49 protein-coding genes, 1 tRNA gene and 1 pseudogene (2 of these 51 running past the window's edge) are annotated in these 55,959 nt (G+C 72.4%); 21 read left to right on the top strand and 30 right to left on the bottom strand.

The genetic code is table 11. The features are described 5' to 3' along the window. The 5 genes from WFI16_RS19635 to WFI16_RS19615 form a co-directional block, all read right to left on the bottom strand. Positions 1-1,061, bottom strand: the 5' portion of a protein-coding gene (locus WFI16_RS19635) for a GMC family oxidoreductase (RefSeq protein ID WP_419899549.1). It extends 511 nt beyond the left edge of the window; only the first 1,061 of its 1,572 coding nucleotides appear in the window; its start codon is at positions 1,059-1,061; its stop codon lies off the left edge, out of view. 9 nt (positions 1,062-1,070) lie between these two features. Next, positions 1,071-2,633 carry an ABC transporter substrate-binding protein gene (locus WFI16_RS19630; RefSeq protein ID WP_419899548.1) on the bottom strand — a complete coding sequence of 521 codons (1,563 nt, stop codon included), beginning with the start codon at positions 2,631-2,633 and terminating at the stop codon, positions 1,071-1,073. Between the two features lie 205 nt (positions 2,634-2,838). After that, positions 2,839-3,837: a DUF808 domain-containing protein gene (locus WFI16_RS19625; RefSeq protein ID WP_419899547.1), complete on the bottom strand. Its 999-nt coding sequence runs from the start codon at positions 3,835-3,837 to the stop codon at positions 2,839-2,841. Between the two features lie 158 nt (positions 3,838-3,995). Then, positions 3,996-4,595 (bottom strand): histidine phosphatase family protein, encoded by a 600-nt coding sequence (locus tag WFI16_RS19620; RefSeq protein WP_419899546.1) that lies wholly within the window; start codon positions 4,593-4,595, stop codon positions 3,996-3,998. Continuing rightward, positions 4,579-5,580 carry a hypothetical protein gene (locus tag WFI16_RS19615; protein ID WP_419899545.1) on the bottom strand — a complete coding sequence of 334 codons (1,002 nt, stop codon included), beginning with the start codon at positions 5,578-5,580 and terminating at the stop codon, positions 4,579-4,581. The genes WFI16_RS19620 and WFI16_RS19615 overlap by 17 nt, the downstream gene beginning before the upstream one ends. Before the next feature lie 148 nt (positions 5,581-5,728). Between WFI16_RS19615 and selD the strand changes: the two genes are divergently transcribed. Next, positions 5,729-6,772 carry a selenide, water dikinase SelD gene (gene selD, locus WFI16_RS19610; protein WP_419899544.1) on the top strand — a complete coding sequence of 348 codons (1,044 nt, stop codon included), beginning with the start codon at positions 5,729-5,731 and terminating at the stop codon, positions 6,770-6,772. Between the two features lie 166 nt (positions 6,773-6,938). Further along, a complete protein-coding gene (locus WFI16_RS19605; RefSeq protein ID WP_419899543.1) occupies positions 6,939-7,274 on the top strand; it encodes a hypothetical protein in 336 nt (111 codons plus the stop codon). A gap of 33 nt (positions 7,275-7,307) precedes the next feature. Here WFI16_RS19605 and WFI16_RS19600 read toward each other — a convergent pair whose 3' ends face one another. The 15 genes and pseudogenes from WFI16_RS19600 to WFI16_RS19530 form a co-directional block, all read right to left on the bottom strand. Further along, positions 7,308-7,688: a hypothetical protein gene (locus WFI16_RS19600; RefSeq protein ID WP_419899542.1), complete on the bottom strand. Its 381-nt coding sequence runs from the start codon at positions 7,686-7,688 to the stop codon at positions 7,308-7,310. A gap of 23 nt (positions 7,689-7,711) precedes the next feature. Next, positions 7,712-7,807, bottom strand: a tRNA-Sec gene (locus WFI16_RS19595). A 57-nt stretch (positions 7,808-7,864) separates the two neighbouring features. Beyond that, positions 7,865-9,736, bottom strand: a pseudogene (gene selB, locus WFI16_RS19590) (selenocysteine-specific translation elongation factor); the annotation flags it as partial. Beyond that, positions 9,733-10,533, bottom strand: coding sequence for a tetratricopeptide repeat protein (locus WFI16_RS19585; RefSeq protein ID WP_419899541.1), 801 nt, complete (start codon positions 10,531-10,533; stop codon positions 9,733-9,735). The gene WFI16_RS19585 and the pseudogene selB, both read right to left, overlap by 4 nt. After that, a complete protein-coding gene (gene selA / locus WFI16_RS19580; RefSeq protein WP_419899540.1) occupies positions 10,517-11,896 on the bottom strand; it encodes an L-seryl-tRNA(Sec) selenium transferase in 1,380 nt (459 codons plus the stop codon). The genes WFI16_RS19585 and selA overlap by 17 nt, the downstream gene beginning before the upstream one ends. 4 nt (positions 11,897-11,900) lie before the next feature. After that, positions 11,901-12,770, bottom strand: a complete 870-nt coding sequence (gene fdhE, locus WFI16_RS19575; protein WP_442970709.1) for a formate dehydrogenase accessory protein FdhE — start codon at positions 12,768-12,770, stop codon at positions 11,901-11,903. A gap of 99 nt (positions 12,771-12,869) precedes the next feature. Further along, positions 12,870-13,604: a formate dehydrogenase subunit gamma gene (locus WFI16_RS19570; protein ID WP_419899538.1), complete on the bottom strand. Its 735-nt coding sequence runs from the start codon at positions 13,602-13,604 to the stop codon at positions 12,870-12,872. Further along, entirely contained in the window at positions 13,601-14,596 is a 996-nt protein-coding gene (fdxH, locus tag WFI16_RS19565; RefSeq protein ID WP_442970708.1) for a formate dehydrogenase subunit beta, read from the bottom strand. Before fdxH ends, WFI16_RS19570 begins: the two co-directional genes overlap by 4 nt. Before the next feature lie 16 nt (positions 14,597-14,612). Further along, positions 14,613-17,705: a formate dehydrogenase-N subunit alpha gene (fdnG, locus tag WFI16_RS19560; RefSeq protein WP_419899537.1), complete on the bottom strand. Its 3,093-nt coding sequence runs from the start codon at positions 17,703-17,705 to the stop codon at positions 14,613-14,615. Positions 17,706-17,917: 212 nt separating this feature from the next. Then, complete coding sequence (locus WFI16_RS19555) at positions 17,918-18,997, bottom strand: transglutaminase-like domain-containing protein (protein ID WP_419899536.1); 1,080 nt, start codon at positions 18,995-18,997, stop codon at positions 17,918-17,920. 147 nt (positions 18,998-19,144) lie between these two features. Then, positions 19,145-19,999 carry a formate dehydrogenase accessory sulfurtransferase FdhD gene (gene fdhD, locus WFI16_RS19550; RefSeq protein ID WP_419899535.1) on the bottom strand — a complete coding sequence of 285 codons (855 nt, stop codon included), beginning with the start codon at positions 19,997-19,999 and terminating at the stop codon, positions 19,145-19,147. 85 nt (positions 20,000-20,084) lie between these two features. After that, positions 20,085-21,470 carry a sensor domain-containing diguanylate cyclase gene (locus WFI16_RS19545; RefSeq protein ID WP_419899534.1) on the bottom strand — a complete coding sequence of 462 codons (1,386 nt, stop codon included), beginning with the start codon at positions 21,468-21,470 and terminating at the stop codon, positions 20,085-20,087. An 8-nt stretch (positions 21,471-21,478) separates the two neighbouring features. Next, on the bottom strand, positions 21,479-22,282 hold the full coding sequence (locus WFI16_RS19540; RefSeq protein ID WP_419899533.1) for an alpha/beta fold hydrolase: 804 nt from the start codon (positions 22,280-22,282) through the stop codon (positions 21,479-21,481). A 430-nt stretch (positions 22,283-22,712) separates the two neighbouring features. Further along, a complete protein-coding gene (locus tag WFI16_RS19535; RefSeq protein ID WP_419899532.1) occupies positions 22,713-23,426 on the bottom strand; it encodes an LrgB family protein in 714 nt (237 codons plus the stop codon). Further along, positions 23,419-23,874: a CidA/LrgA family protein gene (locus tag WFI16_RS19530; RefSeq protein ID WP_419899531.1), complete on the bottom strand. Its 456-nt coding sequence runs from the start codon at positions 23,872-23,874 to the stop codon at positions 23,419-23,421. Before WFI16_RS19530 ends, WFI16_RS19535 begins: the two co-directional genes overlap by 8 nt. Before the next feature lie 83 nt (positions 23,875-23,957). On the opposite strand from WFI16_RS19530, the gene WFI16_RS19525 reads away from it, so the two are divergent. Next, the gene (locus WFI16_RS19525) at positions 23,958-24,839 is read left to right on the top strand and encodes a LysR family transcriptional regulator (protein WP_419899530.1); all 882 of its coding nucleotides are present in this window, start codon (positions 23,958-23,960) and stop codon (positions 24,837-24,839) included. Between the two features lie 33 nt (positions 24,840-24,872). Here WFI16_RS19525 and WFI16_RS19520 read toward each other — a convergent pair whose 3' ends face one another. Beyond that, positions 24,873-25,520, bottom strand: a complete 648-nt coding sequence (locus WFI16_RS19520; RefSeq protein WP_419899529.1) for a hypothetical protein — start codon at positions 25,518-25,520, stop codon at positions 24,873-24,875. 202 nt (positions 25,521-25,722) lie between these two features. On the opposite strand from WFI16_RS19520, the gene WFI16_RS19515 reads away from it, so the two are divergent. From WFI16_RS19515 to WFI16_RS19495, 5 genes are all read left to right on the top strand, one after another. Beyond that, a complete protein-coding gene (locus WFI16_RS19515; RefSeq protein ID WP_419899528.1) occupies positions 25,723-26,376 on the top strand; it encodes a hydrolase in 654 nt (217 codons plus the stop codon). Between the two features lie 34 nt (positions 26,377-26,410). After that, entirely contained in the window at positions 26,411-26,671 is a 261-nt protein-coding gene (locus tag WFI16_RS19510) for a XapX domain-containing protein (RefSeq protein ID WP_419899527.1), read from the top strand. Positions 26,672-26,736: 65 nt separating this feature from the next. Next, positions 26,737-28,614, top strand: coding sequence for an amidohydrolase (locus tag WFI16_RS19505; protein ID WP_419899526.1), 1,878 nt, complete (start codon positions 26,737-26,739; stop codon positions 28,612-28,614). 1 nt (position 28,615) lies between these two features. Beyond that, entirely contained in the window at positions 28,616-29,008 is a 393-nt protein-coding gene (locus WFI16_RS19500; protein ID WP_419899525.1) for a DoxX family protein, read from the top strand. Positions 29,009-29,062: 54 nt separating this feature from the next. Continuing rightward, entirely contained in the window at positions 29,063-30,661 is a 1,599-nt protein-coding gene (locus WFI16_RS19495) for an MFS transporter (protein ID WP_419899524.1), read from the top strand. A 61-nt stretch (positions 30,662-30,722) separates the two neighbouring features. Here WFI16_RS19495 and WFI16_RS19490 read toward each other — a convergent pair whose 3' ends face one another. The 3 genes from WFI16_RS19490 to WFI16_RS19480 all read right to left on the bottom strand — a co-directional run bounded on the left by WFI16_RS19490 (position 30,723) and on the right by WFI16_RS19480 (position 32,507). Next, positions 30,723-31,265, bottom strand: coding sequence for an AraC family transcriptional regulator (locus WFI16_RS19490; RefSeq protein ID WP_419899523.1), 543 nt, complete (start codon positions 31,263-31,265; stop codon positions 30,723-30,725). Between the two features lie 170 nt (positions 31,266-31,435). Next, entirely contained in the window at positions 31,436-31,789 is a 354-nt protein-coding gene (locus tag WFI16_RS19485) for a response regulator transcription factor (protein ID WP_419899522.1), read from the bottom strand. Positions 31,790-31,883: 94 nt separating this feature from the next. After that, entirely contained in the window at positions 31,884-32,507 is a 624-nt protein-coding gene (locus WFI16_RS19480) for a response regulator transcription factor (RefSeq protein WP_419899521.1), read from the bottom strand. A gap of 240 nt (positions 32,508-32,747) precedes the next feature. Here WFI16_RS19480 and WFI16_RS19475 point away from each other — a divergent pair, with 240 nt between their 5' ends. The 5 genes from WFI16_RS19475 (at position 32,748) to WFI16_RS19455 (ending at position 39,067) form a co-directional block, all read left to right on the top strand. Beyond that, on the top strand, positions 32,748-34,337 hold the full coding sequence (locus WFI16_RS19475) for a PAS domain-containing sensor histidine kinase (protein ID WP_419899520.1): 1,590 nt from the start codon (positions 32,748-32,750) through the stop codon (positions 34,335-34,337). Positions 34,338-34,450: 113 nt separating this feature from the next. Beyond that, on the top strand, positions 34,451-35,527 hold the full coding sequence (locus WFI16_RS19470) for a sensor histidine kinase (protein ID WP_419899519.1): 1,077 nt from the start codon (positions 34,451-34,453) through the stop codon (positions 35,525-35,527). Between the two features lie 128 nt (positions 35,528-35,655). Next, positions 35,656-37,020, top strand: a complete 1,365-nt coding sequence (locus WFI16_RS19465) for an APC family permease (protein ID WP_419899518.1) — start codon at positions 35,656-35,658, stop codon at positions 37,018-37,020. 11 nt (positions 37,021-37,031) lie between these two features. Next, positions 37,032-37,871, top strand: a complete 840-nt coding sequence (locus tag WFI16_RS19460; RefSeq protein ID WP_419899517.1) for a class I SAM-dependent methyltransferase — start codon at positions 37,032-37,034, stop codon at positions 37,869-37,871. After that, positions 37,868-39,067, top strand: a complete 1,200-nt coding sequence (locus tag WFI16_RS19455) for a PQQ-dependent sugar dehydrogenase (protein ID WP_419899516.1) — start codon at positions 37,868-37,870, stop codon at positions 39,065-39,067. The genes WFI16_RS19460 and WFI16_RS19455 overlap by 4 nt, the downstream gene beginning before the upstream one ends. Here the strand turns inward: WFI16_RS19455 and ggt are convergent. Continuing rightward, complete coding sequence (gene ggt / locus WFI16_RS19450) at positions 39,064-40,665, bottom strand: gamma-glutamyltransferase (RefSeq protein ID WP_419899515.1); 1,602 nt, start codon at positions 40,663-40,665, stop codon at positions 39,064-39,066. The two genes, WFI16_RS19455 and ggt, sit on opposite strands and share 4 nt — an antisense overlap. Before the next feature lie 100 nt (positions 40,666-40,765). Between ggt and WFI16_RS19445 the strand changes: the two genes are divergently transcribed. Both WFI16_RS19445 and yghU read left to right on the top strand, forming a co-directional pair. After that, entirely contained in the window at positions 40,766-41,467 is a 702-nt protein-coding gene (locus tag WFI16_RS19445; RefSeq protein ID WP_419899514.1) for an alpha/beta fold hydrolase, read from the top strand. Between the two features lie 43 nt (positions 41,468-41,510). Next, positions 41,511-42,389 (top strand): glutathione-dependent disulfide-bond oxidoreductase, encoded by an 879-nt coding sequence (gene yghU / locus WFI16_RS19440; RefSeq protein WP_419899513.1) that lies wholly within the window; start codon positions 41,511-41,513, stop codon positions 42,387-42,389. 56 nt (positions 42,390-42,445) lie between these two features. On the opposite strand, the gene add is transcribed toward yghU, so the two are convergent. From add to WFI16_RS19425, 3 genes are all read right to left on the bottom strand, one after another. Then, positions 42,446-43,549, bottom strand: a complete 1,104-nt coding sequence (gene add, locus WFI16_RS19435; RefSeq protein WP_419899512.1) for an adenosine deaminase — start codon at positions 43,547-43,549, stop codon at positions 42,446-42,448. Further along, positions 43,546-45,129, bottom strand: a complete 1,584-nt coding sequence (locus WFI16_RS19430) for an ABC transporter substrate-binding protein (RefSeq protein WP_419899511.1) — start codon at positions 45,127-45,129, stop codon at positions 43,546-43,548. The genes add and WFI16_RS19430 overlap by 4 nt, the downstream gene beginning before the upstream one ends. A 124-nt stretch (positions 45,130-45,253) precedes the next feature. Beyond that, a complete protein-coding gene (locus WFI16_RS19425; protein WP_419899510.1) occupies positions 45,254-46,201 on the bottom strand; it encodes a site-specific integrase in 948 nt (315 codons plus the stop codon). 114 nt (positions 46,202-46,315) lie between these two features. On the opposite strand from WFI16_RS19425, the gene WFI16_RS19420 reads away from it, so the two are divergent. Continuing rightward, positions 46,316-47,779 carry an amidase gene (locus tag WFI16_RS19420; RefSeq protein WP_419899509.1) on the top strand — a complete coding sequence of 488 codons (1,464 nt, stop codon included), beginning with the start codon at positions 46,316-46,318 and terminating at the stop codon, positions 47,777-47,779. A gap of 1 nt (position 47,780) precedes the next feature. Here WFI16_RS19420 and ilvD read toward each other — a convergent pair whose 3' ends face one another. Continuing rightward, positions 47,781-49,637 (bottom strand): dihydroxy-acid dehydratase, encoded by a 1,857-nt coding sequence (gene ilvD, locus WFI16_RS19415; protein ID WP_419899508.1) that lies wholly within the window; start codon positions 49,635-49,637, stop codon positions 47,781-47,783. Between the two features lie 229 nt (positions 49,638-49,866). On the opposite strand from ilvD, the gene WFI16_RS19410 reads away from it, so the two are divergent. Further along, on the top strand, positions 49,867-50,529 hold the full coding sequence (locus tag WFI16_RS19410; RefSeq protein WP_419899507.1) for an aspartate/glutamate racemase family protein: 663 nt from the start codon (positions 49,867-49,869) through the stop codon (positions 50,527-50,529). A gap of 19 nt (positions 50,530-50,548) precedes the next feature. Here WFI16_RS19410 and WFI16_RS19405 read toward each other — a convergent pair whose 3' ends face one another. Then, positions 50,549-51,580, bottom strand: coding sequence for a LacI family DNA-binding transcriptional regulator (locus tag WFI16_RS19405; RefSeq protein ID WP_419899506.1), 1,032 nt, complete (start codon positions 51,578-51,580; stop codon positions 50,549-50,551). 332 nt (positions 51,581-51,912) lie between these two features. Here WFI16_RS19405 and WFI16_RS19400 point away from each other — a divergent pair, with 332 nt between their 5' ends. The 4 genes in view from WFI16_RS19400 to WFI16_RS19385 are tightly spaced (at most 51 nt apart) and all read left to right on the top strand, a layout consistent with a single transcriptional unit that may run on beyond the window. Continuing rightward, positions 51,913-53,292: an LLM class flavin-dependent oxidoreductase gene (locus WFI16_RS19400; protein WP_419899505.1), complete on the top strand. Its 1,380-nt coding sequence runs from the start codon at positions 51,913-51,915 to the stop codon at positions 53,290-53,292. A 2-nt stretch (positions 53,293-53,294) separates the two neighbouring features. Then, positions 53,295-53,825, top strand: coding sequence for a flavin reductase family protein (locus tag WFI16_RS19395; protein WP_419899504.1), 531 nt, complete (start codon positions 53,295-53,297; stop codon positions 53,823-53,825). A 51-nt stretch (positions 53,826-53,876) separates the two neighbouring features. Then, the gene (locus WFI16_RS19390; protein ID WP_419899503.1) at positions 53,877-54,866 is read left to right on the top strand and encodes a Bug family tripartite tricarboxylate transporter substrate binding protein; all 990 of its coding nucleotides are present in this window, start codon (positions 53,877-53,879) and stop codon (positions 54,864-54,866) included. Between the two features lie 42 nt (positions 54,867-54,908). Beyond that, positions 54,909-55,959, top strand: partial view of an acyclic terpene utilization AtuA family protein gene (locus WFI16_RS19385; protein WP_419899502.1) — the 5' portion only. 311 nt of this gene lie beyond the right edge of the window; only the first 1,051 of its 1,362 coding nucleotides appear in the window; it begins with the start codon at positions 54,909-54,911; the stop codon falls past the right edge of the window.

Genomic DNA, 55,959 nt, shown 5'->3' with positions numbered 1-55,959 from the left:
ACGAAGCCGCTGTGGTTGAAGGCGATCATGATCATGTCGCGCTCGCCGCCCTGGCCGAGGCCGGAGCTGTAGGTCAGGCAGCAATTGGTGTGGCGGCTGTCCGGCCCGGCCGCGACATGCTCGGGCTTCAGCTGCAGGCTGGCGCGCAGGATCGGGTGGTCCATCAGCCCCTGGCCGACGCCGGGGGTGTCCTGCAGCACCGGGATGCCGAGCGCCGCCAGCTGCGCCGCCGGGCCGATGCCGGAGCGCATCAGGATGGTCGGGCTGTGGATGGCGCCGGCGCAGAGCACGATCTCCCGCGCCGCGATCTCGACGGGGGCCGCTTCCCCCTCGAAGCGGACCCGCAGGCCGCGGGCGCGCCGTCCCTCGAACAGCACGCGATCGACCAGCGCGCCGCCGCGGATCTCGAGATTGGCCCGGCCGCGCGCCGGCTCCAGATAGCCGTCATTGGTGGTCACCCGCAGCCCGTCGCGGCTGTTGATCGGGTAGCAGGAGACGCCCTCGCCCTGCGGCGCGTTCAGGTCGGCCTTCCAGGGATAGCCGAGGCCGAGCGCCGCGTCGCGCAGGCCGCGATCGACCGCGCCCCATTCGGCCTGCGGCGCGTGCCAGACCGGCAGCGGCCCGCCCTGGCGGCGGCCCGGACCGGCGGCGGTCTCGTTGTCGTCCTCGATGCGGTCGAAGATCGGCAGCACCTCGGCGGCCGACCAGCCGGTGCAGCCCAGCGACGCCCAGTGGTCGAAGGCCGCCGGCACGCCGCGGATGGCGATCTGCGCATTGACCGTGGACGAGCCGCCCATGGTCTTGCCGCGCCAGTAGAAGCGCGGCGCCTGGACGCGGGTGCGGCGGGTCTCCAGCCCCGGCCACTGCCATTCGGCCTGATGCGCCGGGTCGCGCATGAAGGGGATGATATTGGCGCTGCGCAGCGCCGGCGGGGCATCGGCCGCACGCCAGTCGCGCCCGGCCTCGAGCAGCAGCACACGCCGGGAAGGATCCTCGGAGAGGCGGGCGGCGAGCGGGGCGCCGGCAGAGCCGGCCCCCACCACGATCACGTCATACATCATCGGAGGACCCTATTTCTTCGTCACGTTCCAGAACAGCGGGATCGCCGAATTCGGCAGCCCCTCCAGCACGGCGCGATAGGCGGCGGGCTGGGCGAACTGGCCGAAGGGGATGCCCAGGCCCTGCTCATAGACGATAGCCTGGATCTGGCCGGCAATGGCGCGCTGCGCCTCGCGCGTCGGCGCCCGGGCGAAGGCCTCGTAGAGCGGCACCAGCCGCTGGTCGCACATGAAGCCGCCGGTCAGCGAGCTGGTGCAGTTGAAGGCAATCACCGAATTGGTCAGCGGCGAGGCCAGGTCGAAGCCCAGCGCATGCACGCCATAGACGCTCCAGCCCTGGCGCTGGGTGCGGCGCGCCAGCACCGAGGCCCAGTCCATCACCTGCAGGTCGACCTTGAAGCCGGCCCGCGTCAGGCGGTCGGCCAGGATCTGGCTGGAGACCTTGGGCGCCTCGAGGTCGGAGGCGGTCAGCACGATCACCGGCTCGCCGGCATATTTCGTCTGCTTCAGCGCGGCGGCTGCGGCCTCGATCGAGGGATCGGCCAGAGCCTCGGCGCCCTGCAGCGTCTCATAGGGCGAGCCGCAGATGAAGAAGGCGGCGCAGGACTGTGAATAGCGGCCATCGAGGCCGAGGCCGGCCATGACCTCGGTCTGGTTCACCAGGCGCAGCAGCACGCGGCGGATGGCCGGGTCGTTGAACGGCGGCGAGGCGGTGTTGATGCGGTAATGGCCGGTGAACATATGCGCGCCGGTGAAGTTCATCAGCCGCAGCCGGCGGTCACGCTCGATGGCGGCCAGCATGTCGAAGGGCGCGTATTGCATGTAGTCGATGTCGCCGGCCTGCAGCGCCGAATAGGCCGTGGCGCCATCGGGGATGACGCGGATGTCGAGGCCGTCGACCTTGACCACCTTGCCGCCGGCCAGGAAGTCGCTGGGCTCGGGGCGCGGCTTGTAGGCGGCGTTGCGGCGCAGATACAGGCTGTCGCCGGTGCGGTGCCGGGCGCGGTCATAGACGAAGGGGCCGGAGCCGACGATCTCCGAGACCTGGGTCGAGCCGGGCGTCGCCGCGATCCGCGCCGGCATGATGAAGGGCGTCGGCGAGGAGGTGGTGCCGAGGGTGTCGAGCACCAGGCCGTAGCGTTCCTTCAGCACCAGGATGAAGCTGTCGGGGCCGGTGGCCTCCAGCGTCTCGGTCACCGCGGCGAGGCGGCCGCCGAGGGCGCTGCGGGTGAACCAGCGCTTCAGCGAGGCGACCACGTCGGCGCCGGTGACCGGCGCGCCGTCATGGAAGGTCTGGCCCGGCCGCAGCGTGAAGCGCCAGGTCAGCCCGTCCTCGGAGGTGGTGTAGTTCTCCACCATCTGCGGCTGCATCGTGCCCTTGGAATCCGGGCCGAACAGCGTGTCGAAGACCATGTAGCCGAAGGTGCGGGTGATATAGGCGCCGGTGAAATGCGGATCGAGGGTGACGATCTCCGCCTCCAACACGATCTTCAGCGGCTCGGCGCGGGAGGGCGCGGCGGCCCCCAGACCCAGAGCCAGGGCGCCGAGCGCCAGCCAGTTACGCCATCGCATCATCGTGTCATCCCGGAATGAAATCTTCTTGGGACAAGCAAGCCCTATGCCGGGATGATTGACCAGGCGGAAAAATCACTCTGGCCGAACGGTCGTGATGGTGCCGGGCGCAAACACCGGCGAGGCGGGGCCGACGCCCGGGCGTCGCGCTCCCGGCCTGCCGGCGCGCGCGCCATCCTGGCGCGCCGGCAGGCGGCCGGCCGCCGCCTCAGTGCGGCAGGATCCGGCTGAGCACCGGCACCAGCAGCGTGCCGACGACCAGCCCGATCAGGCCGGACAGCCCGGCGGTGACCAGCCAGGCGAGGACGCCATTGCTGGTGGCATGGGCGGCGCCCTCCACCAGATGCGCCGGCAGGGTCCAGCCGAGTTCCTCGGTGCCATGCAGCAGGATGCCGCCGCCGACCCAGAGCATCGCCGCCGTGCCGATGATGGCGAGCAGCTTCAGGAAGCCCGGCATGCCGACCACCAGCCCGCGGCCCACCGCCTGGGTGACGGGGCGCAGCGCGCGATCGGCGGCGGAGGCGGGGGTGGCGTCGCCCGGCGCCGGGCGGCCGCGCAGGCCGAGCAGGGTGCCGGCGGGACGCGGATTGGCCGCCAGCGCCACGCCGACATCATCGGCCTTCACGATCAGCGCCACCCCGCCATAGACCAGCGCGGTGAGGCCGATGCCGACCAGGCCGAGGATCACCGCCTGCGCCACCACCGAGGGGGTGGTGAGGCCGGCCAGGGTCAGCGCCATGATCTCGGCCGAGAGGATGAAGTCGGTCTTGATGGCGCTCCGGACCTTCTGCTCCTCCAGCAGGGTGGCATTGGCGGGCGTCACCGCCGGGGCGGCCTTGGCCTGGTGCGGGCCGCGCAGGCTCTCGATGATCTTCTGCGCGCCCTCGTAGCAGAGGTAGAGGCCGCCCAGCATCAGCAGCGGCGTCATCGCCCAAGGCGCGAAGGCGCCGAGCAGCAGGGCGGCGGGCAGCAGGAACAGCAGCTTGTTCTTCAGCGAGCCGAGCGCGATGCGGCCGACGATGGGCAGCTCACGCGAGGCGGCGAAGCCGACGACATAGCGCGGCGTCACCGCGGCATCGTCGATGACGACGCCCAGCGCCTTGGTGCCGGCCTTGGCCGATTGCGCCGCGATATCGTCGAGCGAGGCGGCGGCGACCTTGGCGAGCGCCGCCACGTCGTCGAGCAGCGCCAGCAGGCCGACGCTCATCGCCGGCCGCTCCGGCAGGGGACAGGCAGGCGGCGGGAGAGGGTCAGGGGCAAGGTCGAAGCCTCATGCGCGGAAGAGGGAAAGCGCCATGGTCCAGGCCAGGCCGAGGAAAAGGCGGCAGGCGGCACCCGGGTTGCAGCCCGGCGGGGACGGCTGCCCTAACCGGCCTCGATCCGCCGCCAGCCCGCCACCACCCGCCGCTCCGGCAGGGCGACGGAAAAATACTGGCCGCCGCCCTCGCCGGGCTGGTCGGTGGCGCGGCTGATCGGCTGGCCGGACAGCGCGCTGAGCAGCAGGGCGCCGACGCCGCCATGCGCGATGACGGCAATGCGGCGCGCCGGGCCGGCCAGGGCCAGCACCTGCTCGATGCCGCGCAGGATGCGCGCCTGGGCATCGACCGCGCGCTCCCAGCCGCGGATGCTCTCTTCGGGATGGGCGAAGAACAAATCGGCGGTCGCCTCGAATTCGGCCCGCGGCAGGTAGCCGGTGGCCGAGCGGTCGTTCTCGCCGAGCGCCTCCAGCACCACCGGCGCCAGCCGCCGCGCGGCGCCGAGGATCGCGGCGGCGTCGCGCGCCTTCCGCTCGGCGCTGCAGAACAGCGCATCCACCGCCCGCGCCCAGGGCGCCGCGACGGCCCGCCGCATGCGGGCGCGGCCAAGCTCGGAGAGCGGCCAGTCGGGCACGGCGACGGCCGGGTCGATCAGCACCTCGGGATGGGTGACGAAATGCAGCAGCCGGGGGTCAGACGTCGCTGGCATAGGGGATGATCTCGACCGGGCGGGCGAATTCGGCGGCCAGCCGCTCGCCGAGCAGGGTCAGCCCGTCCGGCGAGGGGTCGCGGGCCAGCGTCAGCACCGGCGGCAGCCAGCCGGGGCGGGCGGCGCTGAGGCGCGCCAGCAGCGTCGCGCCGCCGGCGCCCTTGGCGGGCAGCAGCCGCTCGACGGCGAAGCCCTCGATGCGCCCGGTCGGCACCAGGCAGAACTGGCCCTGGCAGAAGATCAGCGCCTCGGTCGCCGGGCCGCGGGCGAGCTGGCCGAGCCAGGGCCGCATCGCCGGCTCGGGCTCGCGCGCGAATTCCAGCAGCATCTCGGCCGCCGGGCGGCGCGCCAGCGCCTCCAGGCTCGGCGCCGGGCGGGAGGGGTTCTCGGCCAGCGGCACGGCATGGGCCAGCCATTCGCGCTCCTGCGCCGAGAGGCGGCGGCGGAAGCCGGTCTCGATGGCGATGTGGCAGGCCTGGCGCAGCCGCGGCTCGTGCTGATGCGCCGGGTTGGGCTCGCGATGCGCGGCCTGCGGCCAGGTGGTCAGGGTCAGGGCGGCGGCGCCCTCCCGCCATTCGGCGCGCAGCACGCCGCCGCTCTCGACCACCGCCACCGGGCCGAGATGCGGCGCCAGCGCGGCGACCACGGCGCGGATATTCGCGGCGGGATCGGCCGACAGCCAGGCGACCGAGGAGAAGCTGACCGGCGGCAGGTCCGGCGGCGCGTCGTGCCAGACGGCGGTGCCGAGCGGCCAGAGCAGGCCCGGCACCAGCGGCCGCACGGTCGGCGGGGCGATGACCGTCTGGGTGAAGGCCGGGTGCGGCGCGGTGCCGTGGCGCTCGGCCAGCCGGCCGCGCGGCAGGCGCCAGGGCAGGCCGATGGCGTCCAGCAGGTCGTGGATGCGGTTGCCCTCGCCCGCCGCCGCCGGCCGCGGCGATGCGGGCGCCGCCGCCTCCGCCCGGGGGCGGCGCAGCCAGCTCAGCATGGCGGGCGGGTCGCGAGGATCATCCCCGCCATGTAACCATGCGGGCCAGGCTTTCGCCACCCAAGGGCTTTCGCCACCTGGGGGCTTTTCGCCAGCGCGCCACGCCGCCATCTTCGCAGCCAACGCAGAAGGTGGAGGGAGAGCGGAGATGGATGCGATGCCGCGGCTGACGGAACTGGCGCATGGCGGCGGCTGCGGCTGCAAGCTGGCGCCGGCGGTGCTGCAGGGCCTGCTGGCGGGCCAGCCGCAGGCCGGCCCCTTCGCCCAGCTGCTGGTCGGCGCCGAGACCAGCGACGATGCCGCCGTCTGGCAGGTCAATGACGAGCTGGCGGTGATGGCCACCACCGACTTCTTCATGCCGATGGTCGACGATCCGACCGATTTCGGCCGCATCGCCGCGACCAACGCCATCTCCGACATCTATGCCATGGGCGGCAAGCCGATCATGGCGCTGGCCATCCTCGGCATGCCGCTGGGCAAGCTCGCGCCGGAGCAGGTGCGCAAGATCCTGGCCGGCGGCGCCGCGATCTGCGCCGAGGCCGGTATCCCGGTGGCCGGCGGCCATTCGATCGACAGCCCCGAGCCGATCTACGGCCTGGCGGTGATCGGCCTCGGCCATCCGGCGCAGGTGCGGCGCAACACCATGGCGCGCCCCGGCGATGCGCTGATCCTGACCAAGGCGCTGGGCGTCGGCGTCTATTCCGCCGCGATCAAGAAGGGCCGGCTGCCCGAGGGCGGCTATGCCGAGATGATCGCCTCGACGACGCAGCTGAACCGGGTCGGCGCCAGCCTGGCGGCCGAGAGCGCGGTGCACGGCATCACCGATGTCACCGGCTTCGGCATCCTGGGCCATGGGCTGGAGCTGGCGCGCGGCTCGGGGGCGCGGCTGGAGATCGAGGCGGCCGCCCTGCCGCTGCTCGGCCAGGCGGAGGCGCTGGCCCAGGCCGGCTTCATCACCGGCGCCTCGCACCGCAACTGGGAGAGCTACGGCGCGGCGATCACCCTGCCGCAGGACTGCCCGGACTGGCGCCGGCTGCTGCTGGCCGATCCGCAGACCTCGGGCGGGCTGCTGCTCAGCGTGGCGCCGGAAGCCGCCGGGTCGGTGCTGGACCGCGTCCGCGCCGAGGGTTTTTCCCGCGCCGCCATCATCGGCCGCGTCGTGGACGGCGCGCCGGGCGTCACGATACTTTAGGAACGGCGGCTTACAGGAGGCGGCGGCCGCCGGGCATCAGGCCGACCGGGATGACGCCCACCGGGATGATGCCCACCGGGATGATGCCGGGCGGGATTCAGGCCCGGCGGCGCGCAACCCCGGCCGCCGCGGCCGGCTTGTGCAACAGCAGCAGGGAGGCAGGACGATGCGACGGGCGAAGCTGATCACGGCGCTGGCAGGGCTGGCCATGGCATCGGTCGCGGTGCCGGCGGCCTGGGCGCAGGGCCGGCCGCAGCCGGCGGCACCGGCGAGCCAGACGGGCTGCGCGGCCAGCAACCAGGCGGCGCCGGCCACCGCGCCGCAGCCGGGCAAGGATGGCACGGCGCCGGGCAATGCGGGCTCGACCGGCTGGAGCGGCGGCACCGGCGGCTCCTATATCGGCACCAATCCGCAGGGCAACGGGCAGCAGTCGGCGACCTGGCAGCCGCCCACCGCGCGCGGGCTCGACCCGCTGAAGCCACGCACCGAACGGGCCTGCTGATCTTTCAGGAACAACGGCTTGCGGTGCGGCGCTTCAGTGGCGCCGCACCTCTTCGAGCTGCAGTGTCAGCCCGTCTGCATTGAAGAAATAGCCGTCACGGACCAGGCTGCGATCCTCGTGCAGCTTGGCGGTCAGCGCCGCCAGCCGCGCGCGCGCGGTGTCGTCCGGCACCAGCCCCTCGCGCCCGGCGCGGTAGAAGACGACGCCGTCCCAGGCGACGCCAGCGCCGATGAACAGGCGCTTCATCTCCGGCCAGCGGGTCTCGTTGCCCAGCACGTGAAGCCAGGCGGCGCGCCGTGGCTCCACCGTGCTCTCGCCGATGCCGAGCAGCACGAAGAGCATGGTGAAGTCGCCGGCCTCGGCATGGGTCGCGATGATCCAGTCGTCGAAATCGGTCTCGGCGGGAAGGGTCATGCGCGGGCGTCCGGCGAAGGGGATGGCGGAAGAGAATGGGAGTCGAACCCACCCGGGACAGTCTCGCTGCCCCACCCGGATTTGAAGTCCGGACGCCCCACCGGGGACGATTCTCTTCCATCTCCCGGCAATGGACCGAACAGGTCCAGCCGATGCGGATTGATGCGCCGGAGATCGCCGCGGCGCAAGGTCACACCCTGCCGGTCGAAGAAATCCAGGATCTGGATGGCGACCTTGCGGCCATTGTCCATGCGGTCGCGGAAGGCGGCGGCGGTGAACCAGCCACCCTCCGCCTGCGCGCTGCAATCGATCGCCAGCCCCACCATCTCCCGCGTCGTGGCGCGCAGGAAGAAATGGTCATGCGCGATCTGGTCGATGCGGCCCTGGCGGGCGCAGGCCTTCAGCAGGCGGCGCATCTCGGGCTCGGGGATGCCCAGCTTGCCCGCGAAGTCGCGGGTGCGCGGCGGGCGGAAGCGCGCCTCGCCGGCCAGCTCCGGCGCCACCTTGTCCCAGATCGCCTCGTCGGCCGGATCGAGGCGGAGCTCGTGGCCGGGCAGCCGCAGGAAGGACCCCTCGGCCACCAGCACCCCCGCCGCGGCCAGCCGGTCGAGGGCGACCCGGAAGGCGGGCGCCGGCAGGCGCGGTGTGGCCAGCAGCCGCAGCCGCTCGCGGCCCAGGCCCTGCTGATCGGGATGTTCCTCGTGATGTGCCGCCAGCGTCGCGGCGATGCCATCCGAGAAGGCGGCCCAGCGCGCGGCGGAGAGGGCGTGGAGCAGCCCGCCGGCCTCCAGGGTGACGACATCCCGGTCCGCGATCAGCGCGGCGGCTTCGGCGGCGCCCAGCGCCTGGTCGCGGGCGAAGCCCTGCGCCTCGACCAGGAAGGGCGGCAGGTCGAGCAGGGCGGCGAAGCGCTGGCCGGGCGCCGGCCGCGCCAGCGCGCCCAGCACCGCCAGCCGCTCTGCCGTGCCGCGCTTGCGCGCCGGCGGGCGCAGATCGACGAAGACGCCGCCGCCGAGGGTGCGCTGGGCGGAGACGTCGCGCAGCACGAAGCGGTCGCCGGCGGCAGCCGCGATCGGCCGGTCGAGCACCAGCTGCACCCAGCCGGCCTCGCCCGGCGCCAGCGGCCCTTCCAGCGGCACCAGCCGGGCGCCGACCTCGTTGCTGCCGGCATGCAGCCGGGCCGGGAACCAGGTGCCGAGCGGCTTCGCCTCGCCCGGCAGCACACGGCAGCGGGCATCGATCCGATCGGTCGGTGCGTGCAGGGCCGGGGCCAGCACCATGTCGCCGCGGGCGATGGCCTCCTTGCTGATCGCCTCGCCGGCGAGGTTCAGGGCGCAGCGCTGCCCGGCCAGCCCCTCGGTCGCCGGGCGGTTCTGCGCGTGGATCGAGCGCACCCGCGCGGTGAGCCCATCCGGGCTGACGGTGACCGTGTCGCCCAGCGCCACCCGGCCCGACAGCACCGTCCCCGTCACCACCGTGCCGGCACCCGAGAGGGAGAAGCTGCGGTCGACCGCCAGGCGGAAGGCACCGGAGGCGGCGCGCGCCGCCGTCTCCGCCGCCGCCCGCTGCAGCGCCGCCTTCAGCGCCGCGATGTTCTCGCCGCTGCGGGCGGAGACCGGCAGGATCGGCGTGCCCTCCAGCCCCGTCCCCGCCAGCAGGGCGCGGATCTCGCCCGTGACCGCGTCGCGGCGGGCGGCATCGGCCAGGTCGGCCTTGCTCAGCGCCACCAGCCCGCGGGTCAGGCCGAGCAGGTCGAGGATCGCCAGATGCTCGCGCGTCTGCGGCATGACGCCGTCATCGGCGGCGACGACCAGCAGCGCGAAATCGATGCCGCCGGCGCCGGCCAGCATGGTGTGGACGAAGCGCTCATGGCCGGGGACATCGACGAAGCCCAGCGTTCCCGTCTCGCCCGGCAGATAGGCGAAGCCGAGATCGACGGTGATGCCGCGCGCCTTCTCCTCCTTCAGCCGGTCGGTGTCGACGCCGGTCAGCGCCTTCACCAGCGCCGTCTTGCCATGGTCGATATGGCCGGCGGTGCCGATGATCATGCGGGGGTCTCCGGAAGCGGTGCGGGGGCCGGCGAGATCCGGGCCGCCGCGGCCGCGGCCGCCTGGGCCTCGGGGGTGAGGGCGGCGCGGACCGCGGCGAGGAAGGGCTGGGCCAGGGCGCTGCCGCCGGCCTCGGCGCGCAGCAGCCATGGCAGCGCCAGCGCGGGGTCGCGCGGCACGCCGGCGCCGAGCTGGTGCGCCGCGCCCAGCATGGCGGCGCCATCGGCATCGCCGCGGGTCGCGCCGGCCCGCCACCAGGCGGCGGCGAGCGCCACGTCGCGCTCCACCCCCAGGGCGTGGTGGTGCAGCATGCCGATCCGCGTCATGGCGGCGGCGACGCCGGCCCGTGCCGCCGGGATCGCCCAGCGCAGCGCCTCGCCCGGGTTGGCGGGCAGAAGATCATCCTCCAGCAGCAGCCAGCTCAGCATGTCCTGCGCCAGGGCGTCGCCCTGTTCGGCGGCGGCGCGGTAGAGCTGCTGCGCCCGGCCCGGATCGGCGGCGATGTCGCCGCCGCCCTGCAGGTAGAGCGCGGCCAGGTTGCGCTGCCCCGCCGCATGGCCGGCGGCGGCCGAGAGCTGCAGCCAGCGCTCGGCCAGCGCGGGGTCGCGGGCGACGCCCAGGCCCTCGGCGAAGCAGGCGCCGATATTGGCCTGGGCGCGCGCATCGCCGGCCCGCGCCAGCGGCTCCCACAGCGCCAGCGCCGTGGCGTGATCGCCGGCGCGGAAGGCGGCCAGCGCCTCCGCCATCGGGTCGGCGGCCGCGGCGCGTGGCCGCAGGCGCTCAAGCCAGCGCAGCATGGTCCAGCGCCGCGAGGTTCTCGACGAAGGCCGCCTCCTCCGTCAGGCAGCGCAGGTCGAGCAGCAGCGCCCCCTCCTGCAGCCGCCCGACCACCGGCCGCGGCAGGTCGCGCAGCGCCGCCTGCAGCGCCTCCAGCGCGCGGCCGCCGGGGGCAGTGATGCGCAGCGCGAAGCTCGGCAGCGTCTCCAGCGGCAGGGCGCCAGAGCCGATCTGGCTGCGGCATTCTTCGGCCTGTGCCGTGAAGCCGGCGGGCAGCCTTTCCGCCACCCGCGGCGCCAGGCGACGGGCCTGCGCCTCGATCGCCGGCTGCGGCCGGGCCAGCAGCGCCAGGGTCGGCAGCCGCTCGGCCAGCCGGTCGGGATCGCGGTAGAGGCGCAGCGTCGCCTCCAGCGCCGCCAGCCGGATCTTGTCGAGCCGCAGCGCCCGCTTCATCGGGTTGCGGTTGATGGCGGCGACCAGCTCGCGCCGGCCGACGATGAAGCCCGCCTGCGGCCCGCCCAGCAGCTTGTCGCCGGAGAAGGTGACCAGATCGGCGCCCTCGGCCACCGCGTCGCGCACGGTGGGCTCCCGCGACAGGCCGTAGCGCGACAGATCGACCAGCGTGCCGGAGCCCAGATCGTTCAGCAGCGGCACCTTCTTGTCAGTGGCGATCCTGGCCAGCGCGCTGCCGGAGACCTCGGCGGTGAAGCCCTCGATCCGGTAGTTCGAGGTATGCACCTTCAGGATCAGCCCGGTCTCCGCGGTGATCGCGCCGAGATAGTCCTTCGGATGGGTGCGGTTGGTGGTGCCGACCTCGACCAGCCGGACGCCGGCGCGGGCCATGATGTCGGGCATGCGGAAGGCGCCGCCGATCTCGATCAGCTCGCCGCGCGAGACCACCGCCTCGCGCCCGGCGCCCAGCGTGTTCAGCGCGATCAGCACGGCGGCGGCATTGTTGTTGACCACCGTCGCATCCTCGGCGCCGGTCAGCTCGCAGAGCAGCCCGCGCAGGTGCGAATCCCGCTCGCCGCGGCGGCCGGTCGCCAGGTCGAATTCCAGCGCCACGGCGTCGCGCATGGCCGCCGTCGCCGCCTCGATCGCCGCCTCGGCCAGCAGGGCGCGGCCGAGATTGGTGTGCAGCACCGTGCCCGTCAGGTTGAACAGCGGCCGCAGCCCGGGCCGCGTCGTCCGGTCCAGCTGCGCCCTGGCGGCGGCGATCAGCGCCGCGCTGTCGGGCAGCGGATCGGGGCGTTCGGCGCGGATCTCTTTCAGTGTGTCGCGCAGGGCCTGGGTGGTCGCGGCGCGGCCATGCGCCTCGATCAGCGAGGCGGCCTCGCCCAGCAGGCGGTCGACCGAGGGCAGGGCGCGCAGATCGGCCGACACGGCCTCAATACCCGACCAGGAAGGGATCGAAGCCGGCGCGGCGATAGCCCGTCTGCTGCATCATCAGGTCGAGGCCGAGGCTGGCCACGTCGTCGGCCACCGTCTCCAGCGAGGGGTTCTTGTCCTGGTAGAAGATCTTCACCCAGGACTGGCAGCTGTCGCAGCACTCGGCCTTGACCACCGGCATCTCCTCGCCCTCCGGCGACTGGTAGCCGACGCCCTTGGTGCTGCCGCAGGCCAGGCACTTGATGCGCACCTCGTTCCACTGGCTGTTGCAGCAGGCGCAGGCGGCATAGCGCGCGCCCTCGGCGCCCTGGCGGCCGACCACCATCGAGGCGACCGGCGGCCCGCCGCAGACCGGGCAGACACCGGTCGCCAGCGGCAGCAGCGCCTTGGCGTCCAGCGCCGCGGCGGCGCGCGCCATATGCACCTGCATGGCGGCGGCCAGGAACAGATGCTGCGGCAGGGCCTCGGCCGGCATCGCATCCGCCAGCACATTCGCCAGCATCTTTTTCAGGTCTGCGCCGTCGTTGCGGCGCAGCTCGTCGAGCCCAGCGGCCGCCGGCGCGGGCATCTCCAGGTCGCGGATGGCGTCGAGGAAACGACGTGCCGTCTCCGCCAGCACCGGGTCCCCGGCGATGGCCGCCCGGTCCAGCGGCGGCATGGCGTTGTCGCGCGCCCGCTGCAGCTGCTCGGTCGGCGGCGGCGCCAGGGGCGGCAGGTCGGCGGCCAGCGCGGCCTGGGCGTCGCAGAGCCCGGCCAGGAAGCCGAGATAGGGCGCCAGGTCGTGGCCCTGCGCCAGCACCCGGAAGCGCGCCGCCCGCGCCGCGAAGAGCGGCGCCGGGTCGGGCACCAGGCAGAAAGCCGGTTTCACCAGCCGCCCGATCATCGACGGATCGGGCTGTATCCCTTGGAATCCAGACATGCTCACCTCGCGGGCCGCACCGGCCACGCCCTGTTGCGGTGGCCCGGCCTATTCGGCCGGACCGCTCTTGCGCGTCTCGGCCCGGCGCAGCCCGGCCAGTTCGCGCAGCCATTTGCGATGGTGCCGCCAGGCCCAGCCGCCGGTGACGGTGCCGCGGGTCATGGCGCGCAGCGTGCCGCGGGTCCAGATCGCCGCATAGACGTGCAGGATGAAGATGCAGATGATCAGCACCGCCGCGATGGAATGCGCCAGCACGGCGACACGGCGCAGCGGGATGCCGAAGTAGTCGGCGAAATACTGCTCCCAGATCATCACGCCAGTGGCGATCAGCAGCAGGATCAGTGCCGCCATGCCCCAGAAGATGAACTTCTGGCCGGCATTGTACTTGCCGAGCTCCGGCAGCTTCTCCTCATGCCCGCCGACGACGTCCTTGATCCGCGACAGCCAGATGGCATCGACCTTCTCCGGCAGGTTGGCCCGCCAGAGCTGCAGGAACAGCACGAAGAAGCTGACGAAGAGCAGCACGCCGATCCAGGGATGCAGCGCCCGCGTGTTCTGCCCGCCGCCGAACAGCGCGGTCAGGAAGAACAGCGACGGGGTGAACAGCGCCAGGCCGGAAACCGCCAGCAGGATCAGGCTGCCGGCGGTGATCCAGTGGTTCAGCCGCGTGGCCGCGCCATAGCGGCTGACGGTGACAGGCTTGCCCGGTTCCACCGCGTCGCCGGGCTGGGCATAGACCAGCCGCGGCTTGGCCGGGGGCTTGCCGGCGGTGCTGCTGCTCATGGGCGGGGTTCCGGTCCGGGGGGCGGGGCGGAGCCGCTGTCATCGACCAGGCGCTCCGCCGCTTCCTCCTCCTCGCGCGAGACGCGGTTGGCACGGCCGAAGACGCCATGGATCACGCTGCCCACCGCCATGAAGCCCATGGCGGCGATGCCGACATACTTGGTCACGCCCTTCCAGCTCTGCACCAGCGGCGAGATGGCGGGATTGGCCGGCAGGTTGGCATAGATCTGCGGCTTGTCGGCATGGTGCAGCACATACATCACATGCGTGCCGCCGACGCCCGGCGGGTCGTAGAGCCCGGCCTGGGTATAGCCGCGCGACTTCAGGTCGGCGATGCGGCCCTCGGCATGCTTCTTCATGTCCTCCTTGGTGCCGAAGACGATGGCCTGGGTCGGGCAGGCCTTGGCGCAGGCCGGGCCCTGGCCCACCGCCACGCGGTCGGAGCAGAGGGTGCACTTGTAGGAGCGGTGATCGGCCTTGGAGATGCGCGGGATGTTGAACGGGCACCCCTTCACGCAATAGCCGCAGCCGATGCAGTTCTCGTGGATGAAATCCACGATGCCGTTGGAATACTGCACGATGGCGCCGGGCGCCGGGCAGGCCTTCAGGCAGCCCGGATCGGCGCAATGCATGCAGCCATCCTTGCGGATCAGCCATTCCAGGCTGTCGGTCGCCGGGTTCACCCATTCCGTGAAGCGCATCAGGGTGAACATGTTCTCGGTCAGGTCATGCGGGTTCTCGTAGACGCCCACATTCTCGCCGATGCCGGGGGTGGTGTCGTTCCACTCGATGCAGGCCGACTGGCAGGCCTTGCAGCCGATGCATTTCGACACGTCGATCAGCTTGGCCACCGGCGTCAGCTGCCGGGTCGGCGGCGGCAGGTCGCTGGTGGCCGAGCGACGGATCACGTCGCCGGCCCCCAGATTGCTGGCCATGGGCTGCACCGGCGGGTTGCTGACCGCGGTGCGCGGGCTGTCGGGTCCGTTGGCCATGCTCATGCCACCTCCCTCACGCCACGACCCCGCCCTTGGGGGCGGTGCTCGGCTCGATATTGACCAGGAAGGCCTTGTAGCCCGGCGTCTCGATATTCGCCTCGCCCACGAAGGGGCTCAGCGAATTCGGGCCGAAGCCCTTCTTCGCCGCGCCGACGAAGCCCCAGTGCAGCGGGATGCCGATGACATGCACGGTCTTGCCGTCGCAGATCAGCGGCCGGATCCGCTTGGTGACCACGGCCTTGGCGCGGACCTCGCCGCGCTTCGACCAGACGCGCACCCAGCTGCCGCCGGCGATGCCCTTCTCCCGCGCCAGCTCCTCGGAGAGCTCGACGAAGAATTCCGGCTGCAGCGCCGCATTCACCCGGTTGTGCTTGGTCCAGTAGTGGAAGTGCTCGGTCAGGCGGTAGGAGGTCGCCGCATAGGGGAACTCGTCGGACGTCCCGAACTGCGCCACGTCACTGGCGAAAATGCGGCCGACGGGATTGCCGCGCATTTTCGGGTTGAACGGGTTGGCGATCGGGCTTTCGAAGGGCTCCATATGCGCCGGGAAGGGGCCGTCGCGCAGCATGCCGCGGGCGAAGAGGCGCGAGGTGCCTTCCTGGTTCATGATGAAGGGCATGACGTCGCGCGGCTTCGCGGTCGGCGCGATATCCGGCACGTCATAGCCCGTCCACTTGGTGCCGTCCCATTCCAGCAGCTTGCGGGACGGATCCCAGGGCTTGCCGTCGAGATCGGCCGAGGCGCGGTTGTACAAGGTGCGCCGGTTCAGCGGCCAGGCGAAGGTCCAGTTCGGATGGGCCCCCGTGTTGTCCGGGTCGTGGTTGTCCCGGCGCGCCATGTTGTTGCCGGCCTCGTTGAAGCAGCCGGAATAGATCCAGCAGCCGCACATGGTCGAGCCGTCGTCGCGCAGCTGGGAGAAGTTCACCACCTGCTTGCCGGCGGCCACCAGCACCTTGGACGGGTCCGCCGGGTCGCGCAGGTCGGTCAGCGCGCGACCATTGATTTCCTTCGCCAGCTCCTCCGGCTCCGGCTCGCCGGGATTGTGGTACTCCCAGGAGAGGTTGAGGATCGGGTCGGGGAAGGCGCCGCCCTCCTTGCGGTAGAGCTCGCGCATCCGCAGGAAGATCTGCGCCATGATCCAGGTATCGGCCTTGGCCTCGCCGGGCGGGGTCGCCGCCGGCCAGAACCATTGCAGCCAGCGGCCCGAATTGGTCAGCGAGCCCTGGTCCTCGGCGAAGCAGACGGTCGGCAGCTGGAACACCTCGGTCTGGATCGCCTTGGTGTCGACGTCGTTGTAGTCGCCATGGTTCTCCCAGAAGCGGGCGGTCTCCGTCTCCAGCGGGTCCATGGTGATCAGGAACTTCAGCCGCGACAGGCCGGCCGTCACCTTGCCCCGGTTGGGGAAGGCGAGCAGCGGGTTGAAGCCCTGGCAGATATAGCCGTTCACCTTGCCCTGGTTCATCAGCTCGAACATGCGCAGGATGTCGTAGGCCGGCACGTCGAGCTTGGGCAGGTAGTGGTAGCACCAGTCGTTCTCGGCCGTGGCGGCGTCGCCCCACATGGCCTTCTGGAAGCTGACCATGAACTTCGAGTAGTTCTGCCAGTAGCTGGTCTGCCCCGGGCGCAGCGGGCGGAACTGCCGCGTCGCCATGTAGGTCTTGTAGTCGGTCTCCCGCTCGGTCGGCATGTTCAGATAGCCGGTGAGCAGGTGCGACATCAGGCCGAGATCGGTCAGGCCCTGGATGTTGGAATGCCCGCGCAGCGCGTTCATGCCGCCGCCGCGCACGCCGATATTGCCCAGGATCAGCTGCAGCATGGCCATGGCGCGGATGTTCTGCGCGCCATGCGAGTGCTGCGTCCAGCCCAGCGCATACATCGAGGTCATCGTCTTGGTCGGCGACGAGCACTCGGCGATCATCCCCGCGATCTGCAGGAATTTCTGCCGCGGCGTGCCGCAGATCCGCTCCACCATCTCCGGCGTATAGGCGGCGACGTGCTGCTTCAGCAGGTTCCAGACGCAGCGCGGATGCGTGAGCGTCGGGTCGACCTTGGCGAAGCCGTCCTCGCCCATCTCGTAGTCCCAGGACGAGCGGTCATAGTCGCGCTTCTCCTCGTCATAGCCCGAGAAGAGACCGTCGGCGTAGGAGAAGCCCTCCTTCACGATGAAGGCGGCGTTGGTATAGGCCTTGGTATACTCCCACTGCACCTTGTCGTTCTGAATGCAGTAGTTGATCACGCCGTTCAGGAAGGCGATGTCCGACCCCTGGCGGATCGGCGCATAGACGTCCGACACCGAGGCCGTGCGGGTATAGCGCGGATCGACGACGATCAGCTTGGCGCCGCGATGCGCCTTGGCCTCCGTGACCCACTTGAAGCCGCAAGGATGCGCTTCCGCCGCATTGCCGCCCATGACGACAACGAGGTCGGTGTTCTTGATATCGGTCCAGGCATTCGTCATCGCACCACGACCAAAACTCGGGCCCAAACTGGACACCGTGGGGCCGTGTCAGACGCGCGCCTGGTTATCGAATCCGACGATCCCGAGGGTCTTCGCCACCTTGAAGGTGGTCCAGGCCGTCTCGTTGGTGGTGGCGGAGGCGGCCAGCATGCCGGTGGTCGCCCAGCGGTTCACCGGGACGCCCGCGGCATTGGTCGCCAGGAAATTGGCGTCGCGATCGTCCTTCATCAGCCGCGCGATGCGATCCAGCGCGGCGTCCCAGGAGATCGGCTCGAACTTGTCGGAGCCCGGCTTGCGGTGCATCGGCTGGCGCAGCCGCGTCTCGGCCCGGACGAAATCCTTCAGCGCCGCGCCCTTGGGGCAGAGGGTGCCGAGATTGGTCGGGTGGTCGGCATCGCCCTCGACATGCACCAGCTCGGCGCGCTCGCCCTTCCGCACGTCACCCTTGGAATAGAGGATGACGCCGCAGGCGACCGAGCAATAGGTGCAGGTGTTGCGCGTCTCCGTGGTGCTGGCCAGTTTCATCGGCCGCACATGGGCGATGACCGCGGCTTCGGCGCTGCCGAACCCCATCGCCCCCAGAGATGTCGCCGCAACACCCGCGCCCGCGGCTTTCATGAAGCCGCGCCGCGAGAGTTCCATATTCATATGGCCCTCCCTCATCGGAGCATATCGCAGAAGAACAAGGCACAGTTGTCAACCGCGCCCGGCAAAGTCAAGCAGCAAGCCGGCGAAGTGTCCCCGGCGCCCCGCCCGCAAAGGCATGGCGCCGGGACTTGTTTGCGACTAAGTCGCATTTGTCGCCCGGCGCCGCATTCTTGTGCGGCGCAGTCCTGGATCAGATTGCGCCGCAACCGTCTTCACGCCGTTAATTCCCGCGCCGAAATGGCGTAGCGGAAGCTGGCCGGGTCGAGGCAGTCGGGCTGCCCGGCCGGGGTGAAGGCGCAAGGATACATCAGGAAGGCGAAGTTCGGCTTCTGCGCCCCGAGCGCCTCCGGCAGCACGATGTCGGTCGCGCTGTTGAAGCCGATCCAGTTCATCTCCCAATGCCCGAACAGCCGGTCGCGCAGCGCCCGGATCTCCGGGCTGTCGACCGCCAGCTTGTGGTCCAGCACCACCTTGCGCACATAGGCCGGGTCGACCGGGAACCAGCCTTCCTGCTCCAGATAGACCTCGGTGCGGCAATGCTGCGCCTTGGAGATATCGGTGCTGGTGGCGCCCAGCGTGCGGAACTGGCCGGAGGCGGCGGTGCGGATGCCATAGACATCGCGCGCCGGGAAGCCGGCGGCGCGCGCCAGCCCGGTCATCAGCCCGTTGATGTCGGCGCATTTGCCGGAGAGGTTGCCGCTCTCCAGCATGCCGCGCACATCGCCCAGGCCGCAGCCCGGCGTCTCCGGGTTGCGCGCCGTGTTGTCGACCACCCAGTCATACAGGGCGCGCAGCCGGGCACGCGGCTCGCGGATGCCGGCGGTGATGCGGTCGGCGGTGGCCTTGACGATGCCGTCAACCGGCACGCTCTCGGTCGGCTCCAGCCAGAAGGCGCGCTCGGCCCGGGTGGCGGCGAGGCCCGAGGCGGCGCCGTCGCGGTCGCGGGTGGCCACCGTCTGCACCAGCGACAGGCGGCGCGGCCCGGCCTGATCGGCAGCCCAGTCCAGCTTCAGCAGCGCGGCGCCATAGCGCTCGTCGCGGACGATGCCGCCCCGCGCCGCGCTCTGCCAGCGCAGGTCCAGCCCGGCCTGGTAGCCGCCGGCGGTCTGCGCCAGCGGCAGCCAGAGCTGCGCCGGACCCGGCGTCTCCGGCAGGGTGACCTCGGTGGTGAGCTCGAAGCGGCGCCAGCCGGCAGGAAGGCTGGCCTGCGCCGCGGCAGGGCGGGCGAGGGAGCCGAGGGCCAGCCCGGCCGGCAGGGCGGCGAGGCTGGAGAGAAGGGCGCGGCGCTGCATGACGGGGCCTCGTGCGAAACGGACAGGGGCGGCGGCACCGCCGGGCAGGGCGTGTCTTGTGCCACGATACGGAAAAATGCCCGATCCCTCCGCCGATCGCAAGCAGGACGCGACGACGGCGCCGAATCCTGCGCGCGATCGGTTCGCTCAGTCGGCCGCCTCCGGCAGCGCCTCGCCGGCGACCAGGCGGTGGCCATGGCAGAAGACCTCGAAGCGGGGGGCGCGGGCGCGGGCGATCAGGGTCAGCCCGCAGGCCTCGGCGCTGCGCACCGCCAGCGCCGTGGGCGCGGAGACCGCGACCAGGATGGCGGCGCCGAGCAGCGCGGTCTTCTGCACCAGCTCGACCGAGACGCGGCTGGTCATCACCACCGCGCCCTCGGCCGGGTCGAGGCCGGCGCGGCGGAGGGCGCCGACCAGCTTGTCGAGCGCATTGTGCCGGCCGACATCCTCGCGCAACACCAGCAGCCCGCGCGCCGGGTGCCAGAAGCCGGCGGCATGGGCGCCCTGCGTCGCCCGGTGCAGCGCCTGGCGCGCCGCCATGGCGGAGAGCGCCGCGCCCACCGCGCCGCCGGGCAGGCGCGGCCCGGCCGGCACCGGCGGCAGCGGCCGCAGCGCCGCCTCCAGGCTGTCCAGCCCGCAGAGGCCACAGCCCACCGGCCCGGCCATGAAGCGCCGCCGTTCCAGCAGCGCCGCCTGGCGGCCTTCCGTCAGCTCCATCCGCAGCTCGATGCCGCGCGCGCCGGGGCGGACCTCGAGCGCGGTGATCTCCTCCGGCCTGGCGACCAGCCCCTCGGTCAGGCTGAAGCCGATGCCGAAATCCTCCAGATCGGCCGGCGTCGCCATCATCACCGCCTGGGTGGCGCGGCCATAGGTCAGGGCGACGGGCACCTCCTCGGGCAGCAGGCGCTCGCCGGGCGCGGCGGCGGGGGCGGCATCCTGCCAGGCCCAGCTGGCGCAGGACGCCGTCGGGCTGGTCATCGGGTCGGGCGGCGTGTCGGCCATGCGCGGGGGATCCATCTGCCGGGCTGCCGCAGAGATAGGGCGCCGGCGGCCCGGCCGCGAGGGCAGGCCCGCGCCCGCCCCGGCATCAGCCGCAGGCGACGCGGTTCCGGCCGGCCTGCTTGGCGCTGTAGAGGGCGCGGTCGGAGCGCTGCAGGACGGCTTCCAGCGTCTCGTCCGCCACCCGCACGACGGCGCCGATGGAGAGGTGCACCGCGACATCGCCGCCGGGCGAGAGCACCGGCCGGGCCGCCATGCTGGCCCGCAGCCGCTCGGCGACGGCAGCGGTCTCGGCCGGCCCGGCCTGCGGCAGCAGGACCGCGAACTCCTCGCCGCCGAGGCGGGCGATCAGGTCGTGCGGGCCGCGCAGCAGCGAACGGCAGCGCCGCGCCACCGCCTGCAGCACCAGGTCGCCGATCGGATGGCCGTGGCGGTCGTTGATCGACTTGAAATGGTCGATGTCGAGCATCAGCAGGCCGAGCGGCTGGCCCGCGGCCTGCATCCGTTCCACCAGGGCCCTGCCGGCGGCGGTGAAATGGCGGCGGTTCGGCAGGCCGGTCAGCGGGTCGGTGCCGGCCATGCGGCGCAGCTCCTCCTGGGCGCGGCGCTGGGCGGTGACATCGACGAAGAGCCAGATGCGGCCACGGCGGCCATTGCCGAGGATCGGGTGGGTGTCGACCTCGAGTTGCCGGTCGCCGATCAGCCAGTGGGTGACCATGGCGTAGTCGAGGTCGGCCTGCCGCGGCGCATAGGCCGCCGCCAGCGCCGCGGCATTGCCGGCGCTCTCGCGCAGGCGGCGCATGGCGGCGGCGAGCCGCGCGGCGGACAGCTCGCCGGAGGGCAGGTCCAGCAGACGGGCGGCGGCCTGGTTGACCAGGGCGGTGCTGCCGTCGCCGTCGAGGATGGCGATCCCGCTCTGCACGCTCTCGAAGAGGTCGTGGAAGCGCTCGCTCAGCAGGCAGCGCTGCAGCACCGCGCGGCGCGCGCCCAGCATCTGGCAGAAGGCCTTGCCCAGCAGCGGCAGGCCCTGGCCAACGGCGCTGCGGAAGGGGCCGTCGAAAGGCCGGGCCGGAGGGGCGGCATAGAGCATCAGCACGCCGCTGCGCGGCGCCCCGGGAACCGGGGTGGCCAGGTGATAGACCCGGGCCGCCGGCCGGCCGAGCGCGGCGAGCACGCCGCTGGGCAGGCGGAAGCTGCAGGCGGGCAGCGGGCCGCCGGAGAAGTCATGCGCCTCCAGCCGCAGCCCGGCGGTGCAGAAGGCGCCCGGCGGCGGGCCGGGATCGGCGGCGCGTGGCGTGGCCAGCCCGTCCTCGCCGGCCTCGTAGGCCACGACCAGGTCGGCGCCGGCGGCCTGGCGGACGAAGCCGGCCAGCGCCTGCAGCCCGTCATCCTCCTCGATGCCGGCCGGCGACGGGGGCGGCCAGGGGGGTGACCAGGGGGCGGGCCAGGAGGCCGGCAGGGGGGCGAACGGCATGGCGCCGCTCAGCCCGGCAGGCCGGCCATCCGGGCCGCCAGGATCCCGATCACCGCGTCGGGCGCGGTCAGGTGCGGCAGGTGGCCCTCGGCCTCGACCACGGCGAGGCTGGCGCCGCGGATATGCCGCTGCAGCCACTGCGCCACGGCCATCGGCACGACGACGTCATGGCGGGTCTGCAGCAGCAGGGTCGGGCTCTCCAGCCGGGCGGCGACCGCGCGCATGTCGGATTGCAGGATGGTGCGCGCGATCGACAGCGCGATGTCGGGCCGCATCAGGAAGAGGCTGCGGCAGAAGACGTCGAGGGCGGGTCGGTCGGGGACGCCCAGCATGGCCGGGGCGAAGCCGCTGCCCCAGGCCTGGAAATCGGCGACGATGCTGGCATAGAGGCAGTCGAGATCGGCCTGGTCGAAGCCGCCATGGTAGTCGCCATCATTCAGGTAGCGCGGCGAGGCGCCGAGCATGACGAGCTGCCGGAAGGGTTCCGGCCGCACCGCCGCCGCCGCGGCACCGATCATGCCGCTGACCGAATGACCGAGATAGATGCAGTCCTCGATGCCGAGTTCGTCCAGGATCTCGAGCAGGTCGTCGGCGAAGCCGAAGAGGGAATTGTGCCGGCGCGGATCGAAGGTCTCAGTGCCGGCGGCGCCGCAGCCGGCCAGGTCGAAGGAGATGACGCGGCAGCGCGGCGCCAGCCAGTCGCAGATCGGCTCCCAGGCGGATTGGTCGGTGCCGAAGCCGTGCGAGAGGATGACGGTTGCGGCACCCTGGCCGGTGATGCGGCCGTTCAGCGCGGCGAAGCGAGAGGACAAAGCGAGCTCCGAACCTGCTGGGCCCCGGGAGGGGCCGTGAACGCGATCTGTGGCGTCGCGACCGGGGCTTGCCAGGCCGGGGAGCGCGGAAGAGGGCGGTGCATGCAGGGTCCACCGTCGCCAGGCCGCAAGCCAGAGCACGAACATAAAGTGGTTGTAAAGATGGGACCGGACACAGCCAGAGCGTCCCGAAGGGCCGCCGATCGCCTACCCACCACCGCGATGGATCACCGAATCGGCCGATTCATTCTTTCAGAATCAGAAATTTAAAGGAAATTCTTGAGATCAAAGGCGAGCACCATCCTTGCCGGTCCGCGCCGTAGTGGTTTCACGCCGCGGCCGGCTCAATGGCGGGCGCCGCGCCCCTGCCGTGCCGTCCGACGCCGCCGAGGCGGCCAATCCTCCTGACGAAGGACACGGCGCCGGGCCGCTAGAGCAGCGCCACCACCAGGCTGGCGGCCAGCACGTTCAGCACCCCCGCCACCACCATGACGGTGCTGGCGATCGAGCCTTCCTCGCGGCCGATCTGGTAGGCGCGGGCGACGCCGGCGCCATGCGCGCCCATGCCGTAGAGCGCGCCGCGCGCGAAGCCGCTGCGCAGCCGCAGCAGCCGCCCCATCAGCCCGCCGCAGGCGGCGCCGAACAGGCCGGTGATGGCGGTGAAGCTGGCGGTCAGGCCGGGAATCCCGCCGGTCTTGCCGGCGATCGACATGGCCAGCGGCGTGGTGATCGAGCGCGGCAGCAGGCTGGCGCGCAGCTCCGGCGACAGGTGCAGCAGCACGGCCAGCCCCCAGGAGACGCCGACCGAGAGCAGGCTGCCGGTGGCCACGCCGACCAGCAGCACCTTCCAGTGGCGGCGGATCACCTGGCGCTGCTCATAGACCGGCAGGGCGAAAGCGACGGTCGCCGGGCCCAGCAGCATGGCCAGCCAGCCGGTGCCGGCGAGATAGTGGCGGTAGTCGCTGCCCGAGGCCAGGAGCAGCGCCATGCAGCCCAGCCAGGCCACCAGCAGCGGGTTGCTCCACCAGGCGCGGCAGCGCCGGTGCAGCCAGCGGCCGCCGGCATAGAGGCCGAGCGTCACCGCGCTCCAGACCGCCGCGCTGGTCGCGAGCTCCTGCCAGCCGAGCGGCGCCGGGTCAGCCATGGCGGGCCTGGCGGGCGAGGCAGAGGTCGATCACCTTGGCGGTGCCGGCCATGACCACCAGCGTGCCCAGCAGGATGGCGCCGAGCAGCTTGAGCCCGACCAGGCTGAGCAGGTCCGGATGCTCGGTCAGCGCCAGCATCGGCGGGATCAGGAAGAGCACCAGATGGGCGAGCAGCAGGCCCGCGCCCTGGCGCACCCAGCGCGCCGGCAGCAGGCCGCCGCCGATCGCCGCCAGCAGCAGGAGCATCCCCAGGATCGAGCCGGGCAGGGGCAGGCGGGCCAGGGCGCCCAGCTGGCAGGCGCCCCACCACAGGGCGGTCAGCAGCAGCACCTGCAGTGCCGCGCTGCGGCGCATCTGCACGCGCAAAAGGCGGATCGGCCGGGCCCGGCGCCATGTCTCGATGGCATTGCCTGGAAAATCACCAGAAAGCTCGATTGTCGCTGCCATGCTTGGGTTCTATGCCGCAGCGCAGTATGCCTGAAATGAATTGATGGAATTTGCTGCATTCCTGCTGGGAATAGGAGGGGATCATGGACCTGCGTGCCCTGCGCGCCTTCGCCGCCGTGGCGCAGGAGGGCGGCTTCTCCGCCGCCGGGCGCCGCATCGCCGCCACCCAGCCGACCATCAGCAAGGCGGTCCGCCAGCTGGAGGAGGAGCTGGGCGGGCCCTTGCTGATCCGGCTCGGCAGCGGGGTGGCGCTGACTAGCCTGGGCGAGATCGTGCTGCGCCATGCGACGGCCATGCTGGAACAGCGCGAGGCCCTGCTGGCCGAGATCGCCGCCAGCCGCGGGCTGCTGCAGGGGCGGCTGCGGCTCGGCCTGCCCAGCTTCGGCAGCGCCGTGCTCTTCGCGCCGCTGGTCGCCGCCTTCCGCGCCCGCTTCCCCGGCATCACCATCGATCTGAGCGAGCAGGGCGGGCGGCGGCTGCAGGAGGCGGTGCTGGCCGGCCAGCTGGACCTGGCCATCGCGCTGCATCCGGTGCCCGACGCGCTGCACTGGCAGGAGGTGCGCGACGACCCGCTGATGGCGGTGCTGCCGCCCGGCCACGCGCTGGAGGGAGCGGAGAGGATCCGCCTCGCCGCGCTGCAGGACAGCCCCTTCATCCTCTACGAGCAGGGCTTCGCGCTGAACGACCTGATCGAGAGCGCCTGCCGCCGCCGCGGCTTCACCCCGCGCGAGGCGGCGCGCAGCGGCCAGGCGGATTTCATCATCGCGCTGGCCGCGGCCGGGCTCGGTGTCGCGGTGCTGCCGCGGCTGATGCTGGACAACCGCCCCGGCCTCGGCCTGGCCACCGCGCTGATCGACGAGCCCGACCTGCGCTGGCGCGCCGGCATGGTCTGGCGCCGCGACGCGCCGCTGTCGGAGGCGGCGCGCGCCTGGGTCGAGGTCGTCCGCGCGCATATGGCGCTCTAGGCACTGTCCTCCGCGGCCCCGGGATGCGGTGGCTCAGGGAGCCGCGTCGGTGCGGAACGACGCCTCGATGGCGCTGATCAGGGCCAGGATCCGCCGCAGCCGGGGGCGGTCGGCCGGGACCATGCCGTCGCCGGGGGGCAAGGCGGCCGGGAACTCGACCAACGTGGCGGCGGGGCCGTCCTGGCCGATCGCCAGGCGGCAGGCATAGTCGCCCAGCGCCTCATGCGGCGGCCAGGCCCAGCAGCCCAGCGCGAAGGGCCGCCCCTCCATCGTGCCTTCCAGCGCCTGGCGCACCGGCGGCTGCGGCAGCGGCGGCGGCCTCGCCGGCCACTGCGCCGGATCGGCCCGCGTCATGCGCCGCTGCGCCGCCGCGGCCTGCGGGTCGAAGACCATGCTGACGCGCAGCACGGGCTGGCGGGTGGGCTCGGCCGCATTGGCCTCGGCCGGGACCAGCCGCCCCTCCGCCTCGAACAGCCGGAAGCTGCAGCTGGCATAGGGATTGTCGGGGCGCGGGGCGATGCAGCTGATCGCGGTGGTCTGCGGCAGCCGCAGCGTGCCGCCCTGGACCGGCTTGAGCAGCTGGCTCGGCAGTTCCAGCCGGCGCCATTCCGCCAGCGGCGTGGTGAACAGCGGATCCGCCGGCTCCTCGCGGCAGGCGGCGAGCGCCACCAGCGCCGCCAACAGTCCCGCCCGCTGAATCGGTCCGCCTCGCACCATAGGCTGCGTATAGGCGCTGCGCCGCGGCCGGGCAAAGGCCAAGCTTGGGCGCGGATGTCATGTAGGGACAAAAACGCCTGCATCGGCCAATCCCGCCACGCCGCCGCCGGCTAGGGTCACGCCCAGGAAGGGGCCGGTCCATGGCCCCCGCAACGGAGCCGCCGCCATGACGCCCACCGCCACCCCGACCCCCGGTGCCAAGCTGCTGACGCCGGCCGACCACACGCTGATCATGATCGACTTCCAGTCGCAGATGGCCTTCGCCACCAAGTCGATCGACGCGGTGACGCTGCGCAACAACGCGGCCCTGGTCGCCCATGCCGCCGCCGGCTTCGGCGCCTCGGCGGTCCTGACCACGGTCGCCGAGAAGTCGTTCTCCGGCCCGATGTTCGAGGAGATCACCACGGCCTTCCCGGGCCAGGCGCTGCTCGACCGCACCTCGATGAACACCTGGGAGGATGCCGCGGTGATCGCGGAGATCAACCGCATCGGCAAGCGGCGCATCGTGCTGTCCGGCCTCTGGACCTCGGTCTGCATCGTCGGCCCGGCGCTCTCGGCGCTCGACCAGGGCTTCGAGGTCTATGTGATCGCCGATGCCTGCGGCGACGTCTCCGAGGAGGCGCATGAGCGCGCCATGCAGCGCATGATCCAGGCCGGCGCGCAGCCGATCACGTCGCTGCAGTACCTGCTGGAGATGCAGCGCGACTGGGCCCGCACCGGGACCTACGAGATGACCACCGGCATCGCCAAGAAGTTCGGCGGCGCCTATGGCCTTGGCATCATCTACGCCAAGTCGATGTTCAACGCGCACGAGGCCTGAAGCCCCCGGCGCGCCGCCCGCCATGGAGATCGGCATGAAGATCTATGCGATGGCGCTGGGTGCCGGCCTGCTGGTCGGCATCCTCTACAGCCTGCTCGGCGTGCGCTCGCCGGCGCCGCCGGTGGTGGCGCTGGTCGGGCTGCTGGGCATCCTGGTGGGCGAGCAGGTGATCCCGGTTGCCCGCCACCTGCTGCAGGGCCATGGAATCGGCCTGTCGGTCCGCAAGGCCGATTGCCGCCGGCACATCTTCGGCCACCTGCCGGGGGCGGCGACGCCCCCCGCGGACAAGGCCTGACAGCCGGCCGGATTGCCGGGGACCGCACGGCCCCCGGCCCCGCAACCGCCAGGGGGAAGAGCGCCATGGCCGAGAACCGGGGCGCCGCCGCTGCGCCCGACATGATCCTGCGCAACGCCCGGATCACCACGCTGGACCGCGGCAACCCCGCGCCCGAGGCGGTCGCCATCAAGGACGGCTTTTTTTCGGAGGTCGGCGACCTGGCGTCCATCATGGCCAGCGCAGGGCCGCAGACGCAGGTGATCGACCTGGGCGGCCGCCGCCTGGTGCCGGGCCTGTTCGACAACCACCTGCATGTCATCCGCGGCGGGCTGAACTTCAACATGGAGCTGCGCTGGGACGGGGTGCGCAGCCTCGCCGACGCCATGGCCATGCTGAAGCGCCAGGTGGCGATCACGCCGCCGCCGCAATGGGTGCGCATCGTCGGCGGCTTCACCGAGCACCAGTTCGTCGAGAAGCGCCTGCCGACGCTGGACGAGATCAATGCCGCAGCCCCCGAGACGCCGGTCTTCATCCTGCATCTCTACGACCGCGCGCTGCTGAATGCCGCGGCACTCCGCGCCGCCGGCTACGACAAGGACACGCCCAACCCGCCGGGGGGAGAAATCCAGCGCGGCCCCGACGGCACGCCGACCGGGCTGCTGCTGGCGAAGCCCAACGCGACCATCCTCTACGCCACCCTGGCGCGCGGCCCGAAGCTGCCCTTCGACTACCAGCTGAACTCGACGCGGCACTTTCTGCGCGATCTCAACCGGCTGGGCGTCACCAGCGCCATCGATGCCGGCGGCGGCAACCAGAACTTCCCCGACGACTACGACGTCATCCGCAAGCTGGCCGATGACGGCGAGCTGACGGTGCGCATCGCCTACAACCTGTTCACCCAGAAGCCCAGGCAGGAGAAGGAAGACTTCCTGCGCTGGACCTCGGAGAACAAGTACCAGCAGGGCGACGACTATTTCCGGCTGAACGGCGCCGGCGAGATGCTGGTCTATTCCGCCGCCGATTTCGAGGATTTCCGCGTCGAGCGCCCGGACATGCCCGCCAGCATGGAGGACGACCTGGAGCAGGTCGCCCGCGTGCTGGTGCAGAACCGCTGGCCCTGGCGGCTGCACGCCACCTATGACCAGACCATCAGCCGGGCGCTGGACGTCTTCGAGAAGGTCGATGCCGAGATGCCGATCGGCGATCTCCATTGGATCTTCGACCATGCCGAGACGGTGTCCGAGAAGTCCCTGGAACGCATCGCGCGCCTCGGCGGCGGCGTCGCGGTGCAGCACCGCATGGCATACCAGGGAGAGTATTTCGTCGAGCGCTACGGCGCCCGCGCCGCCGAGGCGACGCCGCCCGTGGCCAGGATGCTGGAGATGGGTGTCAGGGTCTCGGCCGGGACCGATGCGACGCGCGTCGCCTCCTACAATCCCTGGGTGGCGCTCTCCTGGCTGGCGACGGGCCGCACCGTCGGCGGGATGCGCATCACGCCCGAGCACAACACCCTCGACCGCGAGACGGCGCTGCGCATGCTGACCGAGAAGGTCACCTGGTTCGCCAACATGGAAGGCCAGAAGGGGCAGATCGTCGTCGGCCAGATGGCCGATCTCGCCGTGCTGGACCGCGACCTGTTCGCCATTCCCGGCGACGAGATCCAGGACATCACCTCGGATCTGACCATCGTCGGCGGCAGGATCGTCCATGGCGCCGGCGACTTCGCCAAGCTCTCGCCGCCGCTGCCGCCGGCCATGCCGGACTGGTCGCCGGTCAATCATTTCGGCGGCTACCAGCAGCGCGCGATGCAGAAGGGGGCGACGCAGTTCCTGGCGCAGTCCCGCTGCTGCGACAGCGCCTGCAACGTCCATGGCAACGGCCATGCCCAGGCCTGGGCCAGCAGCGTGCCGGCGGACAATGCCTTCTGGGGAGCGCTCGGCTGCTCCTGCTGGGCCTTCTGACATGGCGCCGCGTCTGCTCGCCTGGCTCGGCCTGCTCGGGCTTTGCGCCGCCTATCTGCAGGGCGGGCTGAACAAGCTGCTCGATTTTCCGGGCGGCGTCGCGGAGGCGGCCCATTTCGGGCTGCCTTTCCCCGCCGTGGTGACCGCCGGCACCATCCTGCTCGAGCTCGGCGCCAGCGCCCTGGTCCTCAGCGGCCGGCTGCGCTGGCTGGGCGCCCTGGCGCTGGGCGGCTTCACCCTGGCGGCCACCTTCGTCGCGCTGCGCTACTGGGAGATGCCGCCCGGCCCGCCGCGCTTCATGGCCGCCAATGCCTTCCACGAGCATCTCGGCCTGGCCGGCGCCTTCCTGCTGGTCGCCCTGCATGACCGCGGCCTGCTGGCGCGCCGGGCATGAGGCGCGCCGCGGCCGTCGCCCTCTCTCCGACGTTCTGACCGAAAGGACCCGGCCATGCCCGAGGCCCGAGCCGTTTCCCCCTTCGCGCCGCTGCGCCAGACCGCCTTCCTGGTGCTCTGGATCGCCACCATCGCCGGCAATATCGGCAGCTTCATGCGCGACGTCGCCAGCGGCTGGCTGGTGACCGAGCTGGCCGCCGGCCCGGCCGCGGTGTCGCTGATTCAGGCCGCCGCCACCCTGCCGGTCTTCCTGCTGGCCATCCCGGCCGGCGTGCTCTCCGACATCCTCGACCGCCGCCGCTTCCTGATCGCGGTGCAGCTGCTGCTGGCCAGCGTCAGCCTGACCCTGGTGCTGCTGTCCGCCAGCGGCGCCATCACCGTCTCGGCACTGGTCGCGCTGACCTTCCTGGGCGGCGTCGGCGCGGCGCTGATGGCGCCGACCTGGCAGGCCATCGTCCCCGACCTGGTCGAACCGCGCGAGGTGAAAAGCGCGGTCGCGCTGAACTCGCTCGGCATCAATGTCGCGCGCGCCATCGGCCCGGCGGCGGGGGGCCTGCTGCTGGCCGGCTTCGGCGCCTCGCTGACCTATGGCGTCGATGTCGCCAGCTATGTCGTGGTCATCGGCGCGCTGCTCTGGTGGCAGCGCCCGAAGCAGGAGGCCGACCCGCTGGCCGAGCGCTTCGGCGGCGCCTTCCGCGCCGGGCTGCGCTATGCACGCGCCAGCCGCGAGCTGCATGTGGTGCTGGTCCGCGCCGCCGTCTTCTTCGGCTGCGCCAGCGCGGTCTGGGCGCTGCTGCCGCTGGTGGCGCGCCGGCTGCTGGGGGGTGACGCCGGCTATTACGGCCTGCTGCTGGGTGCGGTGGGAGCAGGGGCCATCGGCGGCGCGCTGGTGATGCCGCGGCTGCGCGCCCGGCTCGACGGCGACGGGCTGCTGCTGGCGGCGGCCGGCGTCACCGCGGCGGTGATGCTGGTGCTGGCGGCGGCACCGCCGCGCTGGGTGGCGCCGCTGGTGCTGCTGCTGCTGGGCGGCGCCTGGATCCTGGCGCTGACCACGCTGAACGGCATCGCCCAGGCGATCCTGCCCAACTGGGTGCGCGGCCGGGCGCTGGCGGTCTATCTGACCGTCTTCAACGGCGCCATGACCGCCGGCAGCCTGGGCTGGGGCGCCGTGGCCGAGCTGCTGGGGATTGCCGGCACGCTGGTCGCCGCGGCGCTGCTGCTGGTCGCCGCCGCGCTCGTCATGCACCGGCTGCGCCTGCCGGCCGGCGAGAGCGACCTGGTCGCCGCCCGCCACTGGCCGGAGCCGCTGCTGGCCGATCCGGTCGCGCATGACCGCGGCCCGGCGCTGATCCAGATCGAGTACCGCATCCGGGCGGCCGACCGCGCTGGCTTCCACCGCGCGCTGCACGCCCTGGCCGATGAGCGCCGCCGCGACGGCGCCTTCGCCTGGGGCGTGCACGAGGACGTGGCCGAGCCCGAGCGCGTGCTGGAATGGTTCCTGGTGGAAAGCTGGGCCGAGCATCTGCGCCAGCACCACCGCGTCTCGCGCGCCGATGCCGATCTGCAGCAGGCGGTGCTGCGCTTCCACAGCGGCGACGGCCCGCCGCTGGTGCGCCACCTGCTGCCGCTGCAGCCGGGGCTGTCCCGCGAGTGACCGACAGCGAAGGCGGCGGACCGCCGGGTCCGCCGCCTTGCTCCTCCAGGCCGCCCGGATGTCAGCCGCGGGTGGCGCGCTGCCGCCGGCGCCAGGCCATCGGGGTGCTGCCTTCCAGCCGGCGGAAGACGCGGGAGAAATGCGGCTGGTCCGCCATGCCGCAGAGCAGGGCGATCTGGCAGAGCGGCGCCTCGGTCTCCAGCATCAGCCGCTTCGCCCGGGCCATGCGCTGCTGCATGACATAGGCATGCGCGGTGATGCCGAAGCTCTGCTTGAAGGCGCGGGCGAAATGCCCGGTGCTCAGCCGGGCGACGCCGGCGAGCTCCTTCAGCAGCAGCGGCCCGCCGAGGCCGGCCTCGACATGCCGGGTCAGCCGCGCCACCTGCCAGCCGGCCAGGCCGCCCGGCACGGCAGCGGGGAGCAGCGGGGCGGGAAGCAGCGGGGCGGGCCGCGGCGGCTGCGGCTCCAGCAGCCGGGTGGCGCGTTCGAGGATCAGCCCCGCCGCATGCTGGTCGCGGCCGAGCAGGGCGCGCGCATCGCGCAGCAGCCGCGACAGGCCGGCCGGGACGGTGGCGGGCGGCACGGGGGAGAGGGTGCTGGACATGCTCGGGCGCGCTCCGTCCTGGAAGGATGGCCGGCGATGCCGGCCTGACGGGCGCCAGGGTGGAGGGGGCGGGCGGCGCGCTCCATTCTACGGGGATTGATCCGGCCGCGCCCTTCGTGCGGCTCGCCCCATACCTTCGTAGGGGGTGGCCCCTCCGCGGGCCGTTGCGCTCAGCCGAGCGCGCGCTGCAGGCTGGCCAGCATCCGCTCCGGATCGCAGGGCTTCTCCAGGACGTCGAGCGCGCCGCCGGCCCGCGCCTGGCGCTCCAGCCGCGGATCGGGGAAGGCGGTCATCAGGATCACCGGCGGCCCGCCGCGCGCCGCCAGCAGCCCCAGCAGCTCCAGCCCCGAGCGGCCCGGCATCTGCACGTCGGAGATGACGCAGGCGAAGCGGCCCGGATCGTCGGCCAGGAAATCCTCGGCCGAGGCGAAGCCTTCCGAGGCATGGCCGGCGGCGCGCAGCAGGCTGGCGGTGGCCGTCCTGACGCGCCGGTCATCCTCGACGATGGCGATGAGTGGCTGCACGTCCTGTCCCCGGCGCCGCTTCCGCCGGGCGCTGCAGCTATCTAGGGGCCTGTTTCCCCGGGCGGCATCTATACGATGGTTGGGGGCCGGGGTTTCACACGCCGAGGCGCTGCGCCAGCCGCACCAGCTCGGCCAGGCTGCGGGTGCCCAGCTTGCGCATCAGGCTGGAGCGGTGGAGCTTCACCGTGATCTCGCTGAGGCCGAGCTCGCCCGCCACCTGCTTGTTCATCAGCCCGGCGGTGACCAGGGTCATCACCTGCGCCTCGCGCGGGGTCAGCGTGGCGTGCAGCGCCCGCGCCGCCGACAGCGCCGCCTGCGCCTGCCGCCGCTCGCGGTCGCGCCCGAGCGCCAGGTCCACCGCATCGAGCAGGTCCTGGTCGCGGAACGGCTTGATCAGGAAGTCGACCGCGCCGGCCTTCATCGCCTTCACCGACATCGGCACGTCGCCATAGCCGGTCATGAAGACGACCGGCAGCTGCTCGCCGCGCTCGGCCAGCCGCGCCTGCAGCTCGAGGCCGCTCATCCGCGGCAGGCGCACATCCATCAGCAGGCAGCCGGCCAGCGGCGGCAGCGGCGCCTCCAGCAGGTCCAGCGCCGACTCGTAGAGCGCCGTGCGATGGCCGACCGAGCGCAGCAGCGTGTCCAGCGCGCGGCGGATGCGCGCATCATCGTCGAGCACCAGGATCAGCGGCGTCTCGGAGTCCTTGGCGGCAGGCATGGGCTTTCTCCGGGGCGGCTGGTCTCGGCGCCGATCTTCCAAATCCGCGCCGCCGCGGCAAGCACCGATGCGGTGCCGCACCGGAGCCCGACCGGCCGCCGCGGCCGCCGGCCGCCTGCGGATCGTCCAAGACAGCCGGCCCGGCCTGCTGTCCGATCGCCCGGCTCGCGCTTCCTGATGCTTCTCCCGTCACCACGCTCCCGGCAGGGCGACGAGCCGCCACCGACCGGGGCACAGCCGATGCAGGACCCGCCGCCGGCGATGCCTTCCCCCGAGATCCCGAGGCCGGCCGCGCGGCGCCGCCGCTGTCTCCTCCTGCTGGCGCTGGTGGCGGCGGTCTTCGGGGTGGACGCCTTCACCAGCCTGTCCAGCGCCATCGCCGTGCTCTACGTGCTGGTGCCGCTGCTGGCCGCCAACCTGCTGCCGCAGCGCGGGGTCGTCGCCCTCGCCGCCCTCTGCGGCGGGCTGGCGCTGCTCGGCTACGGCATCGGCCATGGACTGGCGGCCGAGCCGGCGGCGACGCTGCGGCTGGCCTTCAGCCTGGTGGCGCTGGCCGCGGCGAGCCTGCTGGCGCTGCGCAGCATCGCCGCCCGCGCGCTGCAGGCAGAACAGGCCCGGCTGCTGGCGGCGAGCGAATCGCGCTACCGCACCATCTTCGAGACGCTGGCCGTCGGCATCTGGGAGCATGACTTCCGCCCGGTGCAGCAGGCGCTGGAAGGGCTGCGCGCTGCCGGCGTCACCGACCTGCCGCGTTACCTGGCCGAGCACCCCGACTTCGTCATCGCCACCCGCCGCCTGGTCACCGTCACCGACGTCAATGCCACCGCGCTGAAGCTGCTCGGCGTGCCCTCGAAGGAAAAGTTCTTCACGCATCTCTCCGGCTTCCTGCCGGAGACCGACGAGAGCTTCGCCCAGTGCCTGGTCGCACTCGATGCCGGCCAGCCGCATTTCACCGCCGAGGCGCGGCTGCGCGCGGCGGATGGTGCCGCCGTCGACATCATCGTCGCGCTGAACTTTCCGCCGCCCGGCGAAAGCCTGGCCCGCGTCCAGGCCAGCGTGCTCGACGTCACCGAGCGCCGCCGCATGCAGGACATGCTGGCGCAGATGCGCGCCGAGCTGGACCGCGCCGGCCGCGTCGCGGCGCTGGGCGAGCTGGCGGCGGCCATCGCGCATGAGGTCAACCAGCCGCTGGCGGCGATCCGCGCCGGGGCGGATGCCGCCCGCCGCTGGCTGAGCCGCGCGCCGCCGGAGCTCGCCGAGGCGCGCGCCGCGCTGGCCGAGGTCGGCGCCGCCGCCCGGCATGGCGGCGAGGTGGTGCGCCGCATCCGCCGGCTGCTCGGCCGGTCCGAGCCCGAGCTGCTGCCGCTGGACCTGGCCGAGCTGGTCGAGGAGGCGCGGCAGCTGGTGCAGCGCGAGCTGCAGGCGGCCGGCATCGCGCTGCAGCTCGAGCTGGCGCCCGGGCTGCGGCTGCAGGGCGACCGCCTGCTGCTGCACCAGCTTTTCGTCAACCTCGTCACCAACGCCCTGCAGGCCATGCAGGCCCTGCCGGAGGGCGAGCGCCGCCTGCGGCTGCGCGCCGAGGCGGTGGCCGGCATGGCCGAGCTGCGCGTCGAGGACAGCGGCCCCGGCTTCGGCGCCGAAGGTGCGGCGCAGGCCTTCGACGCCTTCTTCAGCACCCGCCCCGGCGGCATGGGGTTGGGGCTGGCAGTCAGCCGCTCGATCGTCGAGGCGCATGACGGGATGATCGCCATCGAGCCCGGCCCGGGCGGGCGGCTGCGCCTCGCCCTGCCGCTGGCCCCGCCCCTGGCCCCACCCCTGGCCGGGGCGTGAGGCCCGGCCGCTTTCACAGCATTTCACTGGCCCCCCGCGGCGGGCGCGGTCAGAAGTTTCCCCGCCTGCGGCGCCGTGCCGCCGGCCGCTCGATCGGGGACCCGCCACCGCCCATGGCGCCGAGGCCAGACGCCCTGTCCGCCGCGCACCGCCCGCCCTGGCGCGGCAGCCTGCTGCTGGCCCTGCCGGCGGCGGCGGCCTTCCTGCTGGCGCTCGGCCTGGCGCGGCTGCAGGCGCCGGGGGCGGCGGCGGTGGCCGGGCTGGCGGCGCTGCTGACGCTGGCCGTCGCCCTGCCGCTGGCCTGGTGCCTGGCCCGCGCCCGGCGCGAGCTGGCGGCCAGCGAGCAGCGCTACCGCAGCCTCCTGGCCCAGAGCGGCATCGCGCTGCGCGAGCAGGATCTGGCCAGGCTCCGCGCCCAGCAGGCCGCCCGCGCCGCCGAGCAGGCCCAGGCAGAGCTGGCGCATGTCGCGCGCGTCGCGACCCTGGGGGAGCTCTCGGCCTCGATCGCGCATGAGATCAACCAGCCGCTGGCCGCGCTCACCTTCAACGGCGACGCGGCGCTGCGCTGGCTGGCGCGCGACCCGCCGGCGCTGGGCGAGGTGCGCGACTGCCTGGCCGCCATCGTCGCCGAGGCGCAGCGCGCCAAGACCATCGTGCAGCGGCTGCGCGGCATGGCGGGCCGCCACGCGCCGGAGCGCGCCTGGCTCGACCTCAACCGCGTCGTCGCCGAGGCCGCCGGGCTGCTGCGCCGCGAACTCGCCGAGCAGGAGGTGGCGCTCGACCTCTATCTGGCGCCGGGGCCGCTGCCGCTGCTCGCCGACCGGGTGCAGATCCAGCAGGTGGTGGTCAATCTCCTGGTCAACGCCATGCAGGCGAGCCGCGGGATGCCCGGCCCGCAGCGGGTGGTGCTCTCCACCGAGCGCGGCGAGGAGATCGGCTTCCGGGTCGCCGACCGCGGCGTCGGCCTCTCCGAGACGGCCCTGCCGGACCTGTTCCGCGCCTTCTACACCACCCGGCCGGAGGGGATGGGGATGGGGCTGTCGATCTGCCGCACGATCGTCGAGGCGCATGACGGCCGCATCGCCGGCGCCCCGCGCGAGGGCGGCGGCGCGGTCTTCAGCGTGACCTTTCCGGCGCGGCAGGCCACCGCCGCGGCCCCGCCGGCCGTGCTGCAGCCGGCCGCGGAATAGCGCTGTCGCGATTTTGCCGCGCCTCGCCGCGCTGACACCTTGACGTTTCAGATGACCGTTCCGTAATCCTCTGGAAAGCCTTCGGAAGCCTTTCCGCCAGGCTGCCGACGGCTGACGAGAGGGTCCGCATGCCGCCTGAGCCGACGCCGCCCCGCGCCTCCCTGTCGGCGCTGGACGCCACCATCATGCTGGTGGGCATCGTCGTCGGCATCGGCATCTTCCGCACCCCCTCGCTGGTCGCGGCGCATGTCGAGAGCGAGTTGGCCTTCATCGGCGTCTGGGTGGCCGGCGGCCTGGTCACCCTGATCGGCGCGCTCTGCTATGCCGAGCTGGCGGCGGCCCATCCGCATGCCGGCGGCGAATACCATTTCCTCTCCCGCGCCTATGGCCGGCCGGTGGCCATGCTGTTCGGCTGGGCGCGCGGCTCGGTGATCCAGACCGGGGCGATCGCCGGCGTCGCCTTCGTGCTCGGCGACTATGCGGCGCAGCTGCTGCCGGCCGGGCCGCAGGGGCCGGCGCTCTACGCCGCGCTCTCCATCGTCGCGCTGACCGCGGTGAACGTGCTGGGCACGCTGCCGGGCAAGAACCTGCAGCTCGCCGCCACCGCCATCGAGGTCGGCGCCATCATCGCCATCATCGGCTTCGGCCTGTTCGGCACCCCGGCCGAGACCGTGCCCACCCCCGCCGTGGCGCCGGCGACGGCGGCCTTCGGCATGGCCATGGTCTTCGTGCTGCTGACCTATGGCGGCTGGAACGAGGCCGCCTATCTGACCGGCGAGATGCAGGACGCGCCGCGCACCATCCCCCGCGTGCTGCTGGCCGGCACCGCCATCCTGGTCGCGCTCTATGTGCTGGCCAATCTGGCGCTGCTGTCGATCCTGGGCCTCGACGGGCTGCGCGGCTCGAATGCCGTCGCCGCCGAGATGATGGCCCGGGTCGCCGGCCCCTCGGGCGCCGGGCTGGTCAGCGCCGCCATCATCGTCGCCGCCATCTCGACGCTGAACGCCACCATCTTCACCGGCGCCCGCTCCTGGTCGGCCATGGCCGCCGATGTCACCTTTTTGTCCGTCATCAGCCGCTGGAAGTCTCGCGGCGGCGGGGCGGGGCGCGGGGCGACGCCCGCGAATGGCCTGATCCTGCAGGGCGCGATCGCCCTCGCCCTGGTCGGCCTCGGCGCCGTCACCGAGGACGGCTTCCGCGCCATGGTCGACTACACCGCCCCGGTCTTCTGGGGATTCCTGTTCCTGGTCGGCCTGGCGCTGTTCGTCCTGCGGCGGCGCGAGCCCGGTCGCGTGCTGCCCTACAAGGTGCCGCTCTATCCGCTGACCCCCGCGCTGTTCTGCCTGACCTGCGGCTACATGCTGCATGCCAGCATCGCCTATACCGGCCTCGGCGCCCTGGTCGGGCTCGCCGTGGTCGCCGCCGGCCTGCCGCTGCTGCTGTTCCGCCGCCGCGCCGGCTTCACGCCTTGCTTCGGAGAGACCCGCCCATGAGCCCCTGCCGCATGCGCCGCCTCCTCCTGCTCGCCGCCTGCGCCATGCCGCTGCTGGCCGGTGCCGCCACGGCCCAGCAGCCGCCCCAACAGTCCCCCCAACAGTCCACTGGCGCCCCGGCCTACAGCCCGACCGTCGGCCAGGCCGGCAAGGACGTGGTCTGGGTGCCGACGCAGCAGCAGCTGGTCGACCGCATGCTCGACATGGCCCGGGTCACCGCGCAGGACTATGTCGTCGATCTCGGCTCCGGCGACGGCCGCACGGTGATCACCGCGGCGCAGCGCGGCGCCCGCGCGCATGGCATCGAGTTCAACCCCGACATGGTGGCGCTGTCGCGCCGCAATGCCGAGGCCGCCGGGGTCACCGGCCGGGCCAGCTTCGTCCAGGCCGACATCTTCCAGTCCGACTTCTCCGACGCCACCGTCGTCACCCTGTTCCTGCTGCAGACCCTGAACGAGCGGCTGCGCCCGACGCTGCTGGCGATGAAGCCGGGCACCCGTGTCGTCTCCAACACCTTCACCATGGGCGACTGGAAGCCCGACCAGAGCTTCGACACCGGCGCCGCCTGCGCCAGCTTCTGCCGCGCCTATCTCTGGATCATCCCGGCCCGGGTTGCCGGCACCTGGCAGATCGGCGAGGACCGGCTGGTGCTGGAGCAGCGCTACCAGGGGCTGACCGGCACGCTGACCCAGGGCGGCCAGGCGCATGCGATCAGCGAGGCGAAGATGGAGGGCGAGGCGATCACCTTCACCGCCAATGGCCGCCGCTACACCGGCCGGCTGGAAGGCGGGGCGCTGACCGGCCAGGTCGAGGGCGGCGCCGCCTGGCGCGCCGTCAAGGCCGCCGGATGAGCGCGCCCTCCCGCCGCGCCCTGCTGCTGGGCGCCGCCGCCGCCACCCTGCCGCTGGTGGCCCTGCGCGCCGCCGGCTTCAACGACGCGGCCCCGAATGCGCGCGACCAGCGCCCGGCCTTTGCCGGCCAGACGCGGGCGCCGGTGATCCGCGACAGCGTGACGCCGCGCACCCAGGTGGTGGCCGGCGGGCTGGAGAATCCCTGGGGCCTGGCCGAGCTGCCCGGCGGCGGCTGGCTGGTCACCGAGCGGGCAGGGCGCCTCCGCCGCATCGGCCGCGACGGCCGCTTGTCGCCGCCGATCGCCGGCCTGCCGCCGGTCGACTTCCAGGGCCAGGGCGGGCTGCTGGACGTCGCCATCCGCCCGGGCTTCGCCGAGGACCGCCGCATCTGGTGGAGCTATGCCGAGCCGCGCGGCCAGGGGCTGAACGGCACCAGCGTCGCCACTGGCACCTTGTCCGCCGACTTCACGCGCCTCGAGGAGGTGCGCGTCATCTTCCGCCAGCAGCCGGGCTGGCGCTCCACCCTGCATTTCGGCTCGCGCCTGGTCTTCGACCGGCAGGGCATGCTCTTCGTCACCACCGGCGAGCGCTCGCTGCCCGAGCCGCGCCAGCTCGCGCAGGACGTGTCCACGCATCTCGGCAAGGTGCTGCGCATCACCCCCGAGGGCGGCGCCGCGCCGGGCAATCCGGCGCTCCCCGGCGGCCAGCCGGAGATCTGGTCCTATGGCCACCGCAACCTGCAATCGGCGGTGCTCGGCCCCGATGGCGCGCTCTGGACGGTGGAGCACGGGCCGCGCGGCGGCGACGAGCTGAACCGGCCGCAGCCGGGCCGCAATTATGGCTGGCCGGTGATCAGCTACGGGCTGGAATACAGCGGCCGCGCCATCGGCCAGGGCCGCACCGCGGCCGAGGGCATGGAGCAGCCGCTCTACTACTGGGATCCCGTCATCGCGCCGAGCGGGCTGGCCTTCTACGACGGCCCGCTCTTCCCGGCCTGGCGCGGCAGCCTGCTGGTCGGCGGGCTGTCGGGCATGTGCCTGGTGCGCTTGACGCTGGAGGGCCAGCGCGTCACCGGCGAGGCGCGCTACCTGGAAGGCCAGGCGCGCCTCCGCGACGTGCGCGTCGCCCGCGACGGCGCGGTCATGCTGCTGACCGACGGCGCCGAGGGCGCGCTGCTGCGCCTCGCGCCCGCCTAGGCCTGCAGCGCGACGCCGTCCCGCTGCGGGTCGGCGCCGCCGGTGGCGCGGCCGCCCTCGATCTTGATGGCGTGCAGCGCGGCGAAGGCGAATCCCATGGCGCTGCGGGCGATCGGATAGCCCTCGGCCTCCAGCGCCCGCGTAACGAAATGCGGGATGCGGTTGGAGACGTCGATGGTGTCGCTGTTGACCGAGATGCGCGGCGCCGCAACCGCCTCGAACATGCTCATGCCATGGTCGACGACATTGCTGATGCCCTGGGCGATGGCGGGGACGATGGCGGTGCCGCCCGGCGCGCCGACCACGATGAAGGGCTTCTCGTCGCGGAAGACGATGGTCGGGCTCTGGGAGGAGGTGCGGCTCTTGCCCGGGGCGATGGAATGCGGCCGGCCGGGGCGCGGATCGAAGCCGCTCATCAAGCCGTTGTACATGAAGCCCAGCCCCTCGGTGATGACGCCGGAGGGGGTGTTCAGCGTGTGCGTCAGCGAGACCGCATTGCCCTCGGCATCGACGACGCTGACATGGGTGGTGTCGGCCGACTCGTAGGGCGCGCGCACGACATGCGCCTTCTCGCGCGCGCGGATGCGGGCCGCGATCTCGCCGGCGCGCGACTTGGACAGCAGCCTCTCCACCGGCACCTCGACGAAGTCGGGATCGCCGATGAAGGCGTCGCGGTCGATGGCGACCTGCTTCATCGCCTCGGCCAGGATGCGCAGATGCTCGGGGCTGTTGTGCTCGAGGCCGGCCAGGTCGAACTGCTCCATGACATGCAGCAGCTGCAGCAGGGTGACGCCGCCGCCGGGTACGCCGAGGCTCGCCACCGGCAATCCGCGATAGCTGCCCCAGACCGGATCGGCCTCGGCGACGCGGACGCCCTTCAGATCCTCCAGCGACAGCAGCCCGCCATGCTTCCTGAAGTCGGCGGCGATCTGCTCGGCCATCTCGCCGCGATAGAACAGATCCGGGCCATGCCGGGCGATGCGCTCCAGCGAGGTGGCCATGTCCGGGTTCACCACCCGGTCGCCGGCGCGCTTGATGCTGCCATCGGGGCGGCAATAGAGCGCGCGGCCCGAGGGGCTGAAGCGCAGCGCCTCGGCCGGGTTCACCAGGCCCGAGGCGCTGTGGTCGAGGTTCCAGAAATACTGCACATAGGGCCGCACCATGTAGCCGTGGCGGGCCTGCTCGATCGCCGGGCGCATGACCTCGGCGAGGTCCATGGTGCCGTAGGTCTCCAGCGCGGCACAGTAGCCGGCCAGGTTCCCCGGCGTCCCCGGCGCCTGGTAGCCCATGTCATTGACCTGCCCCTTCACCAGATAGGCGAAGCCGTCGCGCGACTGGCCATTGGCGATGTCCGCCCACATGTCGGGCGCCGCCGCCGCCGGGGCGCGGGCGAAGAAGCTCAGCGTTCTGTGAATGCCGCGCTTCGGCATATAGACCTGCATGGCGCCATAGCCGGCGATGCCGGTCATGAAGGGATCGACCACGCCCTGGACGAAGGCCGCGGCCACCGCCGCGTCGATGGCATTGCCGCCGCGCCGCAGCGCCAGCACCCCCGCTTCCGCCGCCTCGGGCTGCGCCGCCACCACCATGCCCCGCATGTCTCGTCCATTCCTCGTTGTGCGGCGGCCATCCAAGACCCTGCGGGCCGGGCTGTCGAGACGGGCTTGCCGCCGCGCGCCACAGGACTAGGCTGGCGGCATGGCGATGCTGCTGATGCCCGGCTTCATGACCGATGCCGACCTCTGGTCGGCGCTGCTGCCGCAGTGGCAGGATTTCGCCCCCTTCATCCATGCCGATCCGGCGCAGGACGACAGCATCGCCGGGATGGCGGCGCGGGCGCTGGCCGCGGCGCCGCCCGAATTCGTCGCGCTGGGCTTCTCGATGGGCGGCTATGTGGCGCGCGAGGTGGCGCGCCAGGCGCCCGGCCGGGTGCAGGCGCTGGTGCTGATCGCCACCTCCGCCGAGGGCGACAGCGCGGAGCGGGCCGCCAGCAAGGCCCAGGCGGCCGCGCGGGTGGGGCAGGGGGTGCGGCTCGGCCGGGCCGCCATCGCCCGCTCGCTGCATCCGGCGCGCGCCGGGGACCCGGCCCTGATCGCCCGCATCCAGGCCATGGGCGAGCGGCTGGGGCCCGACACCTTCCGCCGGCAGCTGCGGCTCGACCGCCCGGGCGATGCGGAGCGCCTGCGGGAGATCGGCGTCCCCACCCTGGTGGTCGCCGGGCGGCAGGACCGGCTGCGCTCGCTGGACGAGGCCGCGGCGCTGCGCGACGGCATCCCCGGCGCCACGCTGGCGGTGATCGAGGAGACCGGCCACATGATCCCGCTGGAGGTCCCCGCGACGCTGGGATCGCGGGTCGCCGCCTGGCTGAACCTTGTTATTCGGCCCCGCGTGACGAGGTGAGGGGCAAGGGCCGCGTCGCGGCCGCGCATTCCGGAGAGAACCGATGAGCAACACCCCCGACTACCAGCCGCCCAAGGTCTGGACCTGGGACAAGGCCAGCGGCGGCCGCTTCGCCACTATCAACCGCCCCGTCGCTGGCCCCACGCATGAGAAGGAGCTGCCGGTGGGGCGCCACCCGCTGCAGCTCTATTCGCTCGGCACGCCGAACGGCGTGAAGGTCACCATCATGCTGGAGGAGCTGCTGGCGAAAGGCCATGCCGGCGCCGAATACGATGCCTGGCTGATCCGCATCGGCGATGGCGATCAGTTCGGCAGCGGCTTCGTCGAGATCAATCCGAATTCGAAGATCCCGGCCCTGCTCGACCGCAGCGGCGAGAAGCCGGTGCGCGTCTTCGAATCCGGCGCCATCCTGGTGCATCTGGCGGAGAAGTTCGGCGAGTTCCTGCCGCCGCCGCAGGATCCGGCGCGGGCCGAGGTGCTGTCCTGGCTGTTCTGGCAGATGGGCAGCGCCCCCTATCTCGGTGGCGGCTTCGGCCATTTCTATGCCTATGCGCCGAGCAAGATGCAGTACCCGATCGACCGCTTCGCCATGGAGGCCAAGCGGCAGCTGGACGTGCTGGACCGCCGCCTGGCGGACAGCCCTTATCTGGGCGGCGAGGCCTATAGCATCGCCGATATCGCCGTCTTCCCCTGGTATGGCGGGCTGGTGAAGGGCTGGCTGTACAACGCCGCCGAATTCCTCGACGTCGCCAGCTACAAGCACGTCAACCGCTGGGCCGACCAGGTGCTGGCGCGGCCGGCGGTGCAGCGCGGCCGCATGGTCAACCGGGTGACCGGCGAGCCCTCCAGCCAGCTGCATGAGCGGCACGAGGCCAGCGACTTCGAGACGAAGACCCAGGACAAGCTGCAGCCCCAGGGCTGACGGCGGAGGGCTGACGGCGCGGGCGCCGGCCCCGCCGCGGCGAGATGGTGGCGGCCTCAGCCCGGCATGACGGGCTGGGGCCGCTGCACCGCCTCGTCCAACACGCGGTCGGCGGGGTCGAGCGCCGCCTCCAGCGCGTCCAGCCGCGCCGCGAACTCGGCGCGCAGGATTTCCTTCTGCGCCTCGGGCAGCCAGCTGGCCTCGATGCCGGCCAGGCTCAGCCGGCGGGCGTCGGCCGGCTGCCAGCCATTGGCGGCGAAGAGCGTGCGCCAGCAATGGTTCATCGTGGTGCGGAAGAAGGTCGGGTCGTCGGTGCCGAGCACGATGTTCAGCCCGGCCTCATACATCCGCCTGATGCGCTGCTGCCGCGGCGCGCGGTTGCCGGGGATCGAGGACCAGCAGGCCATGGTGAAGGGCACGCCCTCCGCCGCCGCCCGCGCGGTGATCGCCGGATCGGCCAGCATGTTGTAGCCATGGTCCAGCCGGTCGCAGCCCAGCGCGTCACGGCAATGGGTGAAATGCGCCGGCGGCCCTTCATAGAGGGTCTGGTTGTCCTCGCAGACATGGGCGGTGCGGCGCAGGCCGGCGCGTGCCGCGCGGCGCCAGGCCTCGACCCAGACCAGCGGCGGGCCGGCGCGCTCGGCGCCGTCGAGGCCGACGCCCACCACCTGGTGGCGCGGATGGCCGGCGATCCAGTCCAGCATCTCCAGCGCCTCGGAAGGCAGGCAGACGCTGCGGTCGATGCAGGCGATCAACAGAGAAGAAACGCCGAATTCGGCCTCGGCCCTTTCCAGCCCTTCGATCAGCCCGTCGACAATGTCCGGATAGATGGCGCCGTTCGGCGTGTAGTAATGCGGGTTGAAGAAGATCTCCGCGTGGCGGACGGCGCCGTCGCGGTGCAGGTCCTCGATGCATTCATAGGCGACGCGGGCGAAATCCTCGCGGTCCTTCACCGCCAGGGCGCCCAGCCGCAGGATCTCGAGGAAGCCGTAGAAATCCTGCCACTGGAACAGCGTCTCGGCGGGGCGCGGCAGCAGCACGCCATTCTTCTCGGCGAGCTCGACCAGCGTGGTCGCGCGCACGGCGCCGGCGATGTGCAGATGCAGCTCGACCTTCGGCACCAGGTCGATAAAGTCGGAATAGCCCAGCACGGCGCTCACCGGCCGATGTTCCACAGGAACATGGCAGGGCCGGTCAACACCCCGGTCAGGTCGGCGCGCCAGGCGGAGGGTGTGACGAACTGCCCGAGCGGCATGTAGAAGCCGGCCTCGGCGGCGCGGGCATGGATCTTCTCGGCCAGCGCCTTGCGGGCCTCTTCGCTGCCGGCGGCGGCGAAGTCGCTGCGCAGCCGCTCGACCTCGGCATCCTCCGGCCAGCCGGCGAAGCCCGCCGGGCCGGGACCGGCGCCATTGAGATAGACGTTCTGCAGCGGCGTCTGCATGTCCGGCACGGTGTTGGTGGTGTGGAAGATGTTCCAGCCTTCCGGCCGGGCGCGGCGGCCGAAGAAGGTGTTCAGGTCCATGCTCTGCAGGTCGACCTTGAAGCCCAGCTTCGTCAGCAGGTCCTGCGTCACCAGCCCGAGCGCGGCGATGCCCGGCGCATCGGCCGGGTGCAGGATAACCACCGGGCGCTGCAGGTCGGCGCCGCTCTCGGCCAGCAGCTGCTTCGCCGCCGCCAGATCCGCCGCCGGCGGCATCCCGGCGGTGGTCTCGTAGGGCGTGCCGCATCCGAAGAAACTGCGGCATTCGCGGCCGAATTCCGGGCGGCCGGCGACGCCGGGCAGGTAGTCGGCTTGGTTGACCGCCAGCATCACCGCGCGGCGCACCGTGGGATTGTCGAAGGGCGGCAGGCGGTGGTTGAAGCGCAGGATGCCCTGGTAGCCGAAGGGGCTGACCACCTGCACGCGGACCTGGCGGTTGCGCTCCAGGATCGGCAGCACGTCGGCGGGGACGCGTTCCAGGTAGTCGACCTCGCCGGTGGTCAGCGCACTGACCTGGGTCGAGACATCCGGCATGGCGATCAGCTCGACCCGCTCGAAGCGCGGAACCTTGCCGCCGCTGGCCCAGACCGGGGCGCCCTCGCGCGGGCGATAGCCAGGGTTGCGGGCCAGCACGATGCGGTCGCCGGGGCGGTATTCCTCGGCGACGAAGCGATAGGGGCCGGAGCCGATCGGCGTGGTGACCGGCTGGCTGGCTGGCGTCTCGGCCAGCCGCTTCGGCATGATCATCGGCACCATGGCGCCGGGCTTGGCCAGCGCCTCCAGCACCAGGCCGAAGGGGCGCGCCAGCACCAGGCGGAAGCTGCGGGCGTCGACCGGCTCGAGCGTCGCGGTGGCGCGCAGCAGCTGCCCGCCCAGCGCGTCGCGCGCGGCCCAGCGGCGCAGGCTGGCGACCACATCCTCGGACGTCACCGGCGCGCCGTCATGGAAGGCCAGGCCGTCGCGCAGGGTGAAGCGCCAGCTCAGCCCGTCGGCGCTGCGCTCGAAGTTGTCGACCATCTGCGGCTGCGGCCGCCACTGGTCGTCCATGGCGAAGAGCGTGTCGAAGACCAGGTAGGAAAAGTCGCGCGCGGTGAAGCTGGTGGTGAAATGCGGGTCGAGGATGGTGGTCAGCGTCTCCGGCACCACCCGCAGCGTCCGGGCGCGGGCGACCGCCTGGGCGCGCGCCGGCAGGGCCAGCAGGGCGGGGCTGGCCAGGGCCGAGGTGGCCAGGGCGGCGGCAAGCAGGTCGCGGCGGTGCATCAGCGGGAATCCTTGCGGGTCGCCGGCATCTAGGGGCAGGCCCGCACCGCCGACAAGGCCGCTTCGCGCGGCCGGCCGGCGCCCTTCCACCCGGCGGAAGAACGCCCCGCCGAGGCGGTGGCTGCTACAGCCCGACCTTGCCCGCCGGGCTGGCGGCGCCCAGGCGCGAGCGGCGGACATAGCTGCGCATGGTGGTCAGGCTGCGGTGCCGGCTATGGCCCATGATCTCCTCGTCGGGCACACCGGCGCGATAGGCGGTGGTGATGAAACCGGCGCGCAAGCCATGCGGCGAGAGCGGCTCCAGCAGCGTCGCGCGGATACCGGCCTGCTGCGCTCGCTTCAGCAGGATCAGCCGCAGCGCCTCGCCGGTCAGCGCGCCGTCGCGGATCGTCTGGTGCCGGGTGACGCCGCGGAAGGCCGGGCCGCGGGTGATGCCGGCGGCCTGCAGCCAGGCCTTCAGCGCCCGCACCGGGCAGGTCTCCGCCGCGCGCCCCTCGGGGATGCCGATGCGCTGGCCCTCGCCCTCCTGGTCGGTCTTCGAGCGCGGGATCAGCAGCTCCAGGCCGCGCGGCTTCCAGGCGATGTGCTCGACGGCGATGCCGCAGAGCTCCGACCGCCGCAGGGCGCCGGCGAAGCCGAGCAGCAGCAGGGAACGGTCGCGCAGCCCGGCCAGATCCTCCTCGCAGACCGCGACCAGCCGGCGGATCTCCGCCGTGGTCAGCGCCTGGGCGCGTTTCGGCGGGTCGCCATGGGTGCGGCCGATGCCGCGCAGCACCTCGCGGATCGCGGTGTGGCGGGTGTCGAGCGGATGCCCGGCCAGGCGATGCGCGCGGGCGATGCCGGCGACCTTGCGCCGCAGCGTGGCGCGGGCATAGCCTTCGCCGAGCTCGGCCAGGTAGTCGCCGACCAGCGCCGGCGCCGCCGGCAGCGCCTCGGCGCCGCGCGCCTGGCACCAGAGCGCGAAGGCGGCCCAGTCGGCGGTATAGGCGCGCACCGTCGCCGCGGCATCGGCGGCGACGCGGTAGCGGGCGGCGAGGCGGGCGGCGCGTTCAGGCTTCGGATCGGCGGTCATGCGGGGGCAGGCTAGGCGGCCCATCCGGGCAGTGTCAACTTGCGATAATGTTCCTTCTCGCAAGTCAGGATCGGGGCCTGGGCAGCGGCCGCCGGCGGTGGCAGGCTCACCGCCATGCATGACGATCTGATCCGCCTGACCGCGACCGAGGCCGTCGCCCGCCTGCAGCGCGGCGAGGTCTCTCCCCTCGAGCTGGTCGAGGCCGCCGCCGCCCGCATCGCCGCCGTGGAGCCAGCGGTGAACGCGCTGCCGACACTTTGCCTGGACCGCGCCCGCGACCACGCGCGGCGGCTGATGGAGGGGCGCGACCGTGGCGGCGAAGGCCGGCCCGGCTGGCTCGGCGGGCTGCCGGTCAGCATCAAGGACCTGACCGATGTCGCGGGGGTGCGCACCACCTATGGCTCGCCGATCTTCCGCGACCATGTGCCGGCGGCCTCGCACCCGGTGGTCCAGCGGATCGAGGCGGCGGGCGGCATCGTCATCGGCAAGTCGAACACGCCGGAATTCGGCGCCGGCGGCTCCACCTTCAACGAGGTCTTCGGCCGCACGCGCAACCCCTGGAACACCTCCCTCACCTGTGGCGGGTCGACGGGCGGCGGCGCGGTGTCGGTGGCCACCGGCGAGGCCTGGCTGGCCCAGGGCACCGACCATGGCGGCAGCCTGCGCCGGCCAGGCACCTATTGCGGCGTGGTCGGGCTGCGGCCCTCGCCGGGGCGGGTGACGCGGGGGACGGTGAACAATCTCTTCTCCCCGCTCTCGGTGCAGGGGCCGATGGCGCGGAATGTCCCCGATCTCGCGCTGTTCCTCGACGCCATGGCCGGCTGGTGCCCGCTGGACCCGCTGACCTATGACGCCCCGGCGCGCCCCTATGCCGCCGCCGTCGTGGCGGCCGCGGCGGAGCGGCCGAAGCGCATCGCCTTCACCACCGACTTCAACGGCCAGCTGCCGGTCGACCGCGAGACCCAGGCGCTGACGCGGGCCGCCATGCGCCATTTCGAGGAGAGGGGCTGCATCGTCGAGGAATTCGCCCCCGACCTGGAGGAACTGGGCGAAGCCTTCCTGATCCTGCGCAGCCAGGCCTTCGTGGTCGACCGCGAGGCGCAGCTCGCGACGCATCGCGACCAGATCAAGCCCGACATCATCTGGAATACCGAGCGCGGCCTGGCGGCGACGCCGAGCCAGCTGGCCTGGGCCGACCGGCAGCGCGCGGCCTTCTACCGCCGGATGGCATCGATGTTCGCGCGCTACGATGTCTTCGTCACGCCCGGCGCCGCGACGCCGGCCTTCGACGTCATGCTGCGCAACCCGGAGACCATCGCTGGCGTGAAGCTGGAGAACTACATGGCCGGCTCGATGATCAACGCCGCCATTACGCTCGCCGGCTGCCCGGCGGTCGCGGTGCCCTGCGGCTTCGACCAGTTCGGCCGGCCGGTCGGGCTGCAGGTGGTGGCGCCGCCCCGCCGCGACGAGATCGCGCTGCAGGCGGCGGCGCTGTTCGAGCAGGCCAGCGGGCTTTCCCTGAAGCTGCCGCTGGATCCCCGGCCGGGGGTGGTGCCCCCGGCCGAAGTGGCCGCCTAGCTCAGCGCTTGCGGCGCTGCTGGCTGACGTCGCGCACCGCGCCGCGCGCCGCGCTGGTGGTCAGCGCGGCATAGGCCTGCAGCGCCGTCGAGACCACGCGCTCGCGGCCGACCGGCTGCCAGGCTTCCTCGCCGCGGGCTTCCATGGCGGCGCGGCGCTCGGCCAGCACCTCGTCGGGGACGGCCAGGCGGATGACGCGGTTCGGGATGTCGATCTCGATCCGGTCGCCCTCCTCGACCAGGCCGATGGTGCCGCCCTCGGCCGCCTCGGGCGAGCAGTGGCCGATGGAGAGGCCCGAGGAGCCGCCGGAGAAGCGGCCATCGGTCACCAGGGCGCAGGCCTTGCCCAGCCCCTTCGACTTCAGGTAGCTGGTCGGATAGAGCATCTCCTGCATGCCGGGGCCGCCCTTGGGGCCCTCGTAGCGGATCAGCACCACGTCGCCGGCGACGACCTTGCCGCCCAGGATGCCGTCCACCGCCGCGTCCTGGCTTTCGAACAGCCGCGCCGGGCCGTTGAACGTCAGGATCGAGGCGTCGACGCCGGCCGTCTTCACGATGCAGCCGTCTTCCGCCAGGTTGCCGTAGAGCACCGCCAGCCCGCCATCCTTCGAGAAGGCATGCGCGGCATCGCGGATGACGCCCTTCTCGCGGTCGAGGTCGAGCTCCTCCCAGCGGGCCGACTGGCTGAAGGCCTGGGTGGTCGGGATGCCGCCCGGGGCCGCGCTGAACAGGGTCTGCGCGGTCTTGCCGGCGCCGCGCTTCAGGTCCCAGCGGTCCAGCGCGTCGGCGAGCGTCGGCGCATGCACGGTCGCGCAGGACGTATCGAGCAGGCCCGCCCGATCCAGCTCGCCCAGGATGCCCAGAATGCCGCCGGCGCGGTGGACGTCCTCGACATGGACATTGGCCACGGCGGGCGCGACCTTGCAGAGCACGGGGACGCGGCGCGACAGGCGGTCGATGTCGCGCATGGTGAAGCCGACCTTGCCCTCTTCCGAGGCGGCCAACAGGTGCAGCACGGTGTTGGTCGAGCCGCCCATGGCGATGTCCAGCGTCATCGCATTCTCGAAGGCGGCGAAGCTGGCGATGTTGCGCGGCAGGGCGGTCGCGTCATCCTGCTCGTACCAGCGGCGCGCCAGGTCGACGATGGTGCGGCCGGCTTCCAGGAACAGGTCGCGGCGGTCGGCATGGGTGGCGACGATGGTGCCGTTGCCCGGCAGCGCCAGGCCCAGCGCCTCGGTCAGGCAGTTCATCGAATTGGCGGTGAACATGCCCGAGCAGCTGCCGCAGGTCGGGCACGCCGAGCGCTCGATGACCTGGACTTCCTCGTCGGTCACGCTGCTGTCGGCGGCGGCGACCATGGCGTCGATCAGGTCGATGCTGCGCTTCTGGCCGCGATGGACCACCTTGCCGGCCTCCATCGGGCCGCCGGAGACGAAGATCACCGGGATGTTCAGGCGCATCGCCGCCATCAGCATGCCGGGCGTGATCTTGTCGCAGTTGCTGATGCAGACCATCGCGTCGGCGCAATGGGCATTGACCATGTATTCGACGGAATCGGCGATCAGCTCGCGCGAGGGCAGGCTGTAGAGCATGCCGCCATGCCCCATGGCGATGCCGTCATCCACTGCGATGGTGTTGAATTCCTTGGCGACGCCGCCGGCCGCCTCAATCTCGCGCGCGACCAGCTGGCCGAGGTCCTTCAGATGGACATGGCCGGGGACGAACTGGGTGAAGGAATTGGCCACCGCGATGATCGGCTTGCCGAAGTCGGAATCCTTCATGCCGGTCGCGCGCCACAGGCCGCGGGCGCCGGCCATGTTGCGGCCATGGGTCGTGGTGCGGGAGCGATAGGCAGGCATGCGGCATTCCTCCGGGCGCGATCTTGGGCAGTGCTGGCTGCCGGCGGCGGCCACCCTGCCCGTCCCGGCCCTTCCCGGCGGCCCGCGCGCGGGGGGCGGGTCGGCCGGAGCTGCGGAGAAACCACCAGCCCCCGCCGCGGTCAAGCGGGCAAAGCCGGGCCCGCCCTTTCCCGCGCCCCGGCTTCCGCTATGGTCGGCGCGGCACGCCCAGGGGAGGATGGAAAGAAAAATGCGCCGCATTGCCGTCATCAGCGTCACGCTGAACGCCGTCACGCCGATGATGCGCCGCTTCGCGCAGGAGCCCGGCGCCTGGGCGGTGACCAACCTGCTGGACGAGGCGCTGCAGGCCGAGATCGCCGCCGAGGGCCGCGTCACCGACCGCGCCATGGCGCAGATGGGCGGCCTGCTCGGCCGCGCCGCGGCGATCCGGGCGGAGGCGGTGCTGCTGACCTGCACCGTCTTCTCGCCCTCACTGCCGGCGCTGCGCCAGCTCTTCGCCATGCCGCTGATCGGCGCCGACGTGGCGATGCTGGAACAGGCGGCGGCGCTGCGGCGGCGCACCGCCATCCTCTGCACCTTCCCGGCCGCGCTGGCCGGGTCGGCGGCGATGTTCGAGGCGGCCTCCGGCGGCATGCCGGCCGATGTGACGCTGGTGGAGGGCGCCCAGGCCGCCATGGCCGCCGGCGATGCCGCCCGGCACGACGCGCTGATCGCCGAGGCGGTCCGGGCGAAGGCCCGGACGCATCAGGCGGTGGTGCTGGCGCAGATGTCGATGGCCGGCGCCGCCGCGCTGCTGCCCGAATTCCTGGCGCCCGACGCCCCGGTGCCGCTGCTGACCAGCCCGGACTGCGCCGTCGCCGCGCTGCGGGCGGCGCTGCCGGCCGGCAGCTGAGCCCCGCCCGCCGCCGCGCCTAGCCGGAGGAGCCGCGCACCACCAGCCGGCCGCGCAGCGACACCGTCTCGTCCGGCAGGCCGCGATCGGCCATGCGCGCCCGCAGCAGGTCGAGGGCGCGGCCGATCATCGCCGGCAGCGGCTGCTCCACCGTGGTCAGGTCGTAATGCGGCCAGGCGGCGGCCGGCAGCCCGTCGAAGCCGACCACCGCCATGTCGCGCGGCGCCGCCAGCCCGGCCATGCGCAGCGCGTCGATCACCCCCATCGCCATCACGTCGCTGACCGCGAAGACCGCGTCCGGCCGCTGCTCCGGCGGCAGCGCGGCGATCGCCTGGCCGGCCGCATAGCCGCCCTGATGCGTCGAGCGCCCGTCCAGCCGCCGCGGCGGCGCCAGCCCCATCGCCTGCAGCGCCTCGCAGAAGCCCTGGTCGCGCTCCTGCCCGGTCGAGCTGGAGGTCGAGGTGCGCACCAGCGCGAAGCGGCGTCGGCCCTGCGCCACCAGCAGCTCGGCCAGCTGGCGGCTGCCGAAGCGGTTGTCGCAGGTCACCGCGCTGCAGTTCAGCCGGGCGACGCGGTTGACCATGACCACCGGCACGCCATTGGCGGCGCAGACGGCGCCGACATGCGAGGGCAGCTCGACCGAGGTCATCAGGCAGCCATCGACCTGGTATTGCAGCAGGGCGTCGGCGGTCAGGTCCTCGATGGCGCCGGCGCCGGCATGGATCACCAGCAGCCGCATGCCGCGCCCGGCCGCCTGGCGCACCGCCTCGTGCAGCAGCTCGGTGTAGAAGGGGTTGGTGGGCGGGCCGAGCACCACGCCGATCAGCCCGCTGCGGCCGGAGGACATGGTGCGCGCCGAGGCATGCGGCGTGTAGCCCAGCTCCTGCGCCAGCCGGGCGATGCGCGCCCGCGTCTCGGCGGAGATCCTGGTGTCGCCCTTCAGCGCCCGCGAGATGGTCGAGGGCGCGACGCCGATCTGCCGCGACAGGGTAACGATGGTGGTGCGGCGGCCCTCCGGCGGGGCGGGCGCCTTGGGCGGCAGGTCCTTCATGCCGGCATCTTAGCATGGCTGCGGCCGCCGCAAGGCGCTGCCGGGCAAAATAGCGCGCAAATTTTTGCGCAGTTATTTGCGCTGCACCATGCCCATGAGGCCCCAAGATACATGCGCGGACTCGCAATCATGCGTTGACACCGCCGAAGGAACCGGCGCTATATCAGGCCAACGATGCGCAAACGTTCGCGCATCCAGCGCCGGCAACCATCCGGGGCTGTGGAGGAAACAGGTGGCGAGCGGCGGTCCGGCAGGACCGCCAGGAGCGGCGACGCGTGACCGGGCCCCTGCCCGCCCGCCGCCGCCGGCCCGCCCGGGAAGGAGGATTGGCCATGAGCGGCACGCAGCGTCAGATCAAGATGGTGGGCTTCCTGCAGGCGCAGAACTGCTCCATCGCGCCGGGCTCCTGGCGGCATCCGGCCGGGGCCACCGACTTCACCTCGCCCGAGTACTTCCAGCGCCTCGGCCGCGTCATGGAGGAGGGCAAGTTCCACATGACCTTCTTTGACGACCGCCTGGCGCTGCCCGACATCTTCAACGACGACTACCGCGACGCCGTCGCCAATGGCGTGCGCGTGGTGAAGATGGACCCGGTCTCGATCATCACCATGATCGGCGCCGCGACCAGCCGGCTCGGCCTCGGCATCACCTATTCGACCACTTATTACGAGCCCTTCCACGTCGCCCGCCTGTTCGGCACGCTCGACCTGATGACCAAGGGGCGCGCGGCCTGGAATGTCGTCACCTCGCTGAACAATTCGGAGGCCGCCAATTTCGGCCGCACCGAGCACCTGGCGCATGACCTGCGCTACGACCGCGCCGACGAGTTCATGGAAGTCGTCATGGGCCTCTGGGACTCCTGGGAGGATGGCGCGCTGCTGCTCGACAAGGAGAGCGGCCGCTTCGCCGACCCCAGCCGCGTGCATGCGCTGAACCACAAGGGGAAGTACTTCTCGGCCAAGGGCCCGCTGCCGGTGCCGCGCTCGGCGCAGGGCTCGCCGGTGCTGATCCAGGCCGGGCAGAGCGGCCGTGGCCGCAGCTTCGCCGGCCGCTGGGGCGAGCTTATTTTTGTCGTCTACCCCAACCTGGCCGTTGGCCAGAAGCAGTATGGCGAGCTGAAGGCCGCGGTGGCCGCGGCCGGCCGCAACCCGGACGAGGTCAATGTCTGCCCGGCCTGCTATGTCTGCGTGGCCGACACCCAGCAGGCGGCCGAGGAGAAGCGCGAATACATCCGCGCCCTGGCCAAGCCGATCGACGCGCTGGTGCTGCTGTCGGAGGCGCTGAACTTCGATTTCGGCAGCAAGGACCTGGATTCGGAATTCACCGATGACGAGCTGCAAAAGCTGTCCTGGAGCGGCTTCCGCGACCGGGTGGTGACGCTCTCCGGCAAGCCCAACCCGACGGTGCGCGACTTCGTCCATTTCTCCGGCCGCGGCACCATCGGCGAGTTCCCGATCTTCTGCGGCACGCCGAAGACGGTGGCCGACCAGATGGAGGAATGGTTTTCTTCGGGTGCCTGCGACGGCTTCGTGCTGGCGGCGACGCACACCCCGGGCGCCTTCGAGGATTTCTCGCGCTACGTGGTGCCGGAGCTGCAGCGCCGCGGCCTCTACCACAAGGATTATGCCGGCGCGACGCTGCGCGAGAATCTCGGCCTGCGGCGGCCGGCAGCCGGCGACTGGCGCAAGCCGCAGCTGCGCCAGGCCTCCTGACCATGCCGGGCGACAGCCTGCTGCAGGAGGCGGTGCCGCTGGACGCCGCCGGCTTCCGCCGCTGCCTGCGCGGCCAGGCCGGCAGCGTTGCCGTCATCACCTGCGGCACCGGCCCCGCCCGCACCGGGCTGACGGCCACCGCCGTTTGCCCGGTGACCGACGCGCCGCCGACGCTGCTGGTCTGCGTCAATGCCGCCGCCAGCGCGCATCCGGTGATCCGCGCCAGCGGCCGCTTCGGCATCAACCTCCTGGCCGCCGGGCAGGAGGCGATCGCCGGCCGCTTTGCCGGGCGGGACGGGCTGGCCGGCGCGGCGCGCTATGCCGGCGCCGACTGGCACCAGGCGCCGGGCGGCGCGCCGCTGCTGCGCGCGGCGCTGGTGGGCTTCGACTGCGCGCTGGAGGCCGAGCACCGGCATGGCAGCCACTCGGTCTTCATCGGCCGCGTCGAGGCCGCGCTGTGGCGCGAGGATGCGGCGCCGCTGCTCTATCTCGACGGCCGCTTCGGCCAGTTCGCCGCGCCGCCATCCGGCTGATCCGCGGCGCGACGCCGCAGCCAACGACAAGAAGAAGTGGGAGAGAAACGCATGACACCGAGCCGCCGCCAGCTGCTGCAGGCGACCGCCGCCACCCCGATGGCCATCGCCCTGGCCACCCCCGCCCTGCACGGCGCCCGGGCCGAGGCCGGCTGGCCGAACAAGCCGGTGCGCATCGTCGTGCCCTATGCCCCCGGCGGCGGCACCGATGTCACCACCCGCGCGCTGGCCGAGGTGCTCGGCCAGAAGCTCGGCCAGACCTTCGTCATCGATAACCGCGCCGGCGCCAATGGCGTGGTCGGCTCCGAGGGCATCGCCCGCAGCGCGCCGGATGGCTACAGCTTCGTCGCCGCCACCAGCACGCATGTGATGAACCGGCAGATCGTGCCGCAGCTGCCCTATCATCCGATCAACGACTTCACGCCGATCGCCATGCTGGCGCGCTATCCGCTGGTGCTGATGACCGGCAAGGACAGCCCCTACAGGACGCTGGCCGACCTGCTGCAGGATGCGCGGGCGAAGCGCGGCCAGATCGCGCAGGGCACCTCGGACGCGCAATCCTCCTACTGCGCCAACAATTTCGCCCGCCAGGCCAAGGTCGAGCTGGTCGAGGTGCCCTATCGCGGCAGCGGCGCCTATCTGGCCGACCTGACCGGCGGCCACCTGCCGGTCGCCTGGGGCAGCACGGCGACCGCCATGCCGCTGCTGTCCGCCGGCACGGTGCGGGTCCTGGCGATCTCCTCGCCCGAGCGCTCGCGCTTCCTGCCCGAGGTGCCGACGCTCGCCGAGGCCGGTGTCGAGAACGCGGCCTTCGCCGGCTGGTTCGGCCTCTTCGCCCCGGCGAAGCTGGCGCCCGCCATCGCCGACAAGCTGAACGCCACCATCCAGGAGGCCTTCGCCGATCCGGCGATGCGCAAGCGGCTGGACAGCTTCGCCGTCGATCCGGCGCCGATGGACCGCGCCGCCTTCGCCAGCCTGCTGCTCGAGGAGGACCGCCGCTGGGAGGCCGCCGCGCGCGACAACCTGCTGCCGCGCGGCTGATCCCCTCTCCCGAGAATTCCCCGACCGCATCAGGAGCCTGACTTGAACGAATATCGCATGCTCTCGACCAGCGGCATCCTCGGCTATGGCTATGCCGAGGAATCGCTGAGGATCGGCATGTCGTGGCAGCCGCATCTGATCGGCTGCGACGGCGGCAGCACCGATCCCGGCCCCTACTACCTGGGCGCGGGAAAATCCTTCACCTCGCGCCTGGCGGTGAAGCGCGACCTGCGGCTGATGCTGATCGCCGCCGTCGCCGCGCGCATCCCCTGCATCATCGGCACCGCCGGCGGCGCCGGCGGCGAGCCGCATCTGCAGGACACGGCCGCCCTGGTCCGCGAGATCGCCCGCGAGGAAGGTCTTTCCTTCAAGATGGCGCTGATCCATTCGGAGCAGTCGAAGGAATCGCTGATCGAGCGGGTGAATGCCGGCAAGTCGCGGCCGCTGGGAAAGATGCCGCCACTGGATGCCGAGCGCATCAACCGCGCCGAGCGCATCGTCGGCATGATGGGACCGGAGCCTTTCGTGAAGGCGCTGGATGGCGGCGCGCAGGTGATCCTGGCCGGCCGCTCCAGCGACCCGGCGCAATGGGCCGGCCCGGCCATGCGCGCCGGCATCCCGCCGGCGCCCGCCTGGTATGCCGGCAAGATGCTGGAATGCGGCGCCGAGCCCTCGGTGCCGAAGGAGCCGGACAATATCTTTCTTCGTGTCTACGACGACCATCTCATCTGCGAGCCGCCGAACCCGATCCGCCGCTCGACGCCGCTGGCGGTCGCCAATTTCGCGCTGCACGAGAATTCCAGCCCGATCCACCACACCGAGCCCGGCGGGCTGCTCTACACCAGCGACTGTGTCTTCGAGGCGGTGAGCGACCGCGCCGTCAAGGTCAGCGGCATGACCTGGACGCCGGCCAAGGAATACACCGTCAAGCTGGAAGGCGTGGAGCGCGCCGGCTATCGCGCCATCACCATCTGCGGCACCCGCGACCCGGTGCTGATCGGCCAGATCGACAGCTACCTGGCGACGCATCGCGAGAAGGTGGGCCTCAAGGCCGCGGCCTTCGGCGTGCCGGCCGAGGACTATGTCATGACCG

Source organism: Roseomonas sp. USHLN139 (assembly GCF_037145735.1).
GTDB lineage: Bacteria > Pseudomonadota > Alphaproteobacteria > Acetobacterales > Acetobacteraceae > Pseudoroseomonas.
This window is presented reverse-complemented; position numbering and strand designations above follow the sequence as displayed.

Excerpts from the sequence above, each read along its gene's own strand:
- WFI16_RS19630 (WP_419899548.1), bottom strand. The coding sequence starts at position 2,633 with ATGATGCGATGGCGTAACTGGCTGGCGCTCGGCGCCCTGGCTCTGGGT.
- WFI16_RS19625 (WP_419899547.1), bottom strand. The coding sequence starts at position 3,837 with ATGAGCGTCGGCCTGCTGGCGCTGCTCGACGACGTGGCGGCGCTCGCC.
- WFI16_RS19620 (WP_419899546.1), bottom strand. The coding sequence starts at position 4,595 with ATGCCAGCGACGTCTGACCCCCGGCTGCTGCATTTCGTCACCCATCCC.
- WFI16_RS19615 (WP_419899545.1), bottom strand. The coding sequence starts at position 5,580 with ATGCTGAGCTGGCTGCGCCGCCCCCGGGCGGAGGCGGCGGCGCCCGCA.
- selD (WP_419899544.1), top strand. The coding sequence starts at position 5,729 with ATGGATGCGATGCCGCGGCTGACGGAACTGGCGCATGGCGGCGGCTGC.
- WFI16_RS19605 (WP_419899543.1), top strand. The coding sequence starts at position 6,939 with ATGCGACGGGCGAAGCTGATCACGGCGCTGGCAGGGCTGGCCATGGCA.
- WFI16_RS19600 (WP_419899542.1), bottom strand. The coding sequence starts at position 7,688 with ATGACCCTTCCCGCCGAGACCGATTTCGACGACTGGATCATCGCGACC.
- WFI16_RS19585 (WP_419899541.1), bottom strand. The coding sequence starts at position 10,533 with ATGCTGCGCTGGCTTGAGCGCCTGCGGCCACGCGCCGCGGCCGCCGAC.
- WFI16_RS19570 (WP_419899538.1), bottom strand. The coding sequence starts at position 13,604 with ATGAGCAGCAGCACCGCCGGCAAGCCCCCGGCCAAGCCGCGGCTGGTC.
- fdxH (WP_442970708.1), bottom strand. The coding sequence starts at position 14,596 with ATGGCCAACGGACCCGACAGCCCGCGCACCGCGGTCAGCAACCCGCCG.
- WFI16_RS19555 (WP_419899536.1), bottom strand. The coding sequence starts at position 18,997 with ATGCAGCGCCGCGCCCTTCTCTCCAGCCTCGCCGCCCTGCCGGCCGGG.
- fdhD (WP_419899535.1), bottom strand. The coding sequence starts at position 19,999 with ATGGCCGACACGCCGCCCGACCCGATGACCAGCCCGACGGCGTCCTGC.
- WFI16_RS19545 (WP_419899534.1), bottom strand. The coding sequence starts at position 21,470 with ATGCCGTTCGCCCCCCTGCCGGCCTCCTGGCCCGCCCCCTGGTCACCC.
- WFI16_RS19535 (WP_419899532.1), bottom strand. The coding sequence starts at position 23,426 with ATGGCTGACCCGGCGCCGCTCGGCTGGCAGGAGCTCGCGACCAGCGCG.
- WFI16_RS19530 (WP_419899531.1), bottom strand. The coding sequence starts at position 23,874 with ATGGCAGCGACAATCGAGCTTTCTGGTGATTTTCCAGGCAATGCCATC.
- WFI16_RS19525 (WP_419899530.1), top strand. The coding sequence starts at position 23,958 with ATGGACCTGCGTGCCCTGCGCGCCTTCGCCGCCGTGGCGCAGGAGGGC.
- WFI16_RS19515 (WP_419899528.1), top strand. The coding sequence starts at position 25,723 with ATGACGCCCACCGCCACCCCGACCCCCGGTGCCAAGCTGCTGACGCCG.
- WFI16_RS19510 (WP_419899527.1), top strand. The coding sequence starts at position 26,411 with ATGAAGATCTATGCGATGGCGCTGGGTGCCGGCCTGCTGGTCGGCATC.
- WFI16_RS19505 (WP_419899526.1), top strand. The coding sequence starts at position 26,737 with ATGGCCGAGAACCGGGGCGCCGCCGCTGCGCCCGACATGATCCTGCGC.
- WFI16_RS19500 (WP_419899525.1), top strand. The coding sequence starts at position 28,616 with ATGGCGCCGCGTCTGCTCGCCTGGCTCGGCCTGCTCGGGCTTTGCGCC.
- WFI16_RS19495 (WP_419899524.1), top strand. The coding sequence starts at position 29,063 with ATGCCCGAGGCCCGAGCCGTTTCCCCCTTCGCGCCGCTGCGCCAGACC.
- WFI16_RS19490 (WP_419899523.1), bottom strand. The coding sequence starts at position 31,265 with ATGTCCAGCACCCTCTCCCCCGTGCCGCCCGCCACCGTCCCGGCCGGC.
- WFI16_RS19480 (WP_419899521.1), bottom strand. The coding sequence starts at position 32,507 with ATGCCTGCCGCCAAGGACTCCGAGACGCCGCTGATCCTGGTGCTCGAC.
- WFI16_RS19475 (WP_419899520.1), top strand. The coding sequence starts at position 32,748 with ATGCAGGACCCGCCGCCGGCGATGCCTTCCCCCGAGATCCCGAGGCCG.
- WFI16_RS19470 (WP_419899519.1), top strand. The coding sequence starts at position 34,451 with ATGGCGCCGAGGCCAGACGCCCTGTCCGCCGCGCACCGCCCGCCCTGG.
- WFI16_RS19465 (WP_419899518.1), top strand. The coding sequence starts at position 35,656 with ATGCCGCCTGAGCCGACGCCGCCCCGCGCCTCCCTGTCGGCGCTGGAC.
- WFI16_RS19460 (WP_419899517.1), top strand. The coding sequence starts at position 37,032 with ATGCGCCGCCTCCTCCTGCTCGCCGCCTGCGCCATGCCGCTGCTGGCC.
- WFI16_RS19455 (WP_419899516.1), top strand. The coding sequence starts at position 37,868 with ATGAGCGCGCCCTCCCGCCGCGCCCTGCTGCTGGGCGCCGCCGCCGCC.
- ggt (WP_419899515.1), bottom strand. The coding sequence starts at position 40,665 with ATGCGGGGCATGGTGGTGGCGGCGCAGCCCGAGGCGGCGGAAGCGGGG.
- WFI16_RS19445 (WP_419899514.1), top strand. The coding sequence starts at position 40,766 with ATGGCGATGCTGCTGATGCCCGGCTTCATGACCGATGCCGACCTCTGG.
- yghU (WP_419899513.1), top strand. The coding sequence starts at position 41,511 with ATGAGCAACACCCCCGACTACCAGCCGCCCAAGGTCTGGACCTGGGAC.
- WFI16_RS19430 (WP_419899511.1), bottom strand. The coding sequence starts at position 45,129 with ATGCACCGCCGCGACCTGCTTGCCGCCGCCCTGGCCACCTCGGCCCTG.
- WFI16_RS19425 (WP_419899510.1), bottom strand. The coding sequence starts at position 46,201 with ATGACCGCCGATCCGAAGCCTGAACGCGCCGCCCGCCTCGCCGCCCGC.
- WFI16_RS19420 (WP_419899509.1), top strand. The coding sequence starts at position 46,316 with ATGCATGACGATCTGATCCGCCTGACCGCGACCGAGGCCGTCGCCCGC.
- ilvD (WP_419899508.1), bottom strand. The coding sequence starts at position 49,637 with ATGCCTGCCTATCGCTCCCGCACCACGACCCATGGCCGCAACATGGCC.
- WFI16_RS19410 (WP_419899507.1), top strand. The coding sequence starts at position 49,867 with ATGCGCCGCATTGCCGTCATCAGCGTCACGCTGAACGCCGTCACGCCG.
- WFI16_RS19405 (WP_419899506.1), bottom strand. The coding sequence starts at position 51,580 with ATGAAGGACCTGCCGCCCAAGGCGCCCGCCCCGCCGGAGGGCCGCCGC.
- WFI16_RS19400 (WP_419899505.1), top strand. The coding sequence starts at position 51,913 with ATGAGCGGCACGCAGCGTCAGATCAAGATGGTGGGCTTCCTGCAGGCG.
- WFI16_RS19395 (WP_419899504.1), top strand. The coding sequence starts at position 53,295 with ATGCCGGGCGACAGCCTGCTGCAGGAGGCGGTGCCGCTGGACGCCGCC.
- WFI16_RS19390 (WP_419899503.1), top strand. The coding sequence starts at position 53,877 with ATGACACCGAGCCGCCGCCAGCTGCTGCAGGCGACCGCCGCCACCCCG.